This window comes from Rhizobium bangladeshense (assembly GCF_001662075.1).
Lineage (GTDB): Bacteria > Pseudomonadota > Alphaproteobacteria > Rhizobiales > Rhizobiaceae > Rhizobium > Rhizobium bangladeshense_B.
The window spans coordinates 113561-171231 of sequence record NZ_LYPL01000007.1; the positions used below are offsets into that span (position 1 = coordinate 113561).

A 57671-nucleotide genomic window follows, 5' to 3' on the forward strand; every position below is an offset into this window, starting at 1 on the left:
TGAGCCTTCGAATAGGCCTCGACCAGCGCGATCCGGTCATGCGTACGGCCGGACATGGTGAGGTAGTTGATGGTTTCGCCGTCGACAGGGAAGAAGCCGCAGGTGGCGCCGTATTCCGGGCCCATGTTGCCGATCGTCGCACGGTCGGCAAGCGGCATGTTGTCCATGCCGGGGCCGAAGAATTCGACGAACTTGGAAACGACGCCCTTCTTGCGCAGCATCTGCACGACGGTCAGAACGAGGTCGGTCGCGGTGACGCCTTCCTTGAGCTTGCCGGTCAGCTTGAAGCCGATGACTTCGGGCAGAAGCATGGAAACCGGCTGGCCGAGCATGGCGGCTTCCGCTTCGATACCGCCCACGCCCCAGCCGAGAACGCCGAGACCGTTGATCATCGTCGTGTGGCTGTCGGTGCCGACGCAAGTATCGGGATAGGCGATCGTCTGGCCGTCTTCTTCCTTGGTCCAGACGGTCTGGCCGAGATATTCGAGGTTGACCTGGTGACAGATGCCCGTGCCGGGGGGCACGACGCGGAAGTTCTTGAAGGCCTGCTGGCCCCACTTCAGGAAGCGGTAGCGCTCGCCGTTGCGCTGATATTCCAGCTCGACGTTCTTGGCGAAAGCCTGCGGCGTGCCGAATTCATCGACGATGACGGAGTGGTCGATGACGAGGTCGACGGGAACGAGCGGGTTGATCTTCTCGGGATCGCCGCCGAGCGACACCATCGCGTCGCGCATGGCGGCAAGGTCGACAACGGCGGGAACGCCGGTGAAGTCCTGCATCAGCACGCGCGCCGGGCGATAGGCAATTTCGTTTTCGACCGCACCCTTGTTGTTCAGCCACTCGGCAACGGCCAGGATGTGCTCCTTGGTGACCGACTGGCCGTCTTCGAAGCGCAACAGGTTTTCCAGCAGCACCTTCATCGAATAGGGAAGCTTCGAGACGCCGGGCAGACCGTTTGCCTCAGCCTTGGGCAGGCTGTAATAGACATAGTCCTTCCCGTTCACCGAAAGCGTGGAACGACAATTGAAACTGTCAAGAGATTTAGACACGAGAGACCCCGTTTCTGATAGCCAACACAGTCGTGCGAACGCCTATGCACTTAATGCACATCAGGATGCGGGTACGGCCATTTCCGCTGTCCGCACGTGGAACAGATGCTCCAAGTTCGGCGCAAGGATGAAATTCACGCCGACCGCTGGCGTGGTTGCAGGTCTTATAGATAATTTCCTAAAAACTTGCCATACCCGGAAATGGTCAAAATCGGACATTTTTTGACCCTTCCGAAAGCCGAAACGAAGAAAGAACCGATGCATGCATCTCACCGCCGAAAATCTGGCCGCAAGGCGCGGTGACGATCTCATTTTCGTTAACATTTCCTTTCACTTGGCAGCCGGCGAGGCGCTTATCCTGACCGGCAAAAATGGATCGGGAAAGTCCACTTTGCTGCGCGTTGTCGCCGGCCTCCTCAGGCCTGAAAAGGGCACTGTCATCTTTCATGGCGACGGCAGCCGGGAAGGGCGGCATCCCGGAGAGGTCAGCCACTACCTCGGCCATCGAAATGCGATGAAGAATGAACTTACGGTTGCAGAAAACCTCGATTTCTGGCGCGCCTTTCTCGGCGAAACGGATACACCCGCTGGCCTATCGCTAGAGGAGGCAGCCGAAGCCGTCGGCCTTTCGGGAATAACCCACCTTCCCTTCGGCTATCTCTCCGCCGGCCAGCAGCGCCGGTTCGCCTTCGCCAAGCTGCTCGTCGCCTACCGGCCCGTCTGGATCCTCGACGAACCTACAGCGGCACTCGATGCCAGCGCCGATCGGCTGTTTGCCGGATTGATCGAAGCGCATCTGAGAAAGGGCGGCATCGTGCTGGCGGCGACACATCAGCCGCTGGGGTTGAAGAATGTGCAGGAATTGAAGATGACGGGTTTTGCCGGCGTGGATCAGGGGGTGTGGGGATGACCGCCCTCTTCCTCCGCGATCTCAAGCTCTCGATTCGCGCCGGCGGCGGCGCGCTGATCGGCGTGCTGTTCTTCCTGACCGTCGTCGCCGTCATCCCCTTCGGCGTCGGCCCGGATCTCAAGCTTCTCTCCCGCATCGGCCCCGCCATCGTCTGGATCGGCGCCCTGCTTGCCGCCCTTCTCGGCCTCGACCGCCTGTTCCAGGCCGAGCGCGACGATGGATCGCTCGACCTGATGCTGACGCAGGAAACACCGGTTGTCCTCACCGTACTGGTCAAGTGCTGTGCCCACTGGACGGCCACCAGCCTGCCTCTGGTCATCGCCTCGCCGCTGCTCGGCCTCTTCATGAATATGGACGAGACGGCGATCGGCGCGACCGCGCTGACACTGCTCGTCGGCTCACCGGCCATCACCTTCATCGGCGCCGTCGGCGCCGCAGTTGCCGTCGCCCTGCCCCGCGGTGGCCTGCTGGTCTCGATCCTGGTCCTGCCGCTGACCATCCCGGTTCTGATCTTCGGCGTCAGCGCCACCTATGCCGCCGTCGAGGATCCCGTCCCTTTCCTGCCACCCTTCCTCATCCTGACCGCACTGACGTTGTTCTTCGCGGTGATCGGCCCGGCCGCCGCTGCGCTTGCGCTGCGAAACGCGTCGGATTGAATGTCATTCGATTGCGGGAAAAGCCGGATCAAGGTAAGGAAGCAGCCATGAACGACACAAGCCTTGCCATCCGCAAATTCAGCGATCTCGCCAACCCGACGCTGTTTCTGGCGCTGGCGGCCCGTGTCATGCCCTGGTTGGCCGGCATCACCGCGCTCTGTTTCGCGGCTGGCCTCTATCTCAGCTTCTCCACCGAAGGCGATTACCAGCAGGGCGAGACCGTCCGTATCATGTATATCCACGTCCCGGCCGCGTGGCTCTCGATGATGTGCTACACGATCATGAGTGTCTCGGCGATCGGCACACTGGTCTGGCGCCATCCGCTGGCCGACGTCTCCGCCAAGGCCGCCGCCCCGCTCGGCGCCGCCTTCACTCTGCTGGCGCTCGTCACGGGCTCGCTCTGGGGCAAACCGATGTGGGGCACCTGGTGGGTCTGGGACGCCCGCCTGACCTCCGTTTTCGTCCTCTTTCTGATGTATCTCGGCCTGATTGCGCTCAGCCGCGCCATCGACGATCCGTCGAGGGCCGCGCGGGTCTGCGCCGTGCTTATCCTCGTCGGCTTCGTCAACATTCCGATCATCAAGTTCTCCGTCGAATGGTGGAACACGCTGCACCAGTCGGCGAGCGTGCTCAGGATCGGCGGTCCGGCGATCGACCCGGAATTCCTGCGCCCGCTCCTCGTCATGGCGATCGCCTTCACCCTCCTCTTCTTCACCTTGCACATCATGGCGATGAGGAACGAAATCTGGCGCCGCCGCATCGCCGCACAGCGCCGTCTCGCCGCCCGGATGGCGAGCCGGGAGGAATAGACCCATGACGCATGCTTTCTACGTCTACGCCTCTTACGGCTTTGCAGCCCTCGTTACGATCGCGGTCACCCTCTGGACCTGGGCCGACGGCCGGGCGCGCCGGCGTGAACTCGCAGCCCTCGAAGCCGCAGGCATTCGCCGCCGCTCGGCGCGCGCGGGGGACGGCGAATGAACGAGGCGCCGGAAACCAATACCGTCAGGCCGCGCGGACTCGGTCGCTACGCTCTGGCGCTTCTGCCGCTGATCGTCTTCGGCGCCATTGCCGCGACGGCCGCAAAGATGCTCTACGACCAGGATTTCCATGGCAAGAACATCGCCGAAATCCCATCGGCCCTGATCGGCACCAAGGCGCCGGCGCTAAATCTTCCGCCGCTCGACAGGGCAAACCTGCCGGCGCTCACCGATGCGGCGATCAAGGGCAAGCTGACCCTCGTCAACGTTTTCGCCTCCTGGTGCCTCCCCTGCAGGGACGAACATCCGATCTTGAAGGAACTGGCGAAAGACGGTCGGCTCAACATCGTCGCCATCAATTACAAGGACAAGAACGACAACGCCCTGCGTTTCCTCGGCGAACTCGGAAATCCCTATCGGGCGATCGGCATCGATCCGAACGGCAAGGCGGCGATCGACTGGGGTGTCTACGGTATCCCGGAAAGCTATCTGGTCGGCGCCGACGGCACGATCCTCTACAAGCGCGTCGGCCCCTTCGACGATATCAGCCTGAAGGAAGGGCTGTTTCCGGCGATGGAAAAGGCGCTGGCGAAGCCGGCTTCGTAAGTCAAGAAAGACCCCTCCCCAAGGGGTTACCGAGGCAGGTTAAGCTCCACCCTGCCAGACCTTGACCGCCTCCACCGGAGAGATCAGCATCAGCACGTTCAGCGTCAGATTATCGCGGATGACATAACCGGTGAAAATCTCAAAGAAGATGGCGATCGCCACCGTGACCGCCACCGGCGCCCGTGAGGCGAAAAAGAAGCCGACGCACATGAAGGCGGTGTCCATTGCCGAATTCAGAATGCTGTCGCCGTAATAATCGAGCGCGATCGTCGCCGTGCGGTAGCGGTCGATGATCAGCGGCGAATTTTCGAGCAGTTCCCAGCCGGATTCGATCACCAGCGCCAGGAGCAGCCGCGCCGCCAGCGGCTTGCGGCGCAGGACCAGATGGGCGAGCCCATAGAACAGGAAGCCGTGGATGATGTGCGACGGCGTGTACCAGTCGGACAGATGCTGCGAATTGCCGCTGGTATTGACCCCGCCCTCCCACAGCTTGACATAGCCGCAGGCGCAGATTGGCACCCGGCCCATCATATATTCGGCGACGACCTGGGCGACCAGCACCGCAAGACAGGCGACCAGCCAGAAGCTCTGGTGTCTGACACGATATTCGGCGTCCGCTGTGCTCACGTCTCACCGTCCGCTTCCAGGTTGACGCTATGTTTCAGCACCAGCGGCATTTGCGCTAGCGTGAAGATGATGGTGATCGGCATCGTGCCCCAGACTTTGAAGGCGACCCAGGTATCGTCCGAAAAATTGCGCCAGACGACTTCGTTCAGCACGGCTAGGAATAGGAAGAAGACGCCCCAGCGGATGGTAAGCTTGCGCCAGCCCTCTGCATCGAGCTGGAAGGCAGCGTTGAAGACATAACCGAGCAGCGAGCGGCCGAAGGCGAGCCCGCCGAGCAGCGCGACTCCGAAGAGCGCATTGACGATGGTCGGCTTCATTTTGATGAAGGTCTCGTTCTGCAGCCAGATCGACAGAGAGCCGAAGATAACGACGACGATGCCGGAGACAAAGGGCATGATCGGCAAATGGCCGAGCACGATCTTCGACACGATCAGCGAAGTGACTGTCGCTGCCATAAAAAGCGCGGTCGCGACGAACAGAGGACCGCCCAGTTCGGAAAGAGCAGGAAATCTTTCCACCAGCCATTGACCGCGCAGATTGGCAAAAAAGAAGACCATCAGCGGCCCGAGTTCCAGCGCCAGTTTCAGCATCGGATGATGGCGGTCGGCCGCGCTCGGGGTGATATCGCTTTCGGTGGTCATGCGTTCTTCAAACCTGCTATTTCTCAAAACCTGTTTCCCGACCGGCCTTGCAGGCTTTCGGCGGCTTATCTGTGGCATCATTGGGGAAGTCCGGCAATGGCATGGGCGAAATCCTCGGCCTCGAACGGCTCCAGATCGTCCACACCCTCGCCGACGCCGATGAAATAGACCGGCAGCTTGTGCTTGGCGGAGATGGCAACGAGAATGCCGCCGCGCGCTGTGCCGTCGAGCTTGGTCATGATCAGCCCGTTGACGCCGGCGACATTGCGGAAGATCTCGACCTGGCTCAGCGCATTCTGCCCCGTCGTGGCGTCGAGCGTCTGCAGCACCGTATGGGGCGCGTCGGGATCGAGCTTGCCGAGCACCCGCACGATCTTCTCGAGCTCGGCCATCAGCTCGGCCTTGTTCTGCAGGCGGCCGGCGGTATCGACGATCAGCACGTCGCATTTCTTCGCTTTCGCCTGTTCGAAGGCGTCATAGGCAAGGCCGGCGGCATCGGCGCCGAGCTTGGTGCCTACGAACTCGGATTTGGTCCGCTCGGCCCAGATCTTCAACTGCTCGATCGCCGCCGCGCGGAATGTATCGCCGGCCGCCAGCATCACCTTCAGCCCGGCGCCGGAAAGCTTCGCCGCGAGCTTGCCGATCGTCGTCGTCTTGCCGGTGCCGTTGACGCCGACGACGAGGATGACGTGCGGTTTGTGCGAGAGATCGAGCTGCAGTGGTTTGGCGACCGGCTTCAACACCTTAGCGATCTCGGACGCCATGATCCGGCTGACATCCTCGCCGGTAACGTCCTTGCCGTAACGCTCCGAAGCGAGCGTATCGGTGACGCGCAGCGCCGTCTCGACGCCGAGATCGGCCTGGATCAGCAAGTCTTCGAGATCCTGCAGCGTCTCGTCGTCGAGCTTGCGCTTGGTGAAGAGTGCAGTGATCTGGCTGGTGAGCTGCGAGGAGGTGCGCGCAAGGCCGTTGCGCAGCCGCTGGAACCAGCTGAGTTTCGCCTGCGGCGCAATGGGCTGCGGTTCGACGATCGCAGGGCGGGTGGCGAAGCCTTTGGGGAGGATCGGAGATTCAGGCTCTGGCTGTTCCGCAGCAATTTCGGAGGGCTCGTCGAGTGAAATACCCCCCTCGGCGCTGCCGGGCATTTCCCCCACAGGGGAGATCGGCTGAACGGCGTTGTCTTCTTCCACATCGATCTCAGCAGGGGTTTCCTCCGAGAGCGCTTCTGTTACCTCGGCGGTCTCTTCGACCGAAGCCGGTGTGTCTGCCTCCGAACGATCTCCCCCCTTGTCGGGAAGCTGCCCCGGAGGGACAGAGACGGGTACTTCCACCTCGCTCTCGGCCATTGCCTGCGTCTCTGCTTCAGCTTCGGCTTCCAGCAGTGAAAGCGGCACCAGCCCGAACTCGCTCATCTGATCTGCGGGAGGCAACGGCAACGGCTCATCGAGGATGTTTGATTCCTTGGCCTCGCCGACATCCGCCGCCGGTCCACCCGCCGTATCCATCTCCTCAGGAAGAACGGGATCGTCGGCGACCGGCAGATTTTCGTCGCGCGAGCGCGGTTCGAGTTCCCTTTCTACGGCATCGGGCACGGGCTCTTCAGCCGGCTTGCCGAAGGTGAAGACCTTTTTGATGAAACTGAGAGCCATGAGAATTCCGTGAAATCAGGCCGCGGCGGCCGTCAATTGCATGTCGAGATGCTTGCCATTGTGGCCGGTGATCGTGGCCGGCACAAGTTCGCCAGGGCGAAGGCCGGCGGCTGCGACCAGGGTGAAGTTCTCCGTATGCGCTAGGCCGTTGTTTTCGACAAGCAGCCACTGCCGGGTTCCGACCATGCCATCGAGATGGGATTGATGGAGCTTATGTCCAGTGGCGCGCAGCCGGGCGGCGCGTTCCTTGACCAGCGTCCGGTCGAGTTGCGGCATGCGGGCGGCCGCCGTGCCGGGACGCGGGCTGTAGGGGAAAACATGCAGATGAGCGATGCCGGCCTCTTCGGCCAGCCGCACGGCGTTGCCGAACATTTCCTCGGTTTCCGTCGGGAAGCCGGCGATCATATCGGCGCCGAAGCTCATCTCGGGGCGGAGACGGCGCGCATCCTCGATGAAGCGCAGCGCATCGGCGCGCGAATGTCGACGCTTCATCCGCTTCAGGATCATGTCGTCGCCATGCTGCAGCGACAGATGCAGATGCGGCATGAAACGCGGTTCTTCGGCGATGAGATCCATCAGATGGGCATCGGCCTCGATGCTATCGATCGAGGAAAGCCTGAGGCGGCGGATATCCGGGAGCTGTTTCAGCAGCGTCTTCGCCAGAAGCCCGAGCGTCGGCGCCCCCGGCAGGTCGCCGCCATAGCTGGTGGCATCAACGCCGGTCAGGACGATCTCGCGATAACCGCTGTCGGCGAGCTTGCGGGCCTGATCGACGACGGCTCCCATCGGCACCGAGCGGGAATTGCCCCGGCCATAGGGGATGATGCAGAAGGTGCAGCGATGGTCGCATCCGTTCTGCACCTGGATGAAGGCGCGCACATGGCCATCGATGTGCCTGACCATCTGCGGCGCCGTCGCCTTGACGCTCATGATATCGTTGACGCGCAGCTTCTCTTCGGCCGAAACGCCGAAATCCGGCAGGCTGCGATAGGAAGCGCTCGAAAGCTTCTCCTCGTTGCCGAGCACGGCATCGACCTCCGGCATGGCGGCGAAGGTCTGTTTTTCCGTCTGCGCGGCGCAGCCGGTGACGATGATGCGGGCATGCGGATTGTCGCGCCGTGCCCGGCGGATCGCCTGGCGGGCCTGGCGCACGGCCTCGCCGGTCACCGCGCAGGTATTGACCAGGACGGCGTTGTTGAGCCCGGCCTTCTCGGCCTGCGCCTTCATCACTTCGGATTCATATGTGTTGAGGCGGCAGCCGAAGGTAATGACCTCGATGCCGCTCACTGCGCCTCCGCCCCTCGGTTATCATCGCGCGACCAGAGGCCGGTCGAAGGATCGAGTCTGCCCGACCACTCCCATTCGGCCGGGCCGGTCATGATCACATGATCGTCGCGCTCGCGCCATTCGATCGAAAGTGTCGCCGGCGGCTTGGCGCTTGCGACATTGATCGTCACCGTGCGGCCGGTGCGGCCGGTGCGCGCGGCGCTGACAGCGGCAGAACAGGCGGCCGAACCGCAGGCAAGCGTCAGTCCCGCGCCGCGCTCCCAGGTGCGCGTCGTCACGGATGTCGGCGAGGTCACCTGCGCCAAAGTGATGTTGGCGCGCTCAGGAAACATCGGATGGTTTTCCAGCAGCGGCCCGAAGCGGGCGAGATCATAGGACATCACGTCCCTGTCCACCCAGAAGATCGCATGCGGGTTGCCCATCGACATGGCAGACGGCGAATGCAGCACCGGATTGTCGATCGGGCCGATTTGCAGTTCGATGCGGCTGGTGTCGTGGAATTCTTCCGCGAGCGGAATCCTGTCCCAATCGAAGACCGGCTTGCCCATATCGACGGAGATCGTCCCATCCTCGTGCTCGACAGCGTTGAGAATGCCGGCGACCGTCTGGAAGGTGAAGGCCTTCCGGCCGGTCTCGGCGGCAAGCGCCTGCACGACGCAGCGTGTGCCGTTACCGCAGGCCTGCGCCTTCGAACCATCGGAATTCAGGATATCGATGAAGGCATCGGTGCCGTCGGCCTTCGGATCATGGATCGCCATGATCTGATCGAACTCGGTCTCAGGATCGGCATTGAGCGCGACAGCCGCATAGGCCGTTACCTTATCCGGCCGGCCACGCATGTCGACGACCAGGATCTTGTTGCCAAGCCCGTTCATCCTCGCGAATTCGACCGTTGCGCTCATAGTATCATTCCGTCCGTGTTTCCGCTGTATATGGCGGAAATGCGAAGGAATTACCAGTGGGTGAGTGCCGAGCAGCCAAGGCCGCCGGCCGCCCTTGCAAGGCAGTCCGGTTTCTACCGCTCAGCACCGTTGGAATTGAAAGACGCCGCATGCGCCTCGACGATGGCGGCGGTGATGACCTTTCTCAGCTCGTAGACCAGCGAACGGGACCGCTTGCGATCCAGATCCTGTGCGGCTTTTGCAAGACTAAGGCCTTCGTTGAGGACAATATGATGGGCCCGTGCCAGCGCCCAGCTTTCAATATCAGGATTGATCATTCGATATCTCCGCCGGATCATCCGGCATCAAGGATATTCACGAATCATTTTACAGGATGAACTTAAGTAGAAAGTAGAATCATAAGTGGAATATTTTGCAACTGGGCTCTATCGCGAATTAGGGCCGCCAGCCGGAATTTTTACTGTGAAATATACGTGAAAGAGCGTCCGAAACCACCGCCGGGCGATCATCCCACGCATTCGCCTTGACTTTCGCGCGGCTTTCCTGTTTATCGCGCCAATCCGCGACGAGCCGCATGACTCCGAGCCGCCGACCGGGACCTGAGATCCCGGAGGTCAACACCCGACAGCGCGATGCGCCCTCGGGTGCTTTTTGGCTTTGCGTCTTGTTTTCGTCACGGAAAAGCACGACGTTTCCAGGCAGATCGAACCCGCCCGAAACGTATCAAGGAAGAGCCGATGTTTGAAAACCTCCAGGACCGTCTTGGATCCATTCTGAATGGACTGACAGGCCGTGGCGCGCTTTCGGAAGCCGATGTTTCCGCAGCGCTGCGCGAGGTTCGCCGTGCGCTGCTGGAGGCCGACGTCGCGCTCGACGTGGTGCGTTCCTTCACCGACCGCGTACGTGAAAAGGCCGTCGGCGCCGAGATCCTGAAGTCGATCAAGCCCGGCCAGATGGTGGTCAAGATCGTCCATGACGAACTGATCGAGATGCTGGGCGGCGAAGGCGTCGGCATCGACCTGCATGCGCCCGCTCCCGTCGTCGTCATGATGGTCGGCCTGCAGGGCTCCGGCAAGACGACGACGTCAGCCAAGATCGCCAATCGCCTGTCGACGCGCGAGAAGAAGAAAGTGCTGATGGCGTCGCTCGACACGCGCCGTCCGGCAGCCCAGGAGCAGCTTCGCCAGCTCGGCGCCCAGGCCAGCATCGACACGCTGCCGATCATCGCCGGCCAGTCGCCGACGGATATCGCTGCCCGTGCGGTGCAGGCGGCCAAGCTCGGCGGCCACGACGTCGTCATTCTCGACACCGCCGGCCGCACCCATATCGACGAGCCCTTGATGGTCGAGATGGCCGACATCAAGAAGCGTTCGAACCCGCATGAAATCCTGCTCGTCGCCGACAGCTTGACCGGTCAGGACGCCGTCAACCTCGCCCGCAATTTCGACGAACGCGTCGGCATCACCGGCCTCGTGCTGACCCGCATGGACGGCGACGGCCGCGGCGGCGCCGCGCTTTCGATGCGCGCCGTCACCGGCAAGCCTATCAAGCTGATCGGTGTCGGCGAGAAGATGAGCGAGCTCGAGGAGTTCCATCCCCGCCGCATCGCCGACCGCATTCTCGGCATGGGCGACATCGTCTCGCTCGTCGAGCGCGCGGCGGAAAATATCGACGCCGAGAAGGCGGCTGCCATGGCCGCCAAGATGGCCAAGGGCAAGTTCGATCTCGACGACCTCGCCGACCAGCTGCGCCAGATGCAGAAGATGGGCGGCATGGGCGGTATCATGGGCATGATGCCCGGCATGGCAGGCATGAAGGACAAGATGGCCGCCGCCGGCCTCGACGACAAGCTTTTCGGCCGCCAGATCGCCATCATCCAGTCGATGACCAAGGCCGAGCGCGCCAATCCCGACCTGCTCAAACATTCGCGCAAGAAGCGCATCGCCGCCGGCTCCGGCACCGATGCCGCAGCCATCAACAAGCTTCTGAAGATGCACCGCCAGATGGCCGACATGATGAAGATGATGGGCGGCAAGGGCAAAGGCGGCATGATGAAGCAGATGATGGGCGGCCTTGCCGGCAAGATGGGGCTTGGCGGCTTAGGCGGCATGGGCGGCGGCATGCCCGATCTCTCGAATATCGACCCGAAGCAGCTCGAAGCCCTGCAGAAGCAGGCCGAAGCGGCGGGGCTTGGAAAGCCGGGTGGGGGTGTGCCCGGTCTCGGCGGTCTGCCGGGTGGTTTGCCTGGCCTCGGCGGCGCCAAGCTGCCGGGCCTTGGCGGCGGTTTCCCGGGATTGCCCGGCTTGCCGAAGAAGAAGTGAAAGGATCGTTTGCCCCATGATTGATCCAGACGTCAAAGCCCAGCTCGCGAGCTATCGTCAGTCGATCGACAATATCGATGCCGCTCTCGTGCACATGCTGGCCGAACGCTTCCGCTGCACCAAAGAGGTCGGCGTGCTGAAGGCCAAATACAATCTGCCGCCGGCCGATCCGGCGCGCGAGGAATACCAGATCGAACGCCTTCGCCAGCTGGCGAAAGCAGCCAATCTGGACCCGGATTTCGCCGAGAAGTTCCTGAACTTCGTCATCAAGGAAGTCATCCGGCATCATGAGCAGATCGCTGCGGATCACGCTGAACAGAGCGCCGCAGCCCGATAACCATACCGCCTCACGAAGCGGTCAAGAAAAGCCTAAGGAGTAAAGAACATGGCACTGAAAATTCGTCTCGCCCGCGGTGGCTCCAAGAAGCGCCCGTACTACCACGTCGTTCTTGCCGATGCGCGCAGCCCGCGTGACGGCCGCTTCCTCGAAAACCTCGGTTCCTGGAACCCGATGCTCGCCAAGGATGACGAGAAGCGCGTTCAGCTGAACGCCGAGCGCATCAAGCATTGGCTCGACAACGGCGCCCAGCCGACCGACCGCGTTCTGCGCTTCCTCGATGAAGCCGGCGTTGCCAAGCGCGAAGCCAAGAACAACCCGGTCAAGGCAAAGCCCGGCAAGCGCGCCCAGGAACGCGCCGCTGAAAAGGCTCAAAAGGCCGCTGACGCCGCCGCCGCTGCTGCCGACGCCGCGGAATAATCGGGACCTTCCCCAATCGAACGGGCGGCATGGCGACATGCCGCCCGTTTTCGTTTCCAATTACCCGCACTTCGTTTATGAGAAGCCTGTCTTTCCGGCTTCAAATGAAGGAACCCATGACAAAGCTTGAAAACCCCGTTCTGATGGCGACGATCGGCGGCGCGCAGGGCCTGCGCGGTGAAGTGCGGGCCAAGGCCTACACCGCCGATCCGACGGCGCTCGGCGATTACGGCCATCTGCACAGCATGGACGGACGCAGCTTCGAAATCCTTGAAATCCGCGAGATGAAGAATGTCGTCGTGGTCCGCTTCCGCGGCATCAACGACCGCAACGCCGCCGAGGCGCTGAACGGCCTGGAACTCTACATCGAGCGCGACAATCTGCCCGACGAGGAGCTGGAGGACGACGAGTTCTACTATGCCGATCTCGAAGGACTCGAGGCGCAGGACGATCAGGGCGTCAGCTACGGCACGGTCACCGGCGTCTTCGATTTCGGCGCCGGCGATCTTCTGGAACTCAAAGGTCCGGGCAAGCGCCCGGTGCTGATCCCCTTCTCGGAAGCCTCGGTGTTGGAGATCGACCTCGAAGCCGGCACCTTGCTGATCGATCCGCTGGCGGCCGGTTTGATCGACGATCCCGAAGAACTGTCGAAATTCACCCCGGACAAGCCGAAAAAGAAGAAGTGATGGCTTTCCGGGCGAGCGTGCTGACACTCTATCCGGAGATGTTTCCGGGACATCTGGGCTTTTCGCTCGCCGGCAAGGCGATGCAGCGCGGGCAATGGTCGCTGGACGCCGTGCAGATCCGCGATTTCGCCACCGACAAACATCGCACCGTCGACGACACCCCGGCCGGCGGCGGCGCCGGCATGGTGCTGAAACCCGACGTGCTCGCCCGCGCCATCGACAGTACCTGTCAAAACGATAACCGCCCGCGCCTGCTGATGAGCCCGCGTGGGAGGCCGCTGACGCAGCAGCGCGTGCGCGAACTGGCGGCGGGCGATGGTGTCGTCATCGTCTGCGGCCGCTTCGAGGGCGTCGACCAGCGGGTGATCGAAGCGCGGGGGCTGGAAGAGGTCTCGGTCGGCGACTACGTGCTGTCGGGCGGCGAACCGGCGGCGCTGATCGTTCTCGATGCGATCATCCGCATCCTGCCCGGCGTCATGGGCAACGATCTGTCCGGCCTGCACGAAAGCTTCGAAGGCGGACTGCTGGAACATCCGCATTATACGCGGCCGCAGGAGTGGGAAGGCCGGGAAATCCCCTCCATCCTGACGTCGGGCAACCACGGCGCCATCGAAAAGTGGCGCCACGAGGAGGCGGTGCGGCTGACGCGGGAGCGGCGGCCGGATCTCTTCGAAAAGGTTGAACCTAAGAAAAACGGCTAATTCCATCCTCCCCTTCACAAAAATGTCGTGCGAGGGATGACAAGCTCAGGCCTTTCGTGTATTGGCGCACGCGGAAATGGGGTTAGCCCCGTCTGCCAGCAAACAAAGAATGGCGAATCCGCTCCCGCCCCGAAGGGGCAAAATCCTGAGGCTTACCCAAGGGATCAGTGCCGAGCGCTCTGGCTGTTTCAGAAGAACCAAAGGTTAAGACGATGAACATCATTCAGCAGCTTGAGGCCGAACAGGCCGCCAAGATCGAAGCCAAGCGCACCCTCCCCGAATTCTCCCCGGGCGATACCGTCCGCGTCAACGTGAAGGTCACGGAAGGCAACCGTACCCGCGTTCAGGCCTATGAAGGTGTCTGCATCGCCCGCTCCGGCGGCGGCCTGCAGGAAAACTTCACGGTTCGCAAGATCTCCTACGGCGAAGGCGTCGAGCGCGTATTCCCGGTCTACTCGCCGCTGATCGAAAGCGTCGACGTCGTCCGCCGCGGTAAGGTTCGTCGCGCCAAGCTCTATTACCTGCGCGACCGTCGCGGCAAGTCCGCCCGTATCGTTGAAGACACCGGCGTCCGCGCCCGCAAGCTCAACGACGCCGAGCGCGCCGCCGTTGCCGAGGAAAAGGCACGCATCGAAGCTGAAAAGGTTGCAGCCGCTCAGGCGCTCGCCGCCGAGAAGGCAGCAGCAGAAGCCGCAGAAGCCAAGGCCGCTGCTGAAGCAGCAGCCGCCGCCGCTGCGGAACCGGCAGCAGAATAAGATCTGCGCCACGCAAAATTCTTTCGCTTGGAAAGGCGGCCTTCGGGTCGCCTTTCCTCTTTTTTGCGTCGGCGTGCCGCCGGCGGCCTTGCCTTCGGCAGGTCTTCCGTGACAATTTTCGCGTTCAAATCCGGGAGCCATTCCATGCTGTTTCGTTGTACCATTCTTGCGGGCTTTGCCGCCCTTGCACTCGCTCCTTTGACAGTGTCGGCTGCCGAACTACCCGATCTCGGCGGCAAGAGCGTCATTGTCGTCACCGAGAACGCCTATCCGCCGCTGCAGTTCGTCGATCCGAAATCCGGCAAGGCGATCGGCTGGGAATATGATGCGATGAACGAGATCGCCAAGCGGCTGAACTTCAAGGTCGAATATCAGAACACCAGCTGGGACGCGATGATCCAGGCGGTCTCCGACGGCCAGTACAACATCGGCATGACCGGCATCACCATCAAGGACGACCGCAAGCAGAAGGTCGATTTCTCCGATCCCTATATGCGCTCGCAACAGTTCATGCTGGTGCGCGGCGACGAGAAACGCTTCACCGACGCCAAGAGCTTTGCCGCCTTCAACGACGGCCTGATCGGCGCCCAACCCGGCACCTCGCCTTTCTACACCGCCGTCTATGAAATCCTCGATGGCAACGAACAGAACCCGCGCATCAAGCTTTTCGAAACCTTCGGCGCCACCGTGCAAGCCCTGAAGACCGGCGACGTCGATCTCGTCCTCACCGACAGCGTCGCTGCCAAGGGCTATGTCGATTCCTCGAATGGCGGCCTGAAAGTGGTCGGCGAAGCGCTCGGCACCGAGGACTTCGGCTTCATCTTCCCGAAGGGGTCCGATCTCGTCGCTCCCGTCAATGCCGCTATCGCAGCGCTGAAGGCGGACGGCACCTTTGATGCGCTGAACAAGAAGTGGTTCCTCGACTACAAGATGGGCGAATAACCCCGAGCGATCGCAGATGGCGCCACAACCATCCCTGCGACACGAGAAGGACGACCGTCCATGGTGGCTGGCCGTCCTTGTTCTGATCGGTCTCGTTCTCGCCGTCGTTATCATCACCAACGACATTTACACCCAGGTCTTCCGGACCGTGGTGAATGGCGCCGGCATCACCGTGTTCGTGACGCTCGTCGCCTTCATGCTGGCGACAGTGCTTGGTCTCGGCATCGCGCTGCTCGGCCTGGCCGACAGCATCGTGCTGCGCCAGATCGCCCGCTTCTATATCGAGATCATCCGCGGCATCCCGATCTTGGTGCTGCTCTTCTACATCGCTTTCGTCGGCGCCCCGGGCCTTGTCGCGGTCTATAACTTCATCATCACGCCACTGGTGAAGAGCGGCGTCGCCGAACCGATTCTCGTGCGCGACCTTTCGCTGATGTGGCGCGCCATCATCGCTCTGATGATCGGCTATTCCTCCTTCATTGCCGAGATCTTCCGTGCCGGCTTCCAGTCGGTCGATACCGGCCAGATCGAGGCGGCCAAATCCCTCGGCCTGTCGCGCTACCGCCGCTTCCGGCTCGTCGTCTTCCCGCAAGCGATCAGGGTCATCTTCCCGCCGCTCTCCAACGACTTCGTCTCGATGGTGAAGGATTCGTCTCTTGTCTCGGTTCTCGGCGTGGCCGACATTACCCAGATGGGCAAGGTCTACGCCTCCGGCTCCTTCCGCTTCTTCGAGACCTATTCGATCGTCACCTATATCTACCTCATCCTGACGATCGGCCTGTCGCTGGCGTTGCGGCGCATTGAAAAGAAGATGAAGCAGAAGCCGCGCTGAGCCACAGCACGATTCGAATTGCCGTTTCGTTCAAAAATCGCTATATGCGGGCGATGGAATCCAAGTTCAGATGCACTGGCGCGCATATTTTCGTACTGCAGGACCATTATCGCCTGCCGGCGCGGTTCTTTGCATGCGTATCCGGTGCGCTCAACAGCCGACTTCGTTGATCGAATGACGGCCGGCGGAGCCTGATCCGCTTTTTCCCGATTTTCCAAAAGCATCCAAAACGGACTTACCGCTATGAGCGCACCGCGTACCCTCTACGACAAGATCTGGGACGACCACCTGGTCGACGAACAGGCCGACGGAACCTGTCTTCTCTACATCGACCGCCACCTGGTCCACGAGGTCACCTCGCCGCAGGCCTTCGAAGGCCTGCGCATGAGCGGCCGCAAGGTCCGCGCGCCGGAAAAGACCCTCGCCGTCGTCGACCACAATGTACCGACATCGCCGGATCGCCATCTCGGCATCAAGAACGAAGAAAGCCGCATCCAGGTCGAGCAGCTCGCCAAGAATGCCGCCGAGTTCAACGTCGAATATTATTCCGAGAACGATAAACGCCAGGGCATCGTGCACATCATTGGGCCGGAACAGGGTTTCACCCTGCCCGGCATGACGATCGTCTGCGGCGACAGCCATACCTCCACTCACGGCGCCTTCGGCTCGCTCGCTCATGGCATCGGCACGTCTGAGGTCGAGCATGTTCTTGCCACCCAGACTCTGATCCAGAAGAAGGCCAAGAACATGCTTGTGCAGGTCGACGGCCAGCTGCCGCACGGCGTCACCGCCAAGGACATCGTTCTTGCCATCATCGGTGAGATCGGCACGGCGGGCGGCACTGGCTACGTCATCGAATATGCCGGCGAAGCGATCCGTGCGCTGTCGATGGAAGGCCGCATGACGATCTGCAACATGTCGATCGAAGGCGGCGCCCGCGCCGGCCTGATCGCCCCCGACGAAGTCACTTTCGAATATATCAAGGGCAAGCCGCGCGCGCCGAAAGGCGAAGCGCTGGAACAGGCGATCGCCTACTGGAAGACGCTGCAGTCAGACGAAGGCGCTCATTTCGACCGCGTCGTCAAGCTGAACGCCGCCGAACTGCCGCCGATCGTCTCCTGGGGTTCTTCGCCTGAGGACGTCGTCTCGGTCCAGGGCATCGTGCCGAATCCTGATGAAATCCAGGATGAGACGAAGCGTGCCTCCAAGTGGCGCGCGCTCGAGTACATGGGCCTCAAGCCGGGCACGCCGATGACCGACATCAGCATTGACCGGGTCTTCATCGGCTCCTGCACCAACGGCCGCATCGAAGACCTGCGCGCCGTCGCCAAGGTGGTTGAAGGCAAGACCGTTGCTTCGACCGTCAACGCCATGATCGTTCCGGGCTCCGGTCTTGTGAAGGAACAGGCGGAAGCCGAAGGCCTCGACAAAATCTTCAAGGCTGCCGGCTTCGACTGGCGCGAGCCGGGCTGCTCCATGTGCCTCGCCATGAACGACGACCGCCTGAAGCCGGGCGAACGCTGCGCCTCGACGTCGAACCGCAACTTCGAAGGCCGCCAGGGCTTCAAGGGCCGTACGCACCTCGTCTCGCCGGCAATGGCCGCCGCCGCCGCAATCGCCGGTCACTTCGTCGATATCCGCGAGTGGAATTGATCCGTCCGGCGGAATGAAAGATAAAGCCGCCCGCTGCCTCTTAGCGCATCGGGCGGCTTCTTATATTGCGGCGTTGAGATCGGCGGTATTGATCGCAACCGGCAATCAAAAAGCCGCTGTCATCGGGTCCGGCCCCATGCGGGCGCCGGCGCTGTCGAGCTTGGCGATCGCGGCCATGTCGTCGGCATCGAGCTTGAAGTCGAACACCTGGAAATTCTCCTCGATGCGCGACGGCGTCACCGATTTCGGGATGACGACGAGGCCAGTGTCGATGTGCCAGCGGATAATGGCCTGAGCCGGCGTCTTCCGGTGTTTTCTGGCGATCTCGCCGATGACCGGGTTCGAGATGAACTGCCCCTGGCCGAGCGGGCTCCAGGATTCGGTAGCGATGTTCAGCTTTTTATGTGCCTCCTGCGCCGCCTTCTGCTGGAAGTCGGGATGCAGTTCGATCTGATTGATGACAGGAACGACGCCGGTTTCGCCGATGATCCGCTCCAGATGCTCGGAATAAAAATTCGACACACCGATCGAGCGGGCGCGCCCCTCTTCCCTTATGCGCACGAACGCCTTCCAGGTCTCGGTGTAGAGGCCGCGATGCGGCGACGGCCAGTGAACGAGGTAGAGGTCGACATAGTCGGAGCCGAGCTTCTTCAGGCTGCCGTCGAAGGCACGCAGCGTATTGTCGTAGCCCTGATCGGTGTTCCTGAGCTTGGTGGTAACGAAGATGTCCTTGCGGTCGAGGCCGGAAGAGCGGATGCCTTCGCCGACACCCTCCTCATTGTCGTAGCCGGACGCCGTATCGATATGGCGATAGCCGGCGGCAATGGCAGTGCGCACCGTCGGGGCGGCAATCTCCTGCGGCGTCTGCCAGACTCCGAGCCCGACCTGCGGAATGGAATGTCCGTCATGGAAAGTGATGATGGGTTGAGCGATCACAATATATCTCCGGGAGTTTGAAGAATTGGACGAGGCATGATTTGCGCCCGAACTTGGGGCGTCCCGGAACGCATCTCAGCCTGAGCGTTCGGTCACCGGAAAGATATAGGCAGCCGCATCATGAAGACAATCAGACCACCCGGACAATCGTCCCCCTGCGAAGATGCGGCAGGAGGCGGCGCATGTCGCCGAGACTCACAGCCACGCAGCCGGCCGTCGGCTCATAGCCCGGCCGGATGAGATGGAAGAAAATCGCCGAACCGCGATTGCGCGCCCGGCAGGAGATGTTCCAGTCCATCACCAGGCAGATATCGTAGAGCCCGTCGCTGCGCCGCATCTCCTCGTGGCCAGCGCCGAACGGCGCCCTGACGAGGCGGTTGTAGTTGGCATTGCCGGACTGATCGCACCAGAGCATATCGGCACGGATCCGGCGGATGGGAAGCGAAGTGACAAGCCGGCCATTCCGCTCGCCGCGCCGGAAGCCTGATATCAGCTTCATCGATGTGATCGGAGTGGCGCCGTCGCCCTCGCGTTTTGTCACGGTGCGGCCGGAGCGGCCGATGGCAGCCGGAACAGTGATTGTGCCAATGCGCACGATCGCCCGACTCTTCTTTCCCGGCGCCGGGCGCACCACGACCGTGGACGGCTTCATCCCCCGGCTCCGCCTTGCTTTTTCCATTTTTCTCGCATGTCTTGCATTGCTTGAGGCTTTAATTGAAATCATATGAAAACCTGCCCGGCAACAGCACCGCCGGCCGATCCTTGCCAAACCCGCAATTTGGCGTAGGACTAGGGGACCTAACATGAGGACGCAACGGCATGACCGCACGCACCATTCTTCTGGTGGATGACGACGAGGACCTTCGACAGACGCTGACGGAGCAACTGTCGCTTTACGAGGAATTCACGGTTCTGCAGGAAGCCAACGCCGGCAAGGGTGTGGCGACCGCCCGTTCGACGCCGGTCGACCTCTTGATCATGGATGTCGGCCTGCCTGATATGGACGGCCGCGAAGCGGTGAAGCTCCTGCGCAAGGGCGGCTTCAAGGCGCCGATTATCATGTTGACCGGACACGATACCGATTCCGACACGATCCTCGGCCTTGAGGCCGGTGCCAACGACTATGTCACCAAGCCCTTCCGCTTCGCCGTGCTGCTTGCGCGCATCCGCGTGCAGCTGCGCCAGCACGAGCAGAGCGAGGACGCGACCTTCACCGTCGGCCCCTATCTCTTCAAGCCGAGCCAGAAGCTGCTCACCACCGACAACGGCCAGAAGATCCGCCTGACGGAAAAGGAAGCGGCGATCATCCGCTACCTCTACCGCGCCGAACAGAAGGTCGTCACCCGCGACGTGCTTCTCGAAGAGGTCTGGGGCTATAATTCCGGCGTCACCACGCATACGCTGGAAACCCATGTCTACCGGCTGCGCCAGAAGATCGAGCGCGATCCCTCCAATGCCGAAATCCTGGTGACGGAAAACGGCGGCTACAAGATCATACCCTAGAGCATCTCGGTTTCTCCGAATCACGGAAATGCTCTATCTCTCTGTTTTCACGCAGTTCCGCACCCAAACGGCTACGCAGTTTTGTTGGAATTGCTCTAAGGCGAAAAGCCCGCATGGCGCTGACGGACGATATTCACCTGCTCTCGCAGCTTCCGCTGTTCAAGGACATGAGCGAGGACCAGCTGCGACTGATTGCCTTCGGCGCCGACCGGCGCATGATCGCCGCCGGCCAGATGCTGTTTCGCCAGGGCGCGCCGGCCGAGAGCGCCTATGTCGTCTTGAGCGGCAGCCTGGAACTCCGCACGACGAGCAGCGACGGCATGCAGCGGGCTGATGCCGTTGCCGGCCCCGGCACGCTGATTTCCGAGCTGGCGCTGGTGACGCTGGTCGAGCGCAAGTTCACCGCGATCGCGCGCGAAGACACCAGCATCATCCGCATCACCCGCGCCCTCTTCCATCGGCTGATCGAGGAATATCCGGACGCGGCTCGGCTGATCGAAAACCGCATCCGCGACAATCTCGCCGAGCTCGCGGCCAAGGCCGCAAGCCAGTTCCATCGATTCAGCTGATCGGCGTCACAGATCGAAATGCGCCGTCACCGGCACATGGTCGGAGGGCCGATCCCAGCCGCGCGCTTCCTTCAGGATTTCGATCCGCTTCAGGTGCGGCCCGAGATCCGATGAGGACCAGATGTGGTCGAGCCGGCGGCCGCGGTCGGCCGCTTCCCAGTCCTTGGCACGGTAGCTCCACCAGGTATAGAGCTTCTCGCTGGCCGGTACGTGCTGGCGCATGAGATCGAGCCAGGCGCCGCGCTTCATCACCTCGAGCAACCCGTCGGTTTCGACGGGCGTGTGGCTGACGACCTTCAGCAGCTGCTTGTGCGACCAGACGTCGTGTTCGAGCGGCGCGATGTTGAGGTCACCCACCAGGATGGCCGAGGTATTGGCCTCGCCATTGGCCTTCAAGAGCTTCATCTCCTCGATGAAATCGAGTTTATGGCCGAATTTCGGATTGATCGTCCGGTCCGGCTCGTCGCCGCCGGCCGGGACGTAGAAATTATGCAGCCGGATGCGGCGATTGCCGCGTTCGAAGATCGCCGATATGTGGCGGGCGTCGCCGACGCCGCAATAATCCTGCCGGTGGTCTTCGGTCAGCGGAATGCGCGAGGCGATCGCCACGCCGTGATAACCCTTCTGACCGTGAATGATGATGTGCTCATAGCCCATGGCCCGCAACGGCGCGGCAGGAAAGAGCTCGTTCGGCACCTTGGTTTCCTGCAGGCAGAGAATATCGGGCCTGTGCTTGAGAACGAGCTGCTCGACGATCGGCATGCGCAGCCGCACCGAATTGATATTCCAGGTGGTAATCGAAAAGCCCATGCGGCAAGCCCTTTCACGCTTTCATGAAAGGGCTTTAGAACAAAGGCGGACTGGAGGGAACCGGGGCGCGTGCAAAAGCGCCAGGAGATCAACCGAAAAGGCTCAGTCGCGCGATTGCGGCGTGCCGGGAATGCTCTCATAGGGAACCCGGAAGACGCGATCGTCGAACTGCACGCCTGTTTTGACGTTGAAAATCATCACCGAGGTGTCCTTGCCCTGATTGTCGGTGATCGTCCACTGACGCAGGTCATAGGTTTTCGGGTCGAACATCATGGTGATGGTCGAGTTTCCGAACACCGTATTGTTGCCGAGCGCGATCGTCGTCAGATCCGACTCTTCCTTGACGCCCTTCACCATGCCGGCCGACAGGTCGATACGCTGCGCCAGCAGCAGGCTGAGCGGGGTCTTGGAGAGCGGATAGAGATCCCAGGTCTTGAGCTTGGTATTGCCGATGGCGACATTCTTGCCGTCGGCGATTACCCGCATCGGCGACGGGTCGTCATAGTTGAAACGCAGCTTGCCGGGGCGCTGGATGAAAAATTTGCCGCCGGTCTGCTCGCCGCGCGGGCCGAACTGCACGAATTCGCCTTGCATCGTCTTGACGCCGGAGAAGTGGTCGGCAATCGCCTGCGCCGTGCCGGAGGCGGGCGCCGCCGCCTGCGCGAGAGCACCGAAGGGAATGGCGCTTGCCATCGCAGCCACGCAGAAAGCGCCGAGAAGATCGCGCCGCGTCATCGTCAGGCCGGAGAGGAAGGAATCGGAGTTACGCATCTAAATCTCCTTTATGCGATCTGCATGCTGCCGAAAGGCGGCGTCTTCAAGGCATTGCGATCGGCCCGCGAGAGGTAACGGATTTGCTGCGATCGGGTTTCCGCAAAAGCGGCCATATCTGAAATATATCGCTGTTATCTCAGCGGTCGAGGATGTCGTCTTCTGTGGGAACGAGGATTTCGCGTTTGCCGGCATGGTTGGCCGGCCCGATGATGCCCTCCTTCTCCATCCGCTCGATCAGCGAAGCGGCGCGGTTGTAGCCGATGCCGAGCCGGCGCTGGACATAGGAGGTCGAGGCCTTGCCGTCACGCAACACGACGGCGACGGCCTGATCATAGGGATCTTCCGAATCCGAAAGGTTCGACGTGCCGGCAGGGCCGCCGCCACCGCCGCCATAATCGCCATCCTCGTCATCATCGGCGGTGATCGCATCGAGATATTGCGGCGAGCCCTGCGTCTTCAGGTAGGAGACGATCTCTTCGACCTCGACATCCGAGACGAACGGGCCGTGCACGCGCTGGATACGCCCGCCGCCCGCCATGTAGAGCATGTCGCCCATGCCGAGCAGCTGTTCGGCGCCCTGTTCGCCGAGAATGGTGCGGCTGTCGATCTTCGAGGTGACCTGGAAGGAGATGCGGGTCGGGAAGTTCGCCTTGATCGTGCCGGTGATGACATCGACCGACGGGCGCTGCGTCGCCATGATCACATGAATACCGGCGGCACGCGCCATCTGCGCCAGACGCTGGACGGCGCCTTCGATATCCTTGCCGGCGACCATCATCAGGTCGGCCATTTCGTCGATGATGACGACGATATAGGGCATCGGCCTGAGGTCGAACTCCTCGGTCTCGTACATTGCTTCGCCGGTATGGCGGTCGAAGCCGGTCTGCACCGTGCGCGAGATCGCCTCGCCCTTGGACAAGGCCTGCTCGACGCGGGTGTTGAAGCCGTCGATATTGCGCACGCCGATCTTCGACATCTTCTTGTAGCGCTCTTCCATCTCGCGCACGGTCCATTTCAGCGCGACGACGGCCTTCTTCGGATCGGTGACGACAGGCGAAAGCAGATGCGGAATGCCGTCATAGACGGAGAGTTCGAGCATCTTCGGGTCGATCATGATCAGCCGGCACTGTTCCGGCGTCATGCGATAGAGCAGCGACAGGATCATCGTGTTGATGGCGACCGATTTGCCCGAGCCGGTGGTGCCGGCGACGAGCAGGTGCGGCATCTTGGCGAGGTCGGCGATGACGGCTTCGCCGCCGATCGTCTTGCCGAGCGCCATGGCAAGCTTGGCCTTGCTACCGTCGAAATCGCGTGAGGCGATCAATTCGCGCAGAAAAACGGTCTCGCGCGTCTGGTTCGGCAGTTCGATGCCGATCGCGTTGCGGCCCGGCACGACGGCGACGCGGGCGGCAATGGCGCTCATCGAGCGGGCGATATCGTCGGCAAGGCCGATGACGCGCGACGACTTGATGCCGGGCGCCGGCTCCAGTTCGTAAAGAGTGACGACGGGGCCGGGGCGGACGTGAATGATCTCACCCTTGACGCCGAAATCCTCGAGGACGCCCTCAAGCATACGGGCATTCTGCTCCAGCGCGTCGGCCGATAGCGTCGAATCGCGCACCACGTTCCTCGGTTCGGCGAGCAGGTGCATCGACGGCAGCTGAAAACCCTCGGGCCGAATGAACGAACCCTGCGCCTCACGCTCGACACGGGCACCGGGTTTGGGCCGTGCGGCCGCGGGCACGACGCGAGGCTCCGGCTTGCCTGCGGCTTTCGCCGGTGCGCGGATCATCCAGTCGTCGTCATCGTCGTCAGGCAGGATATCGGCCGGGCGCGGCGGCATGTCGGTATCGAAAGGCGGATCGTCGTCCTCATCCTCGTCGTCGATGGAAAGCGACGGTGCGGTGACGACGCGCCGCGGCGAAGCCGCCCTTGCCCCCATTGATGGCTCCATCGACGGTTCCATGCGCTCGCCGCGCACGGCGGGCGCCTTGGCGCGGACCGGTTCGTTCAGCGTGCCGAACTCATCATCGTTGAAATCATAGGGCGATTCGAAATCGCCCTGGCGCCGCTTGCGCGGTCCCATTCCGAAGAGCCGGCGCAGCCGCCCTTGGCTCATGTACCAGGCATGTGTCATCGCGCCGCTGAAAGCGACCCAGCGCGACTCATCCTCCTCGTCCTCCTCACCGACGACCCGCGCCCTGCTTGGCGTCTCGACGTAATCGTCCACGATTTCGTCATCCGCTTCGCTGCGGCCGACGAGGCCCGATGCAAACAGCATCATCCAGGCGGTCGGCACGGCAAAGATGCAGCCGACGACCATGGCGAAGGTGCCGGTGGGATAGGCGCCGACGAAGAGCGCGGGAAAACGCAGGATCATGTCGCCGACGACGCCGCCGATGCCGTTCGGGATCGGCCAGGTGAGCGGCGGCGGGAAACAGCCGATGACGGCAGAGGACAAAACCGAACCGGCAAGCCAGGCGCCGATGCGGGCGGGAATGCGGTTGAAGGGGCGGCCCGAAATCATCGTCAGCGCCCAGGCGACGATCGGCAGCATCGAAACGACGCTGGCAAGCCCGAGGAACTGCATGACGATATCGGCAAAGGCCGCGCCGCTGTAGCCGAGGATATTCGTCGGCAGGTTGGCGGTGGCGTAGGAATAGCTGGGATCCGCGACGTTCCATGTCGCCAGCGCCGCAACGCAGAACGCCAGCAACAGAAAGATCGCAAAGCCGATGAGCGCCTGGATCTGCCGCAGCATGAATGCCGAGAAGGAGAACCGATCCGGACGGCCATCCATCGCCGGCGACGTGCTTCTTGCCATGTGTCTAACCCGTCCAATGCCTGAGGGCAGGCGAATCACCGAAGCTTCGCCATGCCAAATGCGTCCGCTCTACCTAACCAGAGCCGGGTTAATGCGATGTTAACCATGCATGGCTGGACGCGCATTCCGAACAGGGAAACCAAAAAAGGCCCGAACCTTGAAAGGTCCGGGCCGAATGCGGTCTATGATTAGACAGGCCGCGACGGGCCGTGAAGCGGCGCCCTTCTGCCGGGCGCCGCAAACCCATTGATCAAGACGAGTGATATGCGGCTTCGCCGTGGGTCGAAAGGTCGAGACCTTCCCGCTCGGCCTCGACGCTTACGCGCAGGCCGACGACGACGTCGACGATCTTGTAGAGGATCGCCGAACCGATGCCCGACCACAGCAGCGTCGTCAGGACGCCCTTTGCCTGGTTCAGGACCTGGGTTGCAGTGCCGGCATAGGTGGCGGCGAAATCGGCCGTCGAATAGTCGACGATGCCTGCACCGCCCAGCGCCGGATTGACGAGGATACCGGTGCCGAGAGCGCCGATGATGCCGCCGATGCAATGCACGCCGAAGACGTCGAGGCTGTCGTCGTAGTTGAACTTGTTCTTCACGACGTCGACGAAGAAGTAGCAGACCGGCGAGACGATCAGGCCGAGAACGATCGAGCCCATCGGGCCGGCAAAGCCTGCCGCAGGCGTGATGGCGACGAGACCGGCGACGGCACCGGAAGCACCGCCGAGCATCGAAGCCTTGCCGCGGGCGAGGCTTTCGACGATGCACCAGGACACGGCGGCGGCAGCCGTCGCGACGAAGGTGTTGATCATGGCAAGCGATGCGTAGCCGTTGGCCTCAAGGTTGGAGCCGGCGTTGAAACCGAACCAGCCGACCCACAGCAGCGATGCTCCGACCATGGTCAGCGTCATCGAATGCGGAGCCATGATTTCCTTCTTATAGCCGGTGCGCTTGCCGAGCATGATAGCACCGACGAGACCAGCAATACCGGCATTGATGTGAACGACCGTGCCGCCGGCGAAGTCGATTGCACCGTAGGAGAAGATCAGGCCGGCCGGCGAGGTGTAGGAGCTCGGACCACCCCAGAACCAGACCATATGCGCCATCGGGAAGTAGATGAAGGTGACCCACAGCACGACGAAGAGCATGACGGCCGAGAACTTGATGCGCTCGGCGAAGGCACCGACGATGAGGCCGGGCGTGATGCAGGCGAAGGTCATCTGGAAGACGATGAAGGTGTATTCGGGAATGGCGACGCCCTTCGAGAAGGTCTCGACCAGCGACGAGGTGTTGACGCCGGCAAGGAACGCCTTGGAGAAGCCGCCGACGAAGCTGTTCAGCGAGCCGCCATCGGTGAAGGCGAGCGAATAGCCGTAGGTTACCCAGAGCAGCGACACGACGGCCGTGATCATGAAGACCTGCATCAGCACGGAGAGCATGTTCTTGGCGCGGACGAGGCCGCCATAGAAGAGCGCGAGGCCCGGGATGGTCATCAGCAGGACGAGCGCCGAGGAGACGAGCATCCAGGTGTTGTCACCCTTGTCCATCGTCAGAGCAGGAGCGGCGGCGGCAGCAGCGGCAGGCGCAGCCTCCTGGGCAAAAGCGACCGCCGGCGCCAGAAGCGCAGCCGTTGCTGCGCAAACCCGCGCAAAGGTGGAGGAAAACTTCGAGATTGACATTGAAAAAAGCTCCTTGGTCTGCCGTTCTTTACAGCGCTTCTGAATCGGTTTCGCCCGTACGGATGCGCACGGCATGGTCGATCGAATAGACAAAAATCTTGCCGTCACCGATCTGGCCGGTCTTGGCCGACGCCGCGATGGCTTCGACGGCCCGGTCGACAAGTTCGGATGCGACGGCGATTTCGATCTTGAGCTTCGGCAGGAAGCTGACCGCGTATTCGGTGCCGCGGTAGATTTCGGTATGCCCCTTCTGGCGCCCGTAGCCCTTCACTTCGGTCACGGTCAGGCCCTGAATGCCGATCGCCGTAAGCGCTTCGCGGACCTCATCGAGCTTGAACGGCTTAATAATAGCCATCACAATTTTCATCTGGTTTTCCCATCCTTCGTTATCCTCGGCGCGGAGCCGACTCTCCTTGCCGCTGACGTTCCTGAACAGCGACCGGCGATATACATTCAAAGGACGTGCCAGATTCGCGGCTCGATATAAGTTATTGAAAAATATAGGTTAAATAAGATGGCGCCAATAAAGAGGCAGATGATTGACCATCAAGCGCACAAATAATGCCCAAAATTCGAAATATGCCTATTATTTATTCATTTGCCTTTTTACGAATCAAACCTTCCTGGGCGACCGAGGCGACGAGCAATCCCGACCGGGTAAACAGGCTGCCGCGTGTCAACCCCCTGGCGCCGGAAGCCGACGGGCTATCCTGCGTATAGAGCAGCCAGTCGTCGAGCCTGCAGGGCCGATGGAACCACATGGAGTGATCGAGGCTCGCCACCTGCAGGCTCTGATCGAAGATCGACGTGCCATGCGCATAAAGCGACGTATCGAGCAGCGTCATGTCCGAGAGATAGGCGAGGACTGCCGCCTGATAGCGCCGATCGTCGGGAACCGGCCCGGTCGCCCGCACCCAGACATCCTGTCTGGGATCGAGCTTCCTGTCGGAGAAATAATGGGTCAGCGAAACAGGGCGGATCTCGATCGGCCGCTCGCGCTGCCAGTATGCCCGGATCGCCTCCGGCGCATGTGCGAGATACTGCTCCTTGATCTGCTGCTCGCCGAGCAGCGCCTCCGGCATCTGCACCTCGGGCATGGCGATCTGGTGGTCGAAGCCCGGCTCTTCCAGCTGGAAAGAGGCCGACAGCGCGAAGATCGCGCGGCCGTGCTGGATCGCGACGACACGCCTGGTATTGAAGCTCGATCCATCGCGGATGCGCTCCACCTGATAGATGATCGGCACTGCGGGATCGCCAGGCCGCATGAAATAGGCATGCAGCGAATGGACGAAACGCTCAGCCTCGATGGTGCGCTGCGCCGCCATCAGCGCCTGGCCGATCACCTGCCCGCCGAAGACCCGCTGCCAGCCGGCCTGAGGGCTGCGGCCGCGGAAGATGTCGACCTCGATCGGCTCCAGGTCGAGCGTCGCAAGCAGCCTCTCCATCGCCGAAGACCCTGGTGTTTCGCGCGTCATTTTGTATGCCTCCCGGCGGTAGGAAGTGAAGTGGCGATGATCTATATAGATCACATCTGAGGCACAAGGTACGGGAGCGGCGTGATGCTTGATATGCTGGTTGTGGGCGGGGGCTATGTCGGCCTTTCCGCTGCCGTTGCGGTCAAGCAGGCAGCCCCGCATCTGAAAGTCTCGGTGGTCGAGGCCGCACCCGAGCATGCGTGGAAAGGCGACGGGCGCGCTTCCGCCGTCATCGCCGCCGCGGTGAAGATGCTCGAAATCTTCGGCATCTGGAACGAGATCGAGCCGGAAGCTCAGCCGATCACCAAGATGATCGTCACCGATTCGAGAACCTCCGACCCGGTGCGCCCGGTTTTCCTGACATTCGACGGCGAAGTGGCCGAAGGCCGGCCGTTCGCACACATGGTCCCGAACGTCGCCATGGTCGCAGCTCTGCGCGGCGCTTGCGAACGGCTCGGCATCGACATCCGCCACGGACTCGGCGCGACGGAGCTCAAGACTGAGGACAGCCATGCCACCGTCATGCTTTCGGACGGCAGCATGCTGGAAACCCGTCTGGTCGTTGCCTGCGACGGCGTGCGCTCGAAGCTGCGCGACCTCGCCGGCATCAGGACCGTCACCTGGGACTACGGCCAGTCCGGCATCGTCGCGACCGTCGAACATGAGCGGCCGCATGAGGGCTGCGCCGAGGAGCATTTCCTGCCGGCCGGCCCCTTCGCCATCCTGCCGCTCAGGAACAACCGCTCCTCGCTGGTCTGGACCGAGCGCACGCATGATGCCGACCGGCTGGTCGCCGCCGACGAGCTGGTCTTCGAAGAAGAGCTGGAACGCCGTTTCGGCCACAAGCTCGGGGCGCTGAAGGTAATCGGCGACAAGCGCGCCTTTCCACTCGGCCTGACGCTTGCCCGCGCCTTCGTCGCCCCGCGTTTCGCACTCGCCGGCGACGCCGCCCACGGCATCCATCCGATTTCAGGACAAGGTTTGAACCTCGGCTTCAAGGATGTGGCGGCGCTGGCCGAAACCGTCGTGGAAGCCGATCGTCTCGGCCTCGATATCGGTTCGATCAACATTCTCGAGCGCTACCAAACCTGGCGGCGCTTCGACACTTTCCGCATGGGTGTGACGACCGACGTGCTGAACCGGCTCTTCTCCAACGACGCAATGCCGATCCGCGTCGCCCGCGATGTCGGTCTCGGCATTGTCGACCGGCTGCCGCGCCTCAAATCCTTCTTCATCGGCCAGGCGGCCGGAACGACGGCGAAGAACAACCCCCGCCTGCTGGCCGGCCAGACGATTTAAAGCGCGTCGCGTCAAATATGATTCATGCGACGCGCTTAGCCCCTTGTTTTGATGCATGTCGTTATCCCGGAACCGCTGCACACTTCCGGGCGACATGCATTAGAGACAATGATGAAAAGCCCTATTCGTCGAGGCGCCGCGCCTCGGACACCAGCATGATCGGGATGCCGTCGCGGATCGGATAGGCAAGGCGCGCCTTTTCCGAAACGAGCTCATTATGCTCGCGGTCATAGGAAAGCCGGCCCTTGGAGAGCGGGCAGACCAGGAGCTCCAACAGTTTCGGATCGACGCGGCTCAGTTTTTCGTCCATGGCCGAAGTTTACTGCAGAACCGTGTCGGAGTCACCGAAGACCCGCGCCAACACGATTTCGGTAATGGCGATCAGCGTCTCGGCTCGCGTCTTCAAATCGGGCGCCTCCAAGAGAGCCTGTTTTTCGGCCGGTCCGAACGGCGACATCATGGCGAGCGAATTGACCAGCGTCAGATTGCTCGCCCTCTCGACGCTCTCCCAGTCGGCTTCCAGCTTGTTGGCATCGAGATAGGCTTTGAAGGCGGTGAGCAGAGCTGTGCGATCGACCGCCTCCTCCTCGTTCTCCGCCGAGAGGTCGGCGATGAAGGGCGCGATCCGGAAGGTGCGGAAGGGATCGCTGGTCCCCTTCTCCTCCAGCAGCCGGAAGCGGCAGACGCCGGTCAGCGACACAATATAGCGCCCGTCGCCGGTCTCGGCGAAGGAGGTGATTCGCCCGAGGCAGCCGACGGTGGCGAGGCTGGGTTCGTGCCCCTTGTCCTCATGTTCGCCGAGCGCCGGCTGCACCATGCCGATCAGCCGGTTTCCGGCAAGCGCTGCATCCAGCATCGCCAGATAGCGCGGCTCGAAGATGTTGAGGGGAAGCTGTCCGGCCGGCAAGAGGAGGGCCCCGGGCAACGGGAAGACGGCGATGGCATCGGGCAGATCGCCCGGCTTCAGGTATCTGGCATTACCGACTTGCATGAAACCGTCCCGCATTCTTGTAAACGGGCATGCCCGTTCTGACGAGAATGTGGTGCCCCCGCCCGAAAACGCAAGGGCCGATATTCTAATCTTAGGAGAACAGCATCGCCGAAAGCTTGCGGCGGGCGGCAACCGTCGCCGGATCCTTGAAACCCCAGACCTCGAAGAACTGCAATAGCTGGCGGCGCGCGCCATCATCCTCGAAGCTGCGGTCCTTGCGCATGATCTGAAGCAGATGTTCGGCCGCCTCGTGGCGCCGGCCTTCGACATTGAGGATCTTGGCGAGCTTCAGCCGCGCTTCGTGATTGTCTGGATTGGCAGCCAGATCACGCTCGAGCGCTACGGGATCGCCGAGCTTGCGCGCCTCCTCGATGTGGTCGAGCTTCTTCAAGACCGCCTGGATGCCGGCATCTCTAGCGAGCTCCTCCGGCAGATCGGTCAGTGTTTCGCGCGCCCGCTCATGCTGGTTTGCGGCGATCATGCACTCGGCCATTCCGGCAAGCGCCTTGGCATTCTGGGGATCGGCCTGCATGACGGCGCCGTAAAGCTGCGCGGCCTCGTTGAGGTTGCCGGCGGCAAGCAGCTCCGCCGCTTCCGTCAGGACAGCCTCGATTTCGGCCGCCTCATCGGCGCCGGCCGGTCCGGCGATCCGGTCGATGAACTGGGTGATCTGGCTTTCCGGCACCGCACCCATGAAACCGTCGGCCGGGCGGCCGTTGACGAAGGCGATGACGGCGGGGATAGACTGGATGCCGAGCTGGCCGGCAATCGAGGGATGGTCGTCAATGTTCATCTTGACCAGCCTGACGCGGCCCTTGGCCTCGTTGACAACCTTCTCCAAGACCGGTGTCAGTTGCTTGCACGGACCGCACCAAGGCGCCCAGAAATCGACCAGCACCGGCTGTTTGCGCGATTCCTCGATGACGTCCTTGCCGAAATTCGCCGTCGTCGTGTCAGTGATATAGCTGCCGGCCGCCGCCGGCGCGGGCTGAGCGCCGAAGCTTGCCGTTGCCGACATCTGATTTCCGAAGGAACCGTTATAGGGGTTGTTGCTGCCGCTCATAGGTATCTCCCGCCGCGCCGATCCTGCCGGCATCATTGTAGCGCTAAAATCGTATGTCAGGACGTCACTTTCAAGACAAGCGGCTTATGGCCTGTCGCCTCCATGAAACGGACGAGGTCGCCGCTTGCAATCGATGTGGTCGCATCGTTGGCGAGCGGATGGCAGTTGACGACCTCTTCAGCCATCAGATCGGCATCGAGCACGAAGGTGACATTTCCTGCCGTATCGTTGATCGCACCGAAGGCGGTGACCGCGCCGGGAATGACGCCGAGATACTCCATGAGCTTCTCGGCCCTGCCGAAGGAGACCCGGCCGGAGCCGCCGATGATGGTATGCACCTGCTTGAGGTCGACCTCGGCATTCTCCTCCACGGTCAGGAGAAAATACCTGTCCTTCTTGTCCTTGATGAAAAGATTCTTGGTGTGGCCGCCGGGAATCTCGTCGCGCAGCGCAACCGATTCGGCCACGGTGAAAACAGGCGCGTGATCGACCGTCTTATGGGCGATGCCGAGCCCGTCGAGGAAGGTAAACAGATCGTCTTTCGTCTTGGGCATGTTTTCGGGCATCGGGCAATCCGTTGATGGCGAGGAAAAGCGAGGCGTCCTGATTAAGTCCGTGCACATCATTTGGCAATCTTCGCCACCGACGCCCTGCCCCACATTTGCGGCCTTTCCGCCGACCTCATGCGACCGCACCAATTTTTCTTCGTCTCTTCGTCATTTCCCTGTTGCATTTGAAAATCCGTTAGGCCATATAGCGCCCGTCGCCACGAGGCGGCGCCCACGGTCCAACGACTACCCCGGACCGGTGCGGATTGAGCGGGTGTAGCTCAGGGGTAGAGCACAACCTTGCCAAGGTTGGGGTCGAGGGTTCGAATCCCTTCGCCCGCTCCAGTTTTCCCAACTTCATACCGAAGACACAGTAACAAACTGTCCTTGTGACATGGATGACAACCTCGTTTCGAACGGGTCTTACGCCGAACGCTTGTCGCTGCCTGCTCTCCGCATAGTGGCGTCAGTAACCTGATAGCGATGTCCTTTCCGTTCGTGAGATCGGCTATTCGGCCTAACGCATCAAGCTCCAGAAGCCATGCTTCTTTCCATGCTGACGGATCAGTTCGTTGACGTAAGCGTCGTGGGGTTGGGTCTTGCCGAAATCGTCGATATGAGGCGCAAGCGACGCGCATTCCGCTAGATGACGCGCGGCATGCCTGTAACGGCTGGATCGGCCGTAATCGAGGGCGAAACCGATCATCGACCGCAGCACGATGGTTGCTGCGAGCGGGTGTTTCTCCTGCAGCATTTCGGCGACCGGAGTCATCAGTTCATGGAGGTCGCCGTCCAGTTCCGCCTGGCGCCTGGAGACGAGTTTGGCTGCCTCGGCAGCTGCGGGCCAGGAGAGGAAAAATGCCAGGGCTCGATGAACATCGGGAAAGCCGTGTGCGAAGGCGAAGGCTTTCGCCTCGGCCTCGATGTCGTCGAAGTCGGCGAGCTTTCGCAGGAAAGCGCGAAGGTGCTCCCCGTTCAGCGACTCCTCGAAGCATTGCCATCGATAGGCCTGCACTTCCTCCCCCCGTCCGAGCGCGTCGAGCGCTTCAGCGCGGGCGTCCTGCCATTCAAAAGGCATTTCGACCTGTCCCCGGTGATCGGCGCCTTCCAAAATCCTCAATGCTTCCTCGGCGCGTCCAGCCAAGAGCAAGCGGTCGGAAATCGCGGTCGCGACCATCGGCGCCCTCAAGGTCTCTTCCGGCTGCTGGGCGATAAAGGCATCGACATCATCCTGGGCATCGGCAATGTCCTGCAAAGCGATGCGTGCCGTCAGTCGCCGATGCTTGGCATGGATCTCGTCCTGGTAGATCGGTCCGCTGCCGCCCCAGCCGAGAATTTTCCGGTCGGCGTCGGCAGGCCTCTCCTCCGGTTCGTTCGACCATTGCACCAGCAGGTCCTTCAAACGTTCCAGGCCGTCCTTGCCCAGCGCCGGAACCATCTCGGCGATCAACGGGTCGTATTGGCCGTAGTCATTATCCTGCAGGGCAGTGAAGACCTTGTCGGCGAGGACATCGATACCGATACCCGCGGACCTGGCGATGACGGCGGCATCGGCGCACGCCTGGTGGAATGTCTCGATGAAGGCCGTGTCGCTGCTGTTGGATCGGTGGAATATCGAATCGGCAACGGCGAGGAATTGCCAGATGAGATCGAACGCTTCCTTCGGATCGTCGGCGGCCACGGCGGTGACGATCGCGGATCGTTGCGTTTCGAGGTCCGCATTGACGGTTTTTACCTTATGCCATTCGATGACGCTCTGCGCCCGTGCGATGCTGCCGAGGCGCTTGCGGATCTCACGCGCGACCTCGGTGCTGCCCTGATTGCCGGCCAGTTCCATGCGAAGCCGCCGTTTATGGGCGGCACTGCCGGTGCTGATTTCGATCAGCAGTTCGGCGAGACGTTGTGCACCGAGAGCTTCCAGGTTCTTCGCGTTGAGAGTCGTCTTTGCTGCCATGGGTCACCGCTGTCGTTTCGCGCCGACCCTAACCCGGTATTCAAATCAGTCCAAGGTGCCGAGGGCGGAGGCGCAAGTATACCGCATCGCGAATTCGTATGACTTTATCGGCGGTTAGTCTCGCCGAATCATGGCCGTTAGCCAAAAAATAACGCTGCCTCGTAACGACTCCTAAAGCCCGCTTTGGCACTTTGTTGCCGATCGATATTTGCTTCCAAATTTTTCGGCTGGGGTTGGTTATGAGTCACACTAAGGACGCCTGGGTCAGCCAGCGCGCTTATTCGCTGTGGGAATCGGAAGGCCGGCCGGAGGGGCGCGGGGAAAGCCATTGGGCGCAGGCGCTCAAGGAATTCGAGCAGATGGAGCTGACAAGGGCTTCGCCCGACGGAAACGACCTCATCGAGAAGCTGAAGGCAGCCGGGCGGCTGATGCGGGTTGCGCCCCCTGCCGAGAACGACCTGCAGCTGAAAGCGGCGCGTTAGGCGATTGTCAATTCCCCGTGCGGCAAAATAGTCAGCGGCAATCCAGGCGCATGATCCGCCTTGCCGGCAGTCGTCTTGCGACTTCGATGCAACTCTTCCCAAATTTACCGGCGAGCTGCCCAGCTGAGGCCGCGCCGCAGGATCAGCGGCATGTAGGGATGGTCGAATTCGGCCGCGACATGGCCGAGAGCGGAATAGAAGATGCGGCCGGCGCCGAAATGGCGCTTGAAGACGACCGGCATCACGACATTGCGGGCAGCCGGATCGTATGCGCCGGTGAAGGTGGTGGTCGCCAGGATTTCGACCGTGGGATCGTAATGCAGATAATACTGCTCCGAACGGTAGTCGAAGTCGGGAATGCCCTCCATGACTGGATCGTCCTGCCGCGTGACGGCGACCCGGAAGTCGATAATGTTGCCGGGATGGGCGACCCAGGTGACGCCGGAGACATAGCGGAAAGGCGCGCTATCCTTGAAGGAGGTGGCAAGCGCGCCGTGATGGCCGGCAAGCCCGAGTCCGCCGCGCACTGCTTCGACCAGGGCCGCGGCATGCGGCTTTTCCAGCGTTTCGCCGGTGATGATCGGCACCAGCAGATCGGCTTTCGCGAGCGTCGGAGATCCGAAGATGCCGAGATCGCCGGTCACCTCGACCGCAAAGCCGTCCTCGCGCAAGAGATCGGCGACGATATGGGCGCATTGCTCCGGCTCATGGCCCTGCCAGCCGCCCCAGACGACCAATGCCTTCCTCATTCACGCGCTCCCTGGCTGATTGCTGCGGACCGTTGCACATGAGCCCTTAAAACGGGCGGTTATGCAAATCACGCGAATAATTTACGAATCGCCGTCCGGCACAAATCGTACGGGGCGCGCCGGGCGGTTTGGCATTTGACCGATTGCCATTCACGCCTGTCGCAGTTCCTTCTTTTTATTGCCGTGTATCTCGTCTAGGTTTCTCCCGTCTTTTCAGAAACAACAAGGGTGGTGCATGGCAGGTGAAACGGTTCTTGTGGTCGGCGGCGCCGGTTATATCGGCTCGCATACGTGCCTCGACCTGGCGAACAAGGGCTACAAGCCTGTCGTCTTCGATAATTTTTCCAACGGCCATCGCGAGTTCGTCAAATGGGGGCCGGCCGAGGAAGGCGATATTCGCGATCGCGCCCGGCTGGACGAGGTCCTAGCCAAGCACAAGCCGGCGGCAATTCTGCATTTCGCGGCGCTGATCGAGGTCGGCGAATCGGTCAAGGATCCGATTTCCTTCTATGAGAACAATGTGATCGGCACCTTGACGCTGCTTTCGGCGGCGCAGGCCGCCGGCATCAACGCCTTCGTCTTCTCCTCCACCTGCGCCACCTACGGCCTGCCGCAGAGCGTGCCGCTCGACGAGACGCACCGGCAGGTACCGATCAACCCTTATGGGCGGACGAAATATATCGTCGAACAGGCGCTTGCCGATTACGACCAGTATAAGAGCCTGCGCTCGGTGGTGCTGCGCTATTTCAATGCCGCCGGCGCCGATTTCGAAGGCCGGATCGGCGAATGGCATCAGCCGGAGACGCATGCGATCCCGCTGGCGATCGATGCCGCGCTCGGCCGCCGCCAGGGCTTCAAGGTGTTCGGCAGCGATTACGAGACGCGCGACGGCACCTGCGTGCGCGATTATATCCACGTGCTGGATCTTGCCGATGCGCATGTGCGTGCCGTCGAATATCTCTTGAAGGGCGGAAAGTCCGTGGCGCTCAACCTCGGCACCGGCACCGGCACGACCGTCAAGGAATTGCTCGGCGCGATCGAGGACGTGTCGAACCGGCCGTTCCCGGTCGAATATATCGGCCGTCGCGAGGGCGATTCGCATACGCTGGTCGCCAATAACGACAAGGCGCGCGACGTGCTCGGCTGGGTGCCGCAATATGATCTGTCCGAGATCATCCGCTCCGCCTGGAACTGGCATGCCAAAACCAACCAGCATTGAAAAGGGCGCTAGGCCGAACGTCCTGCTGATCACGGCCGACCAATGGCGCGGCGATTGTCTGTCGGCCGCCGGGCATGCGTGTGTGAAAACGCCAAATATCGATGCGCTGGCGCGTGAAGGCACGCTGTTTCAGCGGCACTATGCCGGGGCGGCACCCTGCTCACCGGCGCGGGCGACGCTTTATACCGGCCTCTATCAGATGAACCACCGCGTCTGCCGCAACGGTACGCCGCTCGACTCCCGTTTCGATAATCTGGCGCTGGCGGCCCGGCGGGCGGGGTACGACCCGACGCTGTTTGGATATACCGATACGGCGCCCGATGCACGCGGCATGGATTCCAATGATCCGCACCTGACGACCTATGAAGGTGTGCTGCCTGGCTTCACCGCCCGCCAGCTTCTGCCCGAGCATGAGAGACAGTGGCTCTCCTGGCTGAGGTCGCGCGGCCACGCCGATGCAATCAGCCGCGACATCCATATTCCCGTCGGTGCGCAGGCCGGTGAAATTTCCGATGCGGCGCCGGCCTATTCCCGCGACGAGACCCAGACCGCTTTCCTGGCCGGCGAATTCATCCGCTGGATGAGCGAGCGGGACGGGCCGTGGTTTGCGCATGTCTCTTTTTTGCGTCCGCATCCGCCATTCTCTGTCCCAGAACCGTTCAACCGAATGTTCGGGCCGGGTGACGGACCGGCTTTTGCACGTGCGGCAAACGCCCAAGCGGAAGAGGGCAGTCACCCCTATCTCGCCTATGCCATGCCGCGCTCCGACAAAAGCAGCTTCGTCTATGGTGCAACGGGGCCGCTCAGCGGCTGGAACTCCGAGGACTTTGCGGCGATCCGGGCGATCTATTATGGCATGATAGCGGAGGTGGACGCGCAGCTCGGCCGCATCTGGCAGGCTCTGAAGGGTGCGGGCGCCTGGGAGAATAGTTCATCGCCCTCACTTCCGATCACGCCGAGATGGCGGGCGATCACTGGACGCTCGGCAAGGGCGGTTTCTTCGACGGCAGCTATCATGTTCCGCTTGTTATCCGTGATCCCGCAAGCGGTGCCGCAGGCGGGATCGTCGACGATTTCACCAGCGCCGCGGATATTTTTCCGACTTTGTGCCAAAAGCTCGGTATCGAGGCGAAAAACGGGCTCGACGGCCGGTCGCTCATGTCGTTCGTCAACGGCGGGAGCGAGCCGGGATGGCGGGATGCGGCATTCTGGGAATTCGATTTCCGGGATATCGCCGCCGGCGAGGCGGAACGGCATTTCGGACTGCGGTCCAACCAATGCAATCTCGCGGTGATCCGCGATGCGCGGTTCAAATATGTGCATTTTACCGGCTTGCCGCCGCTGCTCTTCAATCTCCGCGACGATCCGATGGAGCTCGACAACGTCGCGGCTGATCCGGCCTATGCGGCCACCCGGCTTGAATATGCCGAAAAACTGCTGTCGCTGAGGGCAAGGCATCTGGATCAGACGCTTGCCTATACCGAGTTGACGGAAAAAGGGCCGGTGACGCGCCGGCCCTGACGCGTTTTAGCCGAGATAATCACGCTTGCCGATCGGCGCGCCCTGATTGCGCAGGATGGCGTGGGCGGTCGCGACGTGGAAATAGAAGTTTGGCAACGCGAAGGTGGTGACATATTCATCACCCGGAAGCACGATACCGCTCTTGCCCGGCAGGGTGATCTGGCGGCCTTCCACGCCTTCCAGCGCCTGCGGGGAAAATGTGGCGAGATAGGCTTCGGTCTTTGCCAGGCGCTCGCGCAACTCGTCGAACGTCGTCTCATTGTCTTCGAATTTCGGGGCGTCGGTGCCGGTCAGCCGAGCCAGGGTGAATTTGGCGCTGTCGCTGGCGCGCTGAAATTGGCCGGAAAGCGGCAGCATGTCCGGCGCAAGGCGCGCAGCGACCAATATCGCGGGATCGACGTTCTTCTCCCTTGCATAGGCTTCGGCCTTGTCGAGATAGGTTTTCAGGCTGGCCAGGCCGCGCTGAAACATCGGAACGGTGAGGCGATAAATCGAAATGGACATCTGTCCTGTCTCCAAAATCTGCAAGTAATCAGGCCGCAGCGAGTGATCGAAGGCGCCTGCGGCGGTCCACCTGTCTTCGACCCCGTCATAGATGGAGGCTCCCTTCGTCTTCCGCAATGCAGCGAATGCAGGTGCCGGGGCATAAGGCCTGTGGCATTGCGTGCCCGGTCCATCTCGTCGCCGCTAAAGAGGCTTGACGCCGCTCCCAGAAAATGGAATGAATATTCCGAAGAACAAATTTTACGGTTTGTTTGTTCCGTTTTGCGGAACGCCGCGGGAGAGGCGGCGCGAGCGAATGGCGGCTTCAGGGCAGATGCCCGGGGCTCCGGCGTGAGGAGGGTGCAGCCGGGCACCGTTTGTGGAGGAAGTAAAATGAAAAAGTTTATCCTGGGCACTGCGATGGCGCTCGTCATGTCGACGGCCGCCCACGCGGAAACGGTCGGCGTGTCGATGGCAAAATTCGACGACAACTTCCTGACCGTTCTTCGCAACGGCATGACCGATTATGCCAAGACGCTGAACGGCGTCACCCTGCAGGTCGAAGACGCGCAGAACGACGTTTCCAAGCAGCAGAGCCAGATCCAGAATTTCATCGCCTCCAAGGTCGATGCGATCATCGTCAACCCTGTCGATACCGATGCGACGACGGCGATGTCGAAGCTCGCCGCCGATGCCGGCATTCCACTGGTTTACGTCAACCGCCAGCCGGTCAACGTCGACACGCTGCCGGACAAGCAGGCCTTCGTCGCATCCAACGAGCAGGAATCCGGCACGCTGGAAACCAAGGAAATTTGCCGCATTCTTGGCGGCAAGGGCAAGGCCGTCGTCATCATGGGTGAGCTTTCCAACCAGGCGGCGCGCATGCGCACCCAGGACATCCATGACGTCGTCAAGACAGATGAGTGCAAGGGCATCGAGATCGTCGAAGAGCAGACGGCCAATTGGGACCGCACGCAGGGCGCCGACCTGATGACCAACTGGCTCTCCAGCGGCATCGAGTTCGACGCAGTCATCTCCAATAACGACGAAATGGCGATCGGGGCCATCCAGGCGCTGAAGGCAGCCGGCAAGGATATGAGCAAGGTCGTCATCGGCGGCGTCGACGCCACACAGGACGCGCTGGCCGCCATGCAGGCAGGTGATCTCGACGTCACCGTTTTCCAGGATGCCGCCGGCCAGGGCAAGGGCGCGCTCGATACCGCCCTTAAGCTTGCCAAGGGCGAAAAGGTCGAGAAGAAGGTCTACATTCCCTTCCAGCTCGTCACGCCTGAAAACGTCAAGGACTTCGTCGCCAAGAACTGAGACGAGTGCCAAGCAGGATGCGGGCTCAGCCCGCATCCTTTCCGCCTGTCCGTATCCGGAGGAGATGATATGGCCGTCAGCCCGACAACCATGGCCGCCGTGCGCGCAAGCGGCGCAGTTCCGAATGCGGAATATCTGTTGAGCGCCGAAGGCGTTCGCAAGGAGTTTCCCGGCGTCGTCGCACTCGACGACGTACAGTTCCGGCTGAAGCGCGCCTCCGTGCATGCGCTGATGGGCGAAAACGGCGCCGGCAAATCGACATTGATGAAGATCCTGGCCGGCATCTACACGCCCGATAAAGGCGATATCCGCCTGAAAGGCATCGAAATCCAGCTGAAATCTCCGCTCGACGCGCTGGAGAACGGCATTGCCATGATCCATCAGGAACTGAACCTGATGCCGTTCATGACGGTCGCGGAAAATATCTGGATCCGTCGCGAGCCGAAGAACCGCTTCGGCTTCGTCGATCACGGCGTGATGCATCGCATGACCGAAGAACTGTTTGACCGGCTCAATATATCAATCGATCCCGATATCGAGGTCCGGTATCTCTCGGTCGCCAACCGCCAGATGGTCGAGATCGCCAAGGCGGTTTCCTATAATTCCGACGTGCTGATCATGGACGAGCCGACCTCGGCGCTGACGGAGCGCGAGGTCGAGCATCTTTTTCGCATTATCCGTGACCTCAGGTCGCAGGGCATCGGCATCGTCTACATCACCCACAAGATGAACGAGCTTTTCGAGATCGCCGACGAATTTTCGGTGTTCCGCGACGGCCGCTATATCGGCACGCATGCATCGACCGACGTCACTCGCGACGACATCATCCGCATGATGGTCGGGCGCGAGATCACTCAGATGTTCCCCAAGGAAGAGGTGCCGATCGGCGAGGTCGTGCTCTCCGTCAAGGATCTCTGCCTCAACGGCGTCTTCAAGAACGTCTCCTTCGAGGTAAGGGCGGGTGAGATCCTCGGGGTGGCCGGCCTGGTCGGTTCCGGGCGGTCGAATGTCGCCGAAACGCTCTTCGGCGTAACGCCGGCAAGCGCGGGCTCGATCGAGCTTTACGGCAAGCCGGTGACGATTTCTTCGCCGACCGAGGCCATCCGCAACCGGATGGCGTTCCTCACCGAGGACCGCAAGGATACGGGCTGTCTGCTGATCCTCGATATTCTCGAGAACATGCAGATCGCCGTTCTCCAGGACAGATATGTCAAGGGCGGCTTCGTGCAGCAGGGCGCGATCGAGGCGACCTGCGAAGACATGGCAAAGAAGCTGCGGGTGAAGACGCCCAATCTCTACGAGCGGGCGGAAAATCTTTCGGGCGGCAATCAGCAGAAGGTGCTGATCGGCCGCTGGCTGCTCACCAATCCGCGAATCCTGATCCTCGACGAGCCGACGCGCGGCATCGATGTCGGCGCCAAGGCGGAAATTCACCGGCTGGTCACCGAAATGGCGCGAAACGGCGTGGCAGTCATCATGATCTCGTCCGAGATGCCCGAGGTTCTCGGGATGAGCGACCGCATCATGGTCATGCATGAGGGACGCGTGACCGGTTTCCTCAATCGCGATGAAGCAACGCAGATCAAGGTGATGGAGCTGGCTGCGCAGTGATGCGCCGTCTGCAATCGCCCAAGGGAGGTTTGACATGAGTACCAAGGCAGCAGAGGGCGCGGCTCCGCTCGCAACCCGGCAACGGCGGCGGCGCTTACCGACCGAGCTCAGCATTTTCCTCGTGCTCGTCGGCATTGCACTCATCTATGAAGCGCTCGGCTGGATGTTCATCGGCCAAAGCTTCCTGATGAATTCGCAGCGTCTGACGATCATGATCCTGCAGGTCTCCGTCATCGGCATCATCGCCGTCGGCGTCACGCAGGTCATCATCACGGGCGGTATCGATCTTTCATCCGGCTCCGTCGTCGGCATGACCGCGATGATCGCGACAAGCTTCGCCCAGTCCTCCACCTGGGGACGGGCAGTCTTCCCCTCGCTGACCGATCTGCCGGCTCTCGTGCCGATCATGGTCGGCCTGCTGATCGGGGCGGCTGCAGGTCTGGCGAATGGCGCACTCATCGCCTACACGAAAATCCCGCCCTTCATCGCAACGCTCGGCATGTTCGTGTCGGCCAGAGGCGTCGCGAAGTGGTACACCAAGGGACAACCGGTTTCCGGGGTCACCGAGCAGTTTCACTTCATCGGCACCAAGGCCTGGCCGGTCGTCGTCTTCCTGGTCGTCGCGCTGATCTTCCATATTGCGCTGCGCTACACACGCTACGGAAAGTTCACTTATGCCATAGGCGCCAACCCGCAGGCGGCGCGCGTCTCCGGCATCAACATCGAGGCGCATCTCGTCAAGGTTTATGTGATCGCCGGATTGCTCGCCGGCCTTGCCGGCATCGTCACGGCGGCACGCGCGGAAACCGCGCAGGCCAGCATGGGCGTCGGATATGAGCTCGATGCGATTGCCGCGACCGTCATCGGCGGCACCTCGCTCACCGGCGGCGTCGGCCGCATCACCGGCACCGTCATCGGCACCATCATCCTGGGCGTCATGACATCGGGCTTCACCTTCTTGAGGATCGATGCCTATTACCAGGAGATCGTCAAAGGCTTCATCATCGTCGCGGCTGTTGTGATCGACGTCTACAGACAGAAGAAGCGCCGCAAGCACTGATCTCTGCCGGCATCATGCATGATTTACGGGGGCTTCGGCCCCCTTTGCGTTTTCGCGCCGATGGCCGATTTTCAAAAAAGAGATGGCGAATTCCGTCAGCTTTTCTATTCTGGCCACTTCATTCGCCCGCCTCGGGGCAGCGCAGGAAGATAGATGCAATTCGTATTTGACGGTCACAACGACGTTCTCCTTCGACTCTGGACACATTCAAAAGACGGCAGCGACCCTATCGCGGAATTTTCGGACGGCACGACGGTCGGCCATATCGATGCACGCCGGGCGAAAGCGGGCGGTCTGTCCGGTGGCCTCTGCGCCATCTACATTCCCTCGGGCGATCTCGTCTTCGCCGATCCGGATGCCGACGGCCGTTATGTCACGCCGATGGCTGCCCCGCTTGATCCGCTTCCGTCCCTTGCGATCGCCACCGAAATGGCGGCGATCGCGCTGCGGCTCGACCAGGCCGGTGCCTGGCGTCTCTGCCGCACGGTCAAGGACATCCGCGGCGCCATGGCGGAGGAGACTTTCGCCGCCGTCATGCATATGGAAGGCTGTGAGGCGATCGGCGCCGACCTGTCGGCGCTCGAGGTATTCTATGCGGCCGGCCTGCGCTCGCTCGGGCCGGTCTGGAGCCGGCACAACGTCTTCGGCCATGGTGTGCCCTTCGCCTTCCCGATGTCGCCGGACACCGGGCCGGGTCTCACCGATGCCGGTTTTGCGCTGGTACGGGAATGCAATCGCCTCGGCATCCTGCTCGACCTTGCCCATATTACCGAGAAGGGCTTTTGGGACGTGGCGAAGACGACCGACCAGCCGCTGGTCGCCAGCCACTCCAATGCCCATGCGCTGACCCCGGTCGCGCGCAACCTGACGGACAGGCAGCTCGATGCGATCCGCGAAAGCCGCGGTCTCGTCGGTATCAATTATGCTACCGCCATGCTGCGTCCCGACGGCCGCTCGGACAGCGATACACCGATTGCCGACATGATCCGCCACGTCGACCATCTCGTGAACCGCATGGGCATCGATTGCGTGGCGCTCGGATCGGACTTCGACGGCGCCACGATCCCCGAGGAAATCGGCGATGCATCAGGCAATCAGAAGTTGATTGCTGCTCTCAGGGAGGTTGGCTATGGTGAGGCGGACCTCACGAAACTTGCCCGTGAAAATTGGCTTCGCATTCTCGCACAAGCCTGGCGGGAGGACTACGCCTAAAGCGCTGCGCGCCTCTGGACGCGCTGAAAACGGACAATAGTTTTAATGGGGTACGACCGACAAAACGCTTCGTAATCAATCAAGAACAGGGGAACAGACCATGATGATCACCAAGCTCAGCCGCAATTTCCGCCTGCTTTCCGCCGGAGCGGCCCTTTCGCTCCTGATGATGACCGCACCTTCCGCCTTTGCCGAAACGCCCAAAGACACGCTGGTCGAGGGTTTTGCCATCGACGACATCATCACGATGGATCCCGGCGAGGCGTTCGAGCTTTCGACCGCCGAAATCACCAGCAACAGCTACAGCCTGCTCGTCCGCCTCGATCTCGCCGACACATCCAAGGTGAAGGGCGATCTCGCCGAGAGCTGGAGCGTTTCGGATGACGGCCTTACCTATACGTTCAAGCTGAAACCAGGCCTCAAATTCGCATCCGGAAATCCTGTTACCGCCGAAGACGTTGCATGGTCGTTCGAGCGCGCCGTCAAGCTCGACAAGAGCCCGGCCTTCATCCTGACCCAGTTCGGTCTGACCGGCGACAACGTCACCGAAAAAGCCAAGGCGGCCGATGCCAATACGTTCGTCTTCACCGTCGACAAGGCCTACGCGCCAAGCTTCGTGCTCAACTGCCTGACGGCGACGGTCGCCTCCGTAGTCGATAAGAAGCTCGTGCTGGAGCATGTGAAGGCGATAACGCCGGATGCCGAGCACAAATACGACAATGATTTCGGCAATGAATGGTTGAAGACCGGCTATGCCGGTTCCGGCGCCTTCAAGCTGCGCGAATGGCGGGCCAACGAAGTCGTCGTGCTGGAGCGCAACGACAATTATTACGGCGACAAGCCGAAGCTCAATCGCGTCATCTACCGCTATATGAAGGAAAGCTCGGCCCAGCGGCTGGCGCTCGAAGCCGGTGACATCGATATCGCCCGCAATCTCGAACCGGGCGATATCGACGCCGTTTCCAAAAATGCCGATCTGGCGACGACCAGTGCGCCGAAGGGCACGATCTATTACGTCAGCCTGAACAACAAGAACGAGAACCTGAAGAAGCCGGAAGTTCAGGAAGCCTTCAAGTATTTGGTCGACTACGATGCGATCGGCGCGACGCTGATTAAGGGTATCGGCGAGATCCACCAGACCTTCCTGCCGGAGGGCCAGCTCGGCGCGCTTGATGTAAACCCCTACAAGCTCGACGTTGCCAAGGCGAAGGAACTGCTGGCCAAGGCCGGCGTCCCGGACGGTTTCTCGGTGACGATGGACGTGCGCAACACGCAGCCGGTGACCGGCATTGCCGAATCGATGCAGCAGACGCTGGCGCAGGCCGGTGTCAAACTGGAGATCATTCCCGGCGACGGCAAACAGACGCTGACCAAATATCGTGCCCGCACCCACGATATCTATATCGGCAATTGGGGGTCGGACTATTTCGACCCGAACTCGAATGCCGACACGTTCACGAGCAATCCCGACAATTCCGACGCTGGCACGGTGAAGACGCTCGCATGGCGCAATACCTGGGAAGCGCCGGAGCTCGACAAGCAGACCAAGGCCGCATTGCTTGAGCGTGACGGCGCCAAACGCGCGGCCATGTACGAGGACATTCAGAAGAAGTTCCTCGCCAACAGCCCCTTCGTCATCATCTTCCAGCAGACCGAAGTAGCCGGCTACCGCAAGAATTTGAAGGACTTCAAGCTGGGTCCGAGCTTCGATACCAATTTCGTCGGTCCGATCGCCAAGGAATGATCCGGCAGGATTGGTCGCTTGAGCACCATTGAAACAACACAGGTGGCGGCACGGCCCCGCAAGGGCGGTGCCAGCACCCTCGCCAAGGCGGTCGGGCGCTTCCTGTTCGCCGCCGTCACTACCTATCTCGGCCTTCTGGCCGTCACCTTCTTCATCGGCCGCGTCGTTCCGATCGATCCCGTGCTCGCCATCCTCGGCGACCGCGCCCCCACCCATGTCGTCGAGCGGGTGCGACAGGAAATGGGCTTCAATCTGCCGCTTTACCAGCAGTTTTTCATTTACGTGAAAGGCGTCCTGTCAGGCGATTTCGGCAATTCGGTGCTGACCACCAACCCTGTGATGGTCGACATCCGCCGCGTCATGCCGGCGACGATCGAGCTCGCGACGCTTGGAACGCTGATCGGCGCCTGCATCGGCGTGCCGCTCGGCGTTCTCGCCGCCGTGCGCCGGGGCAGCATCGCCGACCAGGTGGTGCGCGTCATCGGACTGATCGGCTATTCCGTGCCTATCTTCTGGCTGGCGCTGATCTCGCTCGTCATCTTTTATGCGCAGCTGCGCTGGGTGGCCTTTCCCGGCCGCATCGATATCGTCTTCGAATATACGTTCACGCCGATCACCGGCTTCTATTTGCTCGACAGCGCCTGGCAGGGGCAGTGGGATGTCTTCTATGACGTGTTCCGCCACATCATCCTGCCTGCCTCGCTGCTCGGTTATTTCTCGCTCGCCTATATCAGCCGCATGACCCGCAGCTTCATGCTGAACGAGCTGTCGCAGGAATATATCGTCGCCGCGCGCGCCAAGGGGCTTTCGGAAACGCGGGTGATCTGGGGCCATGCGCTGCGCAACGCCGCCGTGCCGCTCGTCACCGTCATCGCGCTTTCCTATGCCGGCCTGCTCGAAGGATCGGTGCTGACCGAGACCGTCTTCTCCTGGCCGGGCATCGGGCTCTACATCACCAATTCGCTGCAGAATGCCGATATGAACGCCGTGCTCGGCGGCACGATCGTCATCGGCACGGTTTTCATCGGCATCAATCTTCTGTCCGATCTTCTCTACCGGACGCTCGACCCGAGGACGCGAAACCGATGACGGCTCCCGCCAGCCCATCTCCGACGATGAGCCGCCGCGACTGGCTGCTGTCCGACCGACCGCAATCGCGCATGCAGGCGCGCCTCGGCCGCGCCTATGTCACCTGGCGGCAGTTCACCGCAAACCGGCTTGCCGTCGTCGGCCTGCTGATCATCGTGGCGCTGCTTTTCATCGCCGCCTTCGCCGATTTCATCGCCACGCACAATCCCGTCGTCGGCGATCTGCGCAATGCCCGGCTGCTGCCGCCGGGAACGGGTGAATTCCTGCTCGGCACCGACGACCAGGGCCGTGATATCTTTTCGCGGCTGATCTACGGATCGCGTTTGACGCTGCTGGTCGTCGTGCTCGTCGCCGTCATCTCGGCGCCGATCGGCCTGATCATCGGCACCGTCTCCGGTTATGCCGGCGGCTGGGTGGATGCGACGCTGATGCGCATCACCGATATTTTCCTCGCCTTTCCGAAGCTGGTGCTGGCGCTCGCTTTCGTCGCAGCGCTCGGCCCCGGCATCCAGAACGCGATCATCGCCATCGCCATCACCTCCTGGCCGCCCTATGCCCGTATCGCGCGTGCCGAGACACTGACGGTCCGGCGGTCCGACTATATCTCGGCGGTGAGGTTGATGGGCGCCTCGCCGCTGCGCATCATCGTGCGCCATGTCATGCCGCTCTGCATTTCCTCGCTGATCGTGCGCGTGACGCTCGATATGGCCGGCATCATCCTGACGGCCGCCGGCCTCGGCTTCCTCGGCTTGGGCGCGCAGCCGCCGCTCCCGGAATGGGGCGCGATGATCGCTTCGGGCCGGCGCTTCATCCTCGATCAATGGTGGGTGGCGGCGATGCCCGGCATCGCCATCCTCATCGTCAGCCTCGGCTTCAATCTGCTCGGCGACGGCCTGCGCGACGCGCTCGATCCGAAGGAGAGCGGCCAGTGACAACGCTTCTGACGGTCGACAAGCTCAAGGTCAGCTACCCCACGCGCACCGGCATGATCGAGGCCGTTCGCGGCGTCTCCTTTACGCTCGGTAAGGAAAGGCTCGGCATCGTCGGCGAATCCGGCTCCGGCAAGTCGCAGACCGGCCGGGCCATCATGGGCCTGACGCCGAAACACGGCATCGTCACGGCCGACAGGCTGGATTTCAGCGGTATCGACCTCCTCAAGGCCTCGGCCGGGCAACGGCGCAGGCTGCGCGGCAAGCGCATCGCCATGATCCTGCAGGATCCGAAATATTCGCTCGATCCTGTTATGACGATCGGCCGGCAGATTTGCGAAACGCTGCGCACCCATGAGAAGGTCGGCAAGGCCGAGGCGCGCGAGCGCGCGCTCGCCATGCTGGAGGCCGTGCAGATCCGCGATCCGAAACGCGTCTTCGACCTGCATCCGCACGAAGTTTCGGGCGGCATGGGACAGCGTGCGATGATCGCCATGATGCTGGTCGCCGGGCCGGAGCTGCTGATTGCCGACGAGCCGACCTCGGCCCTCGACGTGACGGTGCAGCTCGATGTGCTCAGAATCATGGACAGGCTGGTGTCGGAGCGCGGCATGGGATTGATCTTCATCTCCCATGATTTGAGACTGGTCTCCTCTTTCTGCGATCGCGTAATCGTCATGTATGCCGGAAAGATCGTCGAGGAGCTTGCGGCCGCCGATCTCAAACACGCGCAGCATCCCTATACGCAAGGACTGCTGAACTGCATGCCCGAGATCGGCGCGAACCGCCATCCGCTGCCGGTGCTCGACCGCAGGCCGGAGTGGGCGGCATGAGCGCAGCACTCCACGTCGACAATCTCAGCGTCGTCTACGACGAATTTCACGCGTTAAAGGATGTCAGCATCGATGTCGAACGCGGTGAATCCTTCGGTCTCGTCGGCGAGTCCGGCTCGGGCAAATCCACCTTGCTGCGCGCCGTGGCCGGACTTGCGCCGATCAGCAGCGGCGCGATCCACGTCGACGGCGAAGCATTGAAAGGCGCAAAGCGTAGCAAGGCCTTCTATCGGCGCGTGCAGATGGTCTTTCAGGATCCTTATGGCTCGCTGCATCCGCGCCAGACGATCGACCGGCTGCTGCTCGAACCGCTTGCGATCCACGGCATCGGGGACAACGACAGGCGCATCGCGCGGGCGCTCGACGAGGTCGGCCTCGGCAACGGCTTCCGTTTCCGCTACCCTCATCAGCTCTCCGGCGGCCAGCGGCAACGCGTGGCAATCGCCAGGGCGCTAATCGTCGAACCGTCGATCCTGCTGCTCGACGAGCCGACGTCGGCGCTCGACGCCTCGGTGCAAGCCGAGGTGCTGAACCTGCTCGAGCAGATCCGCCGCGACCGCAAACTCACCTTCATTATGGTGAGCCACGACCTCGGTGTGATCACCCATATGTGCGACAGCCTCGCCGTGATGCGCAATGGCGCCGTTGTCGAACGATTGAGCTCGCGAGCGCTGGCGGAGGGCGCGGTCCAACAGGACTACACGAAAAATTTGATGATCGCGAGCAAAGGGTTCGTCAAAGCCTGAAAGGCAATCATTTCAAGCCATTGAAAAGAAACAAGCGGCGCGGCGTTAAGGATAATGTTTTCCTAAAAGACGACCAATCAGCTAGACTATTGACAGCTGCCCAGCTTCTGTCATGATCCTGTTAACGATTGTTAGCTTTCGTGATCGATGGAGGTTGAGGCATGTTCTTTCTCGGTGGGATGACCATGGGCTACCTCGATCCTCCCGTCAGAGCCGAACGCAAGGAACAGATAACGGTCTCCATGCCTGCCGAAAAGGACCGGCGCCGGATCGAGACCTCCAACCCGCCGCAGAAGGAGAACGCCGTCGAGCGCTCGTTGATCTGGGCATGGCGCACGCTCTGCTAAGAGCAGGTTGAATTTTCTCTTCCGCTCCCTCTGGACGGAAATTTATCTCTACCTACCTGATAGAGAATAAGAAATATAACAGCGAGCCGCACAACCGGCCGCACGAGAAAAACGGAGGCGACATATGGCAGAACTGGGTATTTCGCATACTCACGTGAACCACTATGGTTCCGTACCGACCAAGAAGCCGCACGCCACGCGTCACAGGCTTCAGGCGGTGCTTCATGGGACAATCTTCGCCGCGGCATTCCTGTTTGTGGTGGCCATGGTCTTCGGCTTGGTCGGATAGTCGGCAAATAACAAGCCTCGGCAGGCGCCGAGGCTGCGGCGAGTGCCGCCTTTTTGGACTGCCGGACACTGTCTCGGCGTTTCAAGCCTCTTGAACATCCCTCTCCCCCTTATCACGCGCTCGAAAAGGGCGCCGCCTCAAGCGCTCATTCGGGGCACTTTTGCTCCGTTAATGCATGTCGCCCGGAAGTGTGCAGCGGTTCCGGGACAACGACATGCCTAAAAACAAAGAGCTAAAGTGCGTTGCGTGAATCAGATTTGATGCGACGCGCTTTAGGTCCGCCCGAGTGCAAGTCGACGCACGCCCCGGTCGGACACCGTGAGCAGGCGAACAAGCCGCTCAAAGGACAGCCGAAGATCCGGAAAATCCTCTCTGCGCCTGCCTCGCGGCAACCAGGCGCCGGCATGCTCGCCATCCCCCGTCGCGCAAGCGCATCGGTCAGGCGGCGCATGCCTCTTGACTTGAATTATTCCGATGGTGTCCAACTTTTCGACATGGTTTTGCGGAGAGTGTATTGATCGCCCGCGGGTCGTCCTGGACCAGGGCTTCGCCCGGTTGCATCGCTTGCCAGACGTCATTCACCCCAGCTTCATCGATCTTCGACGAATTGGGGCCCGTTCATGTAGCAGTCATGATAAGCAGTGCAAAAGGCTGAGCAAAACCAGCCATAACTTTGTTTGGATCCAGAACCGAACCCATGTCTATTGCCATTCTTTCTCCGAGCCTTCCCCGCGAACCCGAGATGAAGCAGATCGATCACAATGATTCGATCCGCTCAACCTATCTTTCGATCGACGACATCAAGGCGATGGGCGATGCAGTCGCCCGTAACGGCGTCGACAAGCTGCCGGCTTTCGCCCCTTTCGATTTCTTCGCACGCCACAAGGAAAATCAGAAGGAAATCCTGCGCGTCTATCGTACGACGGCGACGGATGTCGAGGCCGGCGAGACGATCACGCCGGCGGCGGAATGGCTGCTGGACAACCATTATATCGTCGAAGAGGCAATTCAGGAGGTGCGGCGTGACTTCCCCCGCCGCTTCTACCGCGAATTGCCGACCATGTCTGTCGGCGGAGTCGAGATTCCGCGCACTCTGGTGCTTGCCTGGCTCTACGTCGCCCATACCCACAGCACGATCTCGCAGGAAAGTCTGACGGCGCTGGTCGACGGTTTCCAGGCCAACGAGACGCTGAGGATCGGTGAACTCTGGGCGCTGCCCTCGCTGGTGCGCTACGTACTCGTCGAAAACCTTCGCCGTATTTCGAGCCGTGTCGAAGCCAGCCGCCGGCTGCGCCGCCGCGCCAACGAGGCGGCCGACGAGCTGGTGCGCCTGACCGATCCGGCCAGGGCGGCCGCCTATCTTAAGACGCTGGAACCGCTGGCCGAGGACAACACCTTCTCGACGCAGTTCCTCTATCGCCTGCGTGACGGCTCGCAGACCTCGAGCCTGGCGATCACCTGGCTCGACGAGCGGCTGGAAGAGCTTGGCCGCAACACCGAAGAGGCGACGACGGCCGAACACAGCCGTCTCTCCTCCGGCAACGTGACGATGGGCAACATCATCCGCAGCCTGCGGGAGATTGACGACACCGAATGGTCGGTCTGGGTCGAGCAGGTCAGCCATGTCGACAAGCTGCTCTGGGAACATTCGGACTACGGTATTCTCGATTCCGGCTCGCGCAACAAATATCGCAAACAGATCGAAAAGCTGGCGAAGCGTTCGCCGCTGACCGAAATGGAAATCGCTCAGTTGGCGCTCGATATGACGGATGCCGCCAAGGCCTCCGGCGAGCCGCAGCCGCATGAACCGAATGTCGGCGGCTTCCTGTCCGGCGCCCAGCGGCCGAAGCTCGAGGCCCGGGCGAATTACCGCCCGACGGTCACCCAGCATTTCGTGCGCGCCGTGCGCCAGTTCAACTGGCTGGCAATTGCTGTTCCCGTCATGCTGCTGACTGTCATCGCCATGGCTGTTGTCGGCAACTTCATGGCGAATGCCGGCATGGGTCCGATCGAAATCGCCGTGCTGCTGATCATGTTCTCGCTGCCGGCATCGGAGGGAGCGACAGGTCTCTTCAATACGCTTCTTTCCTTCTTCGTGACGCCGGCGCGTCTCGTCGGCTACGAGTTCAAGGAGGGCATTCCGGAGGATGCGCGCACGCTGCTCGTCGTGCCCTGCCTGATCTCGAACCGCGACAGCGTCGACGATCACGTGCGCAATCTCGAGGTCCACTATCTCGCCAATCCGCGCGGCGAAATCTATTTCGCGCTGCTCAGCGATTGGCCGGACAGCGAGGTCGAGGAGACCCCCGCCGATCTCGAGGTTCTCGACTATGCAAGGCGCGAGATCGCCAATCTCTCCGCCCGCTATGCCTATGACGGCAAGACACGTTTCTACCTGCTGCATCGCCGCCGTCTCTACAACGCCTCGGAAGGCGTCTGGATGGGCTGGGAGCGCAAACGCGGCAAGCTGCACGAGCTGAACATGCTGCTGCGCGGCGACCGCGACACGACCTATCTGCCGGGCGCCAACGCCGTGCCGGCCAATGTGCAATATGTCATGACGCTCGATGCCGATACCCGCCTGATGCGCGACGCCGTCACCAAGCTCGTCGGCAAGCTCTATCATCCGATCAACCGCCCGGTCATCAATCCGAAAACCGGCCGTGTCGAAAGCGGCTACGGCGTGCTGCAGCCGCGTGTCACGCCGTCGTTGACGACGGGCAAGGACGCCTCGGTCTTTCAGCGCGTCTTTTCGATCAACCGCGGCCTCGATCCTTATGTCTTCACCGTTTCCGACGTCTATCAGGATCTCGCCGGCGAGGGCACCTTCACCGGCAAGGGCCTCTACCATGTCGATGCCTTCGAAGCCTCGCTGAAGGGCCGGATCGACGAGAATTCCGTACTCAGCCACGATCTTCTCGAAGGTTCGATGGCGCGCTGCGCCCTCGTCACCGATCTCGAGCTAGTCGAGGATTTCCCGATTCGCTACGAGGTGGAGACCTCGCGCCAGCATCGCTGGGCGCGCGGCGACTGGCAGCTCCTGCCTTACATGTTCAATCCGAAATACGGCGTCACGGCCCTCGGCCGTTGGAAGATGTTCGACAATCTACGCCGTTCCCTGACGCCGATCGCCTGGTTCTTCGCCTCTGTGCTCGGCTGGTATTTCATGGGTCCGCTCGGCGCGCTGGTCTGGCAGATTCTGCTGATCTTCTGCCTCTTCGTGGCGCCGACGCTGTCGCTCATCAACGGCATCATCCCGCGCACCAGCGATATCGTCGCCCGCGCCCATCTCTATACGGTCTGGTCGGATATCACGGCCGCCAATGCGCAGGTCGCATTGCGGATCGTCTTCATTGCCGATTCGGCCGCCATGATGGCGGATGCGATCGGCCGTTCGCTCTACCGCCTCTTCGTCAGCCGCAAGCTGATGCTGCAGTGGCGGACCGCCGCCAGCGTTCAGGCCGGCGGGCAAGGCACCCTCGCCTCTTATTACAGGCAGATGTGGCATGCGCCTGTGTTGGCGCTGCTGGCGCTGGGTTTCGCAGCCCTTCCCGGGGACAATGCCTTCCTGGTCGGCATCCCCTTCGCGCTGCTGTGGATCCTCTCGCCTGTCGTCGCCTGGTATGTTAGCCAGTCGGCCGAGACCGAGGACCGGCTCGAAGTTGCCGATTCCGTGTCGAGCGAGTTGCGCAAGATCGCCCGGCGCACATGGCGCTATTTCGAAACCTTCACCACGGCCGAGCAGAATTATCTGCCGCCGGACAATATCCAGGAAACGCCGCACGTCATCGTCGCGGCCCGCACCTCGCCGACCAATATCGGCGTCTATCTGCTTTCCGTCGTGTCCGGCCGGCATTTCGGCTGGTTCTCCTTCGAGGAGACGCTCGAGCGGTTGGAGCAGACGATTGCCACGATCGACAAAATGGAGAAATTCCGTGGTCATCTGTACAACTGGTATCACTCCGATACGCTGCAGACGCTCGGGCCCCGTTACGTCTCGGCGGTCGACAGCGGCAATCTCGCCGGCCACCTGATCGCCGTTTCTTCGGCCTGCCGCAACTGGGCCGAGGCGCCGTCGGCCCATATGCAGGGCAACCTCGACGGTGTCGGCGATACGGCAGGCATTTTGGGCGAAGTGCTGGCGGATCTGCCGGATGACCGCAAGACCGTGCGCCCGCTGCGCCGGCGCCTGGAAGAGCGCATTGTCGGCTTCCAGAATGCGCTTGCCGCCGTCAAGCGCGAGCACGAATTCGCCTCGATCCGCATCATCAACCTCGCCGTTCTCGCCCGCGACATCGAAAAGCTCGCCGCCAATCTCGACCACGAGGTCAAGTCGAGGCAGAGCGAAGAGGTCACCCAATGGGCGGCATCCCTCGTTAAGGTCTGCGAGGCGCATATCTCCGACAGCACCTTCGATCTTTCCAAGGTCGATGCGCTCCGGCCGCGGCTGGTGGCGCTGCGCGACAAGGCCCGCGATCTTGCCTTCTCGATGGATTTCGGCTTCCTGTTCCGGCCGGAACGGCGCCTGTTGTCGATCGGCTACCGTGTCGAAAGCGGCGAGCTCGACCAGGCCTGCTACGATCTGCTGGCTTCCGAATGCCGCCTGACCAGCCTCTTCGGCATCGCCAAGGGCGACCTGCCGACGGAGCATTGGTATCGCCTCGGCCGCCAGGTCGTGCCGGTGGGATCGCGTGGCGCGCTGGTCTCCTGGTCCGGCTCGATGTTCGAATATCTGATGCCACCGCTCGTCATGCAGGAGCGCGGCGGCGGCATCCTCAACCAGACCAATAATCTGGTTGTCGTCGAGCAGATGAACTACGCCCGCAAGCTCGGTATTCCGTGGGGCATTTCGGAAGCGGCCTTCAACGCCCGTGACCATAACCTCAACTATCAGTACACGAATTTCGGCGTGCCGACGCTTGGTCTCAAGCGTGGTCTCGGCCACAATGCCGTCATCGCGCCCTATGCATCGTTGCTCGCCAGCCAGTACGACCCGCAGGCCGCACTCGAAAACCTGCAGAGGCTGCGCAAGGTCGGCGCGCTCGGCAAGTTCGGCTTCCACGACGCGGTCGACTTCACGCCGACGCGCGTGCCGGAAGGCAAGAAATGCGCGGTGGTCTACAATTATTATGCCCACCATCACGGCATGTCGATCGCCGCCGTCGCCAACGTCGCCTTCAACGGCCATCTGCGCGAACTCTTTCATTCCGACCCGGTCATCGAGGCGGCGGAGCTTCTGCTGCAGGAAAAGGCGCCGCGCGACATTCCGGTCATGAGCGGCAAGCATGAATCCGACACGCCGGCCAGCATACAGGACGATCTGCTGCGGCCGGAGATCAGGAAGATCAGCGATCCGGCGTCGCGCGACCGCGAACTCGTGTTCCTGTCGAACGGCCATTACTCGCTGATGCTCACGGCGACGGGCGCCGGTTATTCCCGCTGGAACGGTCTTTCCGTGTCCCGCTGGAAGGCCGATCCGACCGAAGACCGCTGGGGCACCTTCATCTTCCTGCGCGATACCGCCACCAACGAATGGTGGTCGGCGACAGCAGAACCGAAGGGGGTCGAGGGCGAAAAGATCAAGGTCGAGTTCGCCGACGAAAAAGCGCAGTTCACCAAGACGATTGGTGATCTGACGAGCGAAGTGGAGTGCATCATCGCGACGGAGCATGATGCCGAGGCCCGCCGTGTCACCCTGCTCAACATGGGCACGGAAGACCGTTTCATCGAAGTCACCTCCTATCTCGAACCTGTCATCACCTCGGATGATACCGACAATGCGCATCCGGCATTCGCTCGCATGTTCGTCAAGACCGAGATCGGTAAGCGCGGCGACGTCATTCGTGCCGAACGCAACAAACGCGATCCGAACGAGCCGAACATCAGCATCGCGCATCTGATCGTCGACAATGCCGGCGACACCCGTCACACCGAATTCGAGACCGACCGGCGCAAGTTCATCGGCCGTGGCCGCAGCCTCGCCGATGCGGCGGCCTTCGATCCGGGCGCCACGCTCTCCGGCAGCGACGGCTTCATGCTCGATCCTGTCATGTCGCTGCGTCGCACCGTGCGTGTGCCGGCCGGCAAAAAGGTCAGCGTGTTCTTCTGGACGATCGCCGCTCCAAACCGCGACGAGGTCGACAAGGCGGTCAATCGCTACCGTCATCCCGACGCCTTCAACCATGAGCTCGTCCAGGCCTGGACACGCACCCAGGTGCAGATGCGCCACGTCGGCGTCACCTCGCAGCAGGCGGCAGCCTTCCAGCATCTCGGACGCTACCTCGTCTATCCCGACATGCAGCTGCGCAAGGACGAAGCGACCGTCGAGGCCGGCCTGCAATCGCAATCGGCGCTGTGGCCTTTGGCGATCTCCGGCGATTTTCCGATTTTCACGTTGCGCGTCAACGACGACATGGATCTTGACATTGCCCGTGAGGCCCTGCTGGCGCAGGAATATCTGCGCTCGCGCGGCGTCACCGCCGATCTCATCATCATGAACGAACGCGCCTCCTCCTACGCACAGGACATGCAGCACGCGCTCGACGCCATGTGCGAGAACGTGCGCCGCATAGGCCAGGCCGACGGTTTGCGTCAGCATATCTTCGCAGTTCGAAAGGACCTGATGGAGGAGAGCACCTATCGTGCGGTGATCGCGGCCTCCCGCGTCACCCTGCATGCGAAGAACGGCAAGGTGGTCGACCAGATCAACCGCGCCGTCGCCCTGTTTGCACCGTCGAAGGATGAGCTGCAGGAGATGGAGCGCGCCGAGCGCAACAAGGCTCCGGTCAAGCGCGTCGCGCCGGTGCCGCCGCCCGTCGTGCCGGCCGTCGTCATCGAAGAGGAAGGCGATCTCGACTTCTGGAACGGCATCGGCGGCTTTGCCCGAGACGGCCGCGAATATGTGGTTCGCCTGCCCGGCGGGCATGCAACGCCCCAGCCCTGGATCAACGTCATTTCCAACGACAGGTTCGGCTTTCACGTGTCGGCCGAAGGCGCAGGCTTCACTTGGAGCGTCAATTCGCGCGACTACCAGCTGACCTCCTGGTCGAACGATGCCGTGGTCAACCGTTCGGGCGAGGCCTTCTATCTCGCCGACCTCGACAGCGGTGCGGTCATGACGCCGTTCGCAGCACTGTCGCGCCGGCCGGACATTCGTTTCGAAGCCCGCCATGGGCTCGGCTATTCGGTCTTCTCGAGCATCCAGCACGAGATCGCGCTTGAGCTGACGCAGACGATCGCCCGCGACAAGCCGGTGAAGCTGCAGCGCCTGCGCCTGCGCAATACCGGCTCGACCGGCCGCAAGCTGCGGCTCTACGGTTATGTCGAATGGGTCCTCGGCAGCAACCCGGGACGCACGGCCCCCTTCATCCTATCGAGCCACGATGAGGAGACAGGCGCGCTGTTTGCCACCAATCCCTACAGCATCGATTTTTCCAACCGAACCGCCTTCTTCGCGGCGAGCGAGACGCCTTCGAGCGTCTGCGCAAGCCGGCGCGAGTTCATCGGCAAGGCGGGAACGATCCAGGCGCCGCAGGCCGTTACGTCAGCGGCTGCTCTTTCGGGCGCGACCGAACTCGACGGCGATCCGGCCGCAGCTCTGGCAATCGACATCGAGCTTAACGCCGGCGAGGAGCGCGACTTCACCTTCTTCCTTGG

At 61.7% G+C, this 57671-nt stretch carries 53 protein-coding genes, 1 tRNA gene and 1 pseudogene (2 of these 55 running past the window's edge); 33 read left to right on the plus strand and 22 right to left on the minus strand.

All coding sequences use genetic code 11. The features are described 5' to 3' along the window. Positions 1-1049, minus strand: partial view of an aconitate hydratase AcnA gene (gene acnA / locus A7X77_RS15930; protein WP_064683840.1) — the start only. 1642 nt of this gene lie to the left of the window's left edge; only the first 1049 of its 2691 coding nucleotides appear in the window; its start codon is at positions 1047-1049; its stop codon lies off the left edge, out of view. A gap of 262 nt (positions 1050-1311) precedes the next feature. On the opposite strand from acnA, the gene ccmA reads away from it, so the two are divergent. From ccmA to A7X77_RS15955, 5 genes are read left to right on the plus strand one after another with little or no spacing between them, the layout of a single operon-like run. Beyond that, the gene (gene ccmA / locus A7X77_RS15935; RefSeq protein WP_064683841.1) at positions 1312-1959 is read left to right on the plus strand and encodes a heme ABC exporter ATP-binding protein CcmA; all 648 of its coding nucleotides are present in this window, start codon (positions 1312-1314) and stop codon (positions 1957-1959) included. Next, a complete protein-coding gene (ccmB, locus tag A7X77_RS15940; protein WP_064683842.1) occupies positions 1956-2615 on the plus strand; it encodes a heme exporter protein CcmB in 660 nt (219 codons plus the stop codon). The genes ccmA and ccmB overlap by 4 nt, the downstream gene beginning before the upstream one ends. A gap of 47 nt (positions 2616-2662) precedes the next feature. Next, on the plus strand, positions 2663-3424 hold the full coding sequence (locus tag A7X77_RS15945; RefSeq protein ID WP_064683843.1) for a heme ABC transporter permease: 762 nt from the start codon (positions 2663-2665) through the stop codon (positions 3422-3424). A 4-nt stretch (positions 3425-3428) separates the two neighbouring features. Then, positions 3429-3596: a heme exporter protein CcmD gene (ccmD, locus tag A7X77_RS15950; RefSeq protein WP_064683844.1), complete on the plus strand. Its 168-nt coding sequence runs from the start codon at positions 3429-3431 to the stop codon at positions 3594-3596. After that, entirely contained in the window at positions 3593-4201 is a 609-nt protein-coding gene (locus A7X77_RS15955; RefSeq protein ID WP_064683845.1) for a DsbE family thiol:disulfide interchange protein, read from the plus strand. The genes ccmD and A7X77_RS15955 overlap by 4 nt, the downstream gene beginning before the upstream one ends. Before the next feature lie 39 nt (positions 4202-4240). Here the strand turns inward: A7X77_RS15955 and A7X77_RS15960 are convergent, their stop codons facing one another. The 6 genes from A7X77_RS15960 to A7X77_RS15985 form a co-directional block, all read right to left on the minus strand. Continuing rightward, positions 4241-4828, minus strand: a complete 588-nt coding sequence (locus A7X77_RS15960; protein WP_064683846.1) for a DUF2585 domain-containing protein — start codon at positions 4826-4828, stop codon at positions 4241-4243. Further along, a complete protein-coding gene (locus tag A7X77_RS15965) occupies positions 4825-5469 on the minus strand; it encodes a septation protein A (protein ID WP_064683847.1) in 645 nt (214 codons plus the stop codon). Before A7X77_RS15965 ends, A7X77_RS15960 begins: the two co-directional genes overlap by 4 nt. Positions 5470-5546: 77 nt before the next feature. Beyond that, positions 5547-7118 (minus strand): signal recognition particle-docking protein FtsY, encoded by a 1572-nt coding sequence (gene ftsY / locus A7X77_RS15970; RefSeq protein ID WP_064683848.1) that lies wholly within the window; start codon positions 7116-7118, stop codon positions 5547-5549. 15 nt (positions 7119-7133) lie between these two features. Continuing rightward, positions 7134-8405 (minus strand): tRNA (N(6)-L-threonylcarbamoyladenosine(37)-C(2))-methylthiotransferase MtaB, encoded by a 1272-nt coding sequence (mtaB, locus tag A7X77_RS15975; protein WP_064683849.1) that lies wholly within the window; start codon positions 8403-8405, stop codon positions 7134-7136. Further along, entirely contained in the window at positions 8402-9307 is a 906-nt protein-coding gene (gene dapF, locus A7X77_RS15980; RefSeq protein WP_064683850.1) for a diaminopimelate epimerase, read from the minus strand. The genes mtaB and dapF overlap by 4 nt, the downstream gene beginning before the upstream one ends. A 113-nt stretch (positions 9308-9420) precedes the next feature. After that, entirely contained in the window at positions 9421-9645 is a 225-nt protein-coding gene (locus tag A7X77_RS15985) for a hypothetical protein (RefSeq protein ID WP_170961407.1), read from the minus strand. A 399-nt stretch (positions 9646-10044) separates the two neighbouring features. On the opposite strand from A7X77_RS15985, the gene ffh reads away from it, so the two are divergent. The 9 genes from ffh to leuC all read left to right on the plus strand — a co-directional run bounded on the left by ffh (position 10045) and on the right by leuC (position 17954). Further along, complete coding sequence (gene ffh / locus A7X77_RS15990) at positions 10045-11628, plus strand: signal recognition particle protein (RefSeq protein ID WP_064683851.1); 1584 nt, start codon at positions 10045-10047, stop codon at positions 11626-11628. Between the two features lie 16 nt (positions 11629-11644). After that, positions 11645-11965: a chorismate mutase gene (locus tag A7X77_RS15995; RefSeq protein WP_011427149.1), complete on the plus strand. Its 321-nt coding sequence runs from the start codon at positions 11645-11647 to the stop codon at positions 11963-11965. A 48-nt stretch (positions 11966-12013) separates the two neighbouring features. Continuing rightward, on the plus strand, positions 12014-12385 hold the full coding sequence (gene rpsP, locus A7X77_RS16000; protein WP_037116834.1) for a 30S ribosomal protein S16: 372 nt from the start codon (positions 12014-12016) through the stop codon (positions 12383-12385). A 116-nt stretch (positions 12386-12501) separates the two neighbouring features. Further along, positions 12502-13071 carry a ribosome maturation factor RimM gene (gene rimM / locus A7X77_RS16005; protein ID WP_064683986.1) on the plus strand — a complete coding sequence of 190 codons (570 nt, stop codon included), beginning with the start codon at positions 12502-12504 and terminating at the stop codon, positions 13069-13071. Next, positions 13071-13772: a tRNA (guanosine(37)-N1)-methyltransferase TrmD gene (gene trmD, locus A7X77_RS16010; RefSeq protein WP_064683852.1), complete on the plus strand. Its 702-nt coding sequence runs from the start codon at positions 13071-13073 to the stop codon at positions 13770-13772. Before rimM ends, trmD begins: the two co-directional genes overlap by 1 nt. A 212-nt stretch (positions 13773-13984) precedes the next feature. Further along, positions 13985-14527 carry a 50S ribosomal protein L19 gene (gene rplS, locus A7X77_RS16015; RefSeq protein ID WP_064683853.1) on the plus strand — a complete coding sequence of 181 codons (543 nt, stop codon included), beginning with the start codon at positions 13985-13987 and terminating at the stop codon, positions 14525-14527. Between the two features lie 144 nt (positions 14528-14671). Further along, entirely contained in the window at positions 14672-15469 is a 798-nt protein-coding gene (locus A7X77_RS16020) for a transporter substrate-binding domain-containing protein (RefSeq protein WP_064683987.1), read from the plus strand. A gap of 16 nt (positions 15470-15485) precedes the next feature. After that, positions 15486-16301, plus strand: coding sequence for an amino acid ABC transporter permease (locus A7X77_RS16025; RefSeq protein ID WP_064683854.1), 816 nt, complete (start codon positions 15486-15488; stop codon positions 16299-16301). 243 nt (positions 16302-16544) lie between these two features. Next, positions 16545-17954: a 3-isopropylmalate dehydratase large subunit gene (gene leuC, locus A7X77_RS16030; protein WP_064683855.1), complete on the plus strand. Its 1410-nt coding sequence runs from the start codon at positions 16545-16547 to the stop codon at positions 17952-17954. A gap of 105 nt (positions 17955-18059) precedes the next feature. On the opposite strand, the gene A7X77_RS16035 is transcribed toward leuC, so the two are convergent. Beyond that, complete coding sequence (locus tag A7X77_RS16035; protein WP_064683856.1) at positions 18060-18890, minus strand: aldo/keto reductase; 831 nt, start codon at positions 18888-18890, stop codon at positions 18060-18062. 130 nt (positions 18891-19020) lie between these two features. Beyond that, on the minus strand, positions 19021-19542 hold the full coding sequence (locus tag A7X77_RS16040; RefSeq protein ID WP_064683857.1) for a L,D-transpeptidase family protein: 522 nt from the start codon (positions 19540-19542) through the stop codon (positions 19021-19023). A 167-nt stretch (positions 19543-19709) separates the two neighbouring features. On the opposite strand from A7X77_RS16040, the gene A7X77_RS16045 reads away from it, so the two are divergent. Beyond that, positions 19710-20393, plus strand: coding sequence for a response regulator transcription factor (locus A7X77_RS16045; RefSeq protein WP_011427159.1), 684 nt, complete (start codon positions 19710-19712; stop codon positions 20391-20393). Between the two features lie 113 nt (positions 20394-20506). Continuing rightward, positions 20507-20962 (plus strand): cyclic nucleotide-binding domain-containing protein, encoded by a 456-nt coding sequence (locus tag A7X77_RS16050; protein WP_064683858.1) that lies wholly within the window; start codon positions 20507-20509, stop codon positions 20960-20962. A gap of 6 nt (positions 20963-20968) precedes the next feature. On the opposite strand, the gene A7X77_RS16055 is transcribed toward A7X77_RS16050, so the two are convergent. From A7X77_RS16055 to tesB, 6 genes are all read right to left on the minus strand, one after another. Continuing rightward, on the minus strand, positions 20969-21772 hold the full coding sequence (locus A7X77_RS16055; RefSeq protein WP_064683859.1) for an exodeoxyribonuclease III: 804 nt from the start codon (positions 21770-21772) through the stop codon (positions 20969-20971). A gap of 102 nt (positions 21773-21874) precedes the next feature. Further along, a complete protein-coding gene (locus tag A7X77_RS16060; RefSeq protein ID WP_064683860.1) occupies positions 21875-22543 on the minus strand; it encodes an outer membrane lipoprotein carrier protein LolA in 669 nt (222 codons plus the stop codon). A 139-nt stretch (positions 22544-22682) separates the two neighbouring features. Further along, on the minus strand, positions 22683-25370 hold the full coding sequence (locus A7X77_RS16065) for an FtsK/SpoIIIE family DNA translocase (protein ID WP_064683861.1): 2688 nt from the start codon (positions 25368-25370) through the stop codon (positions 22683-22685). 250 nt (positions 25371-25620) lie between these two features. Continuing rightward, positions 25621-27048 carry an ammonium transporter gene (locus A7X77_RS16070; RefSeq protein WP_064683862.1) on the minus strand — a complete coding sequence of 476 codons (1428 nt, stop codon included), beginning with the start codon at positions 27046-27048 and terminating at the stop codon, positions 25621-25623. A gap of 28 nt (positions 27049-27076) precedes the next feature. After that, positions 27077-27415, minus strand: coding sequence for a P-II family nitrogen regulator (locus tag A7X77_RS16075; protein WP_007632398.1), 339 nt, complete (start codon positions 27413-27415; stop codon positions 27077-27079). Positions 27416-27638: 223 nt separating this feature from the next. Further along, positions 27639-28523 (minus strand): acyl-CoA thioesterase II, encoded by an 885-nt coding sequence (tesB, locus tag A7X77_RS16080; RefSeq protein WP_064683863.1) that lies wholly within the window; start codon positions 28521-28523, stop codon positions 27639-27641. An 84-nt stretch (positions 28524-28607) separates the two neighbouring features. Between tesB and A7X77_RS16085 the strand changes: the two genes are divergently transcribed. Then, a complete protein-coding gene (locus tag A7X77_RS16085) occupies positions 28608-29822 on the plus strand; it encodes a ubiquinone biosynthesis hydroxylase (protein WP_064683864.1) in 1215 nt (404 codons plus the stop codon). A 121-nt stretch (positions 29823-29943) separates the two neighbouring features. Here A7X77_RS16085 and A7X77_RS16090 read toward each other — a convergent pair whose 3' ends face one another. The 4 genes from A7X77_RS16090 to A7X77_RS16105 all read right to left on the minus strand — a co-directional run bounded on the left by A7X77_RS16090 (position 29944) and on the right by A7X77_RS16105 (position 32442). Next, on the minus strand, positions 29944-30132 hold the full coding sequence (locus A7X77_RS16090; protein WP_010034724.1) for a Trm112 family protein: 189 nt from the start codon (positions 30130-30132) through the stop codon (positions 29944-29946). Positions 30133-30141: 9 nt separating this feature from the next. Beyond that, positions 30142-30828 (minus strand): LON peptidase substrate-binding domain-containing protein, encoded by a 687-nt coding sequence (locus A7X77_RS16095; protein WP_197486847.1) that lies wholly within the window; start codon positions 30826-30828, stop codon positions 30142-30144. A gap of 76 nt (positions 30829-30904) precedes the next feature. Further along, entirely contained in the window at positions 30905-31876 is a 972-nt protein-coding gene (gene trxA, locus A7X77_RS16100) for a thioredoxin (RefSeq protein ID WP_064683865.1), read from the minus strand. 56 nt (positions 31877-31932) lie between these two features. Then, on the minus strand, positions 31933-32442 hold the full coding sequence (locus A7X77_RS16105; protein ID WP_082928819.1) for a prolyl-tRNA synthetase associated domain-containing protein: 510 nt from the start codon (positions 32440-32442) through the stop codon (positions 31933-31935). 252 nt (positions 32443-32694) lie between these two features. Here A7X77_RS16105 and A7X77_RS16110 point away from each other — a divergent pair. Then, positions 32695-32769 (plus strand) — tRNA-Gly (locus tag A7X77_RS16110). A 172-nt stretch (positions 32770-32941) separates the two neighbouring features. Here A7X77_RS16110 and A7X77_RS16115 read toward each other — a convergent pair. Beyond that, entirely contained in the window at positions 32942-34378 is a 1437-nt protein-coding gene (locus A7X77_RS16115; protein ID WP_064683867.1) for a DUF6880 family protein, read from the minus strand. 239 nt (positions 34379-34617) lie between these two features. Here A7X77_RS16115 and A7X77_RS16120 point away from each other — a divergent pair, with 239 nt between their 5' ends. Continuing rightward, the gene (locus A7X77_RS16120) at positions 34618-34860 is read left to right on the plus strand and encodes a DUF2934 domain-containing protein (RefSeq protein ID WP_064683868.1); all 243 of its coding nucleotides are present in this window, start codon (positions 34618-34620) and stop codon (positions 34858-34860) included. Positions 34861-34964: 104 nt separating this feature from the next. Here the strand turns inward: A7X77_RS16120 and A7X77_RS16125 are convergent, their stop codons facing one another. Next, positions 34965-35609, minus strand: a complete 645-nt coding sequence (locus A7X77_RS16125; protein ID WP_064683869.1) for a ThuA domain-containing protein — start codon at positions 35607-35609, stop codon at positions 34965-34967. A 235-nt stretch (positions 35610-35844) separates the two neighbouring features. Between A7X77_RS16125 and galE the strand changes: the two genes are divergently transcribed. Together galE and A7X77_RS16135 are read left to right on the plus strand one after the other, a co-directional pair. After that, a complete protein-coding gene (galE, locus tag A7X77_RS16130; RefSeq protein WP_064683870.1) occupies positions 35845-36828 on the plus strand; it encodes a UDP-glucose 4-epimerase GalE in 984 nt (327 codons plus the stop codon). Beyond that, positions 36806-38349, plus strand: a pseudogene (locus A7X77_RS16135) (alkaline phosphatase family protein). The gene galE and the pseudogene A7X77_RS16135 overlap by 23 nt, the downstream one beginning before the upstream one ends. A 6-nt stretch (positions 38350-38355) precedes the next feature. On the opposite strand, the gene A7X77_RS16140 reads toward A7X77_RS16135, so the two are convergent. After that, positions 38356-38853 carry a DUF1993 domain-containing protein gene (locus A7X77_RS16140; RefSeq protein ID WP_064683871.1) on the minus strand — a complete coding sequence of 166 codons (498 nt, stop codon included), beginning with the start codon at positions 38851-38853 and terminating at the stop codon, positions 38356-38358. Positions 38854-39225: 372 nt separating this feature from the next. Here A7X77_RS16140 and A7X77_RS16145 point away from each other — a divergent pair, with 372 nt between their 5' ends. The 12 genes from A7X77_RS16145 to A7X77_RS16195 all read left to right on the plus strand — a co-directional run. Beyond that, a complete protein-coding gene (locus A7X77_RS16145) occupies positions 39226-40155 on the plus strand; it encodes a sugar ABC transporter substrate-binding protein (protein ID WP_064683872.1) in 930 nt (309 codons plus the stop codon). Between the two features lie 69 nt (positions 40156-40224). Beyond that, a complete protein-coding gene (locus tag A7X77_RS16150) occupies positions 40225-41766 on the plus strand; it encodes a sugar ABC transporter ATP-binding protein (protein ID WP_064683873.1) in 1542 nt (513 codons plus the stop codon). 34 nt (positions 41767-41800) lie between these two features. Next, a complete protein-coding gene (locus A7X77_RS16155) occupies positions 41801-42826 on the plus strand; it encodes an ABC transporter permease (protein ID WP_064683874.1) in 1026 nt (341 codons plus the stop codon). Between the two features lie 153 nt (positions 42827-42979). Then, positions 42980-44038 carry a dipeptidase gene (locus A7X77_RS16160; RefSeq protein ID WP_064683875.1) on the plus strand — a complete coding sequence of 353 codons (1059 nt, stop codon included), beginning with the start codon at positions 42980-42982 and terminating at the stop codon, positions 44036-44038. Positions 44039-44138: 100 nt separating this feature from the next. Then, positions 44139-45782 (plus strand): ABC transporter substrate-binding protein, encoded by a 1644-nt coding sequence (locus A7X77_RS16165; RefSeq protein WP_064683876.1) that lies wholly within the window; start codon positions 44139-44141, stop codon positions 45780-45782. An 18-nt stretch (positions 45783-45800) separates the two neighbouring features. Beyond that, the gene (locus A7X77_RS16170; RefSeq protein WP_064683877.1) at positions 45801-46871 is read left to right on the plus strand and encodes an ABC transporter permease; all 1071 of its coding nucleotides are present in this window, start codon (positions 45801-45803) and stop codon (positions 46869-46871) included. Continuing rightward, positions 46868-47803, plus strand: coding sequence for an ABC transporter permease (locus A7X77_RS16175; protein ID WP_064683878.1), 936 nt, complete (start codon positions 46868-46870; stop codon positions 47801-47803). Before A7X77_RS16170 ends, A7X77_RS16175 begins: the two co-directional genes overlap by 4 nt. Then, the gene (locus A7X77_RS16180) at positions 47800-48633 is read left to right on the plus strand and encodes an ABC transporter ATP-binding protein (protein ID WP_064683879.1); all 834 of its coding nucleotides are present in this window, start codon (positions 47800-47802) and stop codon (positions 48631-48633) included. The genes A7X77_RS16175 and A7X77_RS16180 overlap by 4 nt, the downstream gene beginning before the upstream one ends. Continuing rightward, complete coding sequence (locus A7X77_RS16185) at positions 48630-49379, plus strand: ABC transporter ATP-binding protein (RefSeq protein ID WP_064683989.1); 750 nt, start codon at positions 48630-48632, stop codon at positions 49377-49379. Before A7X77_RS16180 ends, A7X77_RS16185 begins: the two co-directional genes overlap by 4 nt. Before the next feature lie 161 nt (positions 49380-49540). Further along, on the plus strand, positions 49541-49726 hold the full coding sequence (locus A7X77_RS16190; protein WP_064683880.1) for a hypothetical protein: 186 nt from the start codon (positions 49541-49543) through the stop codon (positions 49724-49726). 124 nt (positions 49727-49850) lie between these two features. Then, a complete protein-coding gene (locus tag A7X77_RS33525) occupies positions 49851-50015 on the plus strand; it encodes a hypothetical protein (protein WP_197486848.1) in 165 nt (54 codons plus the stop codon). A gap of 697 nt (positions 50016-50712) precedes the next feature. Further along, on the plus strand, positions 50713-57671 hold the 5' portion of the coding sequence (locus A7X77_RS16195; protein WP_064683881.1) for a GH36-type glycosyl hydrolase domain-containing protein. 1561 nt of this gene lie beyond the right edge of the window; the window shows 6959 of its 8520 coding nt (coding positions 1-6959); it begins with the start codon at positions 50713-50715; the stop codon falls past the right edge of the window.

Excerpts from the sequence above, each read along its gene's own strand:
- trmD (WP_064683852.1), top strand. The coding sequence starts at position 13,071 with ATGGCTTTCCGGGCGAGCGTGCTGACACTCTATCCGGAGATGTTTCCG.
- A7X77_RS16145 (WP_064683872.1), top strand. The coding sequence starts at position 39,226 with ATGAAAAAGTTTATCCTGGGCACTGCGATGGCGCTCGTCATGTCGACG.
- A7X77_RS16065 (WP_064683861.1), bottom strand. The coding sequence starts at position 25,370 with ATGGCAAGAAGCACGTCGCCGGCGATGGATGGCCGTCCGGATCGGTTC.
- A7X77_RS16090 (WP_010034724.1), bottom strand. The coding sequence starts at position 30,132 with ATGGACGAAAAACTGAGCCGCGTCGATCCGAAACTGTTGGAGCTCCTG.
- A7X77_RS16040 (WP_064683857.1), bottom strand. The coding sequence starts at position 19,542 with ATGAAGCCGTCCACGGTCGTGGTGCGCCCGGCGCCGGGAAAGAAGAGT.
- A7X77_RS16115 (WP_064683867.1), bottom strand. The coding sequence starts at position 34,378 with ATGGCAGCAAAGACGACTCTCAACGCGAAGAACCTGGAAGCTCTCGGT.
- ccmB (WP_064683842.1), top strand. The coding sequence starts at position 1,956 with ATGACCGCCCTCTTCCTCCGCGATCTCAAGCTCTCGATTCGCGCCGGC.
- ffh (WP_064683851.1), top strand. The coding sequence starts at position 10,045 with ATGTTTGAAAACCTCCAGGACCGTCTTGGATCCATTCTGAATGGACTG.
- rplS (WP_064683853.1), top strand. The coding sequence starts at position 13,985 with ATGAACATCATTCAGCAGCTTGAGGCCGAACAGGCCGCCAAGATCGAA.
- A7X77_RS16175 (WP_064683878.1), top strand. The coding sequence starts at position 46,868 with ATGACGGCTCCCGCCAGCCCATCTCCGACGATGAGCCGCCGCGACTGG.
- tesB (WP_064683863.1), bottom strand. The coding sequence starts at position 28,523 with ATGACGCGCGAAACACCAGGGTCTTCGGCGATGGAGAGGCTGCTTGCG.
- A7X77_RS16160 (WP_064683875.1), top strand. The coding sequence starts at position 42,980 with ATGCAATTCGTATTTGACGGTCACAACGACGTTCTCCTTCGACTCTGG.
- A7X77_RS16025 (WP_064683854.1), top strand. The coding sequence starts at position 15,486 with ATGGCGCCACAACCATCCCTGCGACACGAGAAGGACGACCGTCCATGG.
- A7X77_RS16095 (WP_197486847.1), bottom strand. The coding sequence starts at position 30,828 with ATGCGGGACGGTTTCATGCAAGTCGGTAATGCCAGATACCTGAAGCCG.
- A7X77_RS15965 (WP_064683847.1), bottom strand. The coding sequence starts at position 5,469 with ATGACCACCGAAAGCGATATCACCCCGAGCGCGGCCGACCGCCATCAT.
- ftsY (WP_064683848.1), bottom strand. The coding sequence starts at position 7,118 with ATGGCTCTCAGTTTCATCAAAAAGGTCTTCACCTTCGGCAAGCCGGCT.
- leuC (WP_064683855.1), top strand. The coding sequence starts at position 16,545 with ATGAGCGCACCGCGTACCCTCTACGACAAGATCTGGGACGACCACCTG.
- A7X77_RS16120 (WP_064683868.1), top strand. The coding sequence starts at position 34,618 with ATGAGTCACACTAAGGACGCCTGGGTCAGCCAGCGCGCTTATTCGCTG.
- galE (WP_064683870.1), top strand. The coding sequence starts at position 35,845 with ATGGCAGGTGAAACGGTTCTTGTGGTCGGCGGCGCCGGTTATATCGGC.
- A7X77_RS16125 (WP_064683869.1), bottom strand. The coding sequence starts at position 35,609 with ATGAGGAAGGCATTGGTCGTCTGGGGCGGCTGGCAGGGCCATGAGCCG.
- A7X77_RS33525 (WP_197486848.1), top strand. The coding sequence starts at position 49,851 with ATGGCAGAACTGGGTATTTCGCATACTCACGTGAACCACTATGGTTCC.
- A7X77_RS16055 (WP_064683859.1), bottom strand. The coding sequence starts at position 21,772 with ATGGGCTTTTCGATTACCACCTGGAATATCAATTCGGTGCGGCTGCGC.
- A7X77_RS16140 (WP_064683871.1), bottom strand. The coding sequence starts at position 38,853 with ATGTCCATTTCGATTTATCGCCTCACCGTTCCGATGTTTCAGCGCGGC.
- A7X77_RS16070 (WP_064683862.1), bottom strand. The coding sequence starts at position 27,048 with ATGTCAATCTCGAAGTTTTCCTCCACCTTTGCGCGGGTTTGCGCAGCA.
- A7X77_RS15955 (WP_064683845.1), top strand. The coding sequence starts at position 3,593 with ATGAACGAGGCGCCGGAAACCAATACCGTCAGGCCGCGCGGACTCGGT.
- A7X77_RS15985 (WP_170961407.1), bottom strand. The coding sequence starts at position 9,645 with ATGATCCGGCGGAGATATCGAATGATCAATCCTGATATTGAAAGCTGG.
- trxA (WP_064683865.1), bottom strand. The coding sequence starts at position 31,876 with ATGAGCGGCAGCAACAACCCCTATAACGGTTCCTTCGGAAATCAGATG.
- A7X77_RS16085 (WP_064683864.1), top strand. The coding sequence starts at position 28,608 with ATGCTTGATATGCTGGTTGTGGGCGGGGGCTATGTCGGCCTTTCCGCT.
- A7X77_RS16045 (WP_011427159.1), top strand. The coding sequence starts at position 19,710 with ATGACCGCACGCACCATTCTTCTGGTGGATGACGACGAGGACCTTCGA.
- A7X77_RS16155 (WP_064683874.1), top strand. The coding sequence starts at position 41,801 with ATGAGTACCAAGGCAGCAGAGGGCGCGGCTCCGCTCGCAACCCGGCAA.
- rpsP (WP_037116834.1), top strand. The coding sequence starts at position 12,014 with ATGGCACTGAAAATTCGTCTCGCCCGCGGTGGCTCCAAGAAGCGCCCG.
- ccmA (WP_064683841.1), top strand. The coding sequence starts at position 1,312 with ATGCATCTCACCGCCGAAAATCTGGCCGCAAGGCGCGGTGACGATCTC.
- rimM (WP_064683986.1), top strand. The coding sequence starts at position 12,502 with ATGACAAAGCTTGAAAACCCCGTTCTGATGGCGACGATCGGCGGCGCG.
- A7X77_RS16185 (WP_064683989.1), top strand. The coding sequence starts at position 48,630 with ATGAGCGCAGCACTCCACGTCGACAATCTCAGCGTCGTCTACGACGAA.
- A7X77_RS16050 (WP_064683858.1), top strand. The coding sequence starts at position 20,507 with ATGGCGCTGACGGACGATATTCACCTGCTCTCGCAGCTTCCGCTGTTC.
- dapF (WP_064683850.1), bottom strand. The coding sequence starts at position 9,307 with ATGAGCGCAACGGTCGAATTCGCGAGGATGAACGGGCTTGGCAACAAG.
- ccmD (WP_064683844.1), top strand. The coding sequence starts at position 3,429 with ATGACGCATGCTTTCTACGTCTACGCCTCTTACGGCTTTGCAGCCCTC.
- A7X77_RS16150 (WP_064683873.1), top strand. The coding sequence starts at position 40,225 with ATGGCCGTCAGCCCGACAACCATGGCCGCCGTGCGCGCAAGCGGCGCA.
- A7X77_RS15995 (WP_011427149.1), top strand. The coding sequence starts at position 11,645 with ATGATTGATCCAGACGTCAAAGCCCAGCTCGCGAGCTATCGTCAGTCG.
- A7X77_RS16105 (WP_082928819.1), bottom strand. The coding sequence starts at position 32,442 with ATGCCCGAAAACATGCCCAAGACGAAAGACGATCTGTTTACCTTCCTC.
- A7X77_RS16020 (WP_064683987.1), top strand. The coding sequence starts at position 14,672 with ATGCTGTTTCGTTGTACCATTCTTGCGGGCTTTGCCGCCCTTGCACTC.
- A7X77_RS16165 (WP_064683876.1), top strand. The coding sequence starts at position 44,139 with ATGATGATCACCAAGCTCAGCCGCAATTTCCGCCTGCTTTCCGCCGGA.
- A7X77_RS15945 (WP_064683843.1), top strand. The coding sequence starts at position 2,663 with ATGAACGACACAAGCCTTGCCATCCGCAAATTCAGCGATCTCGCCAAC.
- A7X77_RS16190 (WP_064683880.1), top strand. The coding sequence starts at position 49,541 with ATGTTCTTTCTCGGTGGGATGACCATGGGCTACCTCGATCCTCCCGTC.
- A7X77_RS16060 (WP_064683860.1), bottom strand. The coding sequence starts at position 22,543 with ATGCGTAACTCCGATTCCTTCCTCTCCGGCCTGACGATGACGCGGCGC.
- A7X77_RS16075 (WP_007632398.1), bottom strand. The coding sequence starts at position 27,415 with ATGAAAATTGTGATGGCTATTATTAAGCCGTTCAAGCTCGATGAGGTC.